This window comes from Motilimonas eburnea (assembly GCF_021295345.1).
Lineage (GTDB): Bacteria > Pseudomonadota > Gammaproteobacteria > Enterobacterales > CBDFNC01 > Motilimonas > Motilimonas eburnea.
The window spans coordinates 1-57,671 of the sequence record NZ_JAIMJB010000001.1 but is presented as its reverse complement, the minus strand read 5'-3'; the positions used below and the strand labels follow the sequence as shown (position 1 = coordinate 57,671).

The 57,671-nt window shown below is 46.9% G+C and carries 48 protein-coding genes (1 of these 48 running past the window's edge); 30 read left to right on the top strand and 18 right to left on the bottom strand.

Features of this window, described 5'->3' with window-relative positions; translation table 11 throughout:
- Both K6Y21_RS00245 and K6Y21_RS00240 read left to right on the top strand, forming a co-directional pair.
- Nucleotides 1-406: the 3' end of a chorismate mutase gene (locus K6Y21_RS00245; RefSeq protein WP_233069594.1), read on the top strand. 1,484 nt of this gene lie to the left of the window's left edge; the window shows 406 of its 1,890 coding nt (coding positions 1,485-1,890); the start codon falls outside the window, past its left edge; it ends in the stop codon at nt 404-406.
- A 24-nt stretch (nt 407-430) separates the two neighbouring features.
- Nucleotides 431-1,207 carry a DUF3108 domain-containing protein gene (locus K6Y21_RS00240; protein ID WP_233069593.1) on the top strand — a complete coding sequence of 259 codons (777 nt, stop codon included), beginning with the start codon at nt 431-433 and terminating at the stop codon, nt 1,205-1,207.
- A 58-nt stretch (nt 1,208-1,265) separates the two neighbouring features.
- Here K6Y21_RS00240 and tyrA read toward each other — a convergent pair whose 3' ends face one another.
- Together tyrA and K6Y21_RS00230 are read right to left on the bottom strand one after the other, a co-directional pair.
- Complete coding sequence (gene tyrA, locus K6Y21_RS00235) at nt 1,266-2,402, bottom strand: bifunctional chorismate mutase/prephenate dehydrogenase (protein WP_233069592.1); 1,137 nt, start codon at nt 2,400-2,402, stop codon at nt 1,266-1,268.
- Nucleotides 2,403-2,413: 11 nt separating this feature from the next.
- Entirely contained in the window at nt 2,414-3,487 is a 1,074-nt protein-coding gene (locus K6Y21_RS00230) for a 3-deoxy-7-phosphoheptulonate synthase (protein WP_233069591.1), read from the bottom strand.
- Nucleotides 3,488-3,849: 362 nt separating this feature from the next.
- Here K6Y21_RS00230 and K6Y21_RS00225 point away from each other — a divergent pair, with 362 nt between their 5' ends.
- The 9 genes from K6Y21_RS00225 (at nt 3,850) to K6Y21_RS00185 (ending at nt 14,327) form a co-directional block, all read left to right on the top strand.
- A complete protein-coding gene (locus K6Y21_RS00225; protein WP_233069590.1) occupies nt 3,850-5,568 on the top strand; it encodes a sensor histidine kinase in 1,719 nt (572 codons plus the stop codon).
- Nucleotides 5,565-6,278 (top strand): two-component system response regulator BtsR, encoded by a 714-nt coding sequence (gene btsR, locus K6Y21_RS00220; RefSeq protein ID WP_233069589.1) that lies wholly within the window; start codon nt 5,565-5,567, stop codon nt 6,276-6,278. The genes K6Y21_RS00225 and btsR overlap by 4 nt, the downstream gene beginning before the upstream one ends.
- 235 nt (nt 6,279-6,513) lie before the next feature.
- Nucleotides 6,514-8,130: a sensor histidine kinase gene (locus K6Y21_RS00215; RefSeq protein WP_233069588.1), complete on the top strand. Its 1,617-nt coding sequence runs from the start codon at nt 6,514-6,516 to the stop codon at nt 8,128-8,130.
- A gap of 2 nt (nt 8,131-8,132) precedes the next feature.
- Nucleotides 8,133-9,674, top strand: a complete 1,542-nt coding sequence (locus K6Y21_RS00210) for an HD domain-containing phosphohydrolase (RefSeq protein ID WP_233069587.1) — start codon at nt 8,133-8,135, stop codon at nt 9,672-9,674.
- Nucleotides 9,675-9,911: 237 nt separating this feature from the next.
- A complete protein-coding gene (locus K6Y21_RS00205; RefSeq protein WP_233069586.1) occupies nt 9,912-11,339 on the top strand; it encodes a carbon starvation CstA family protein in 1,428 nt (475 codons plus the stop codon).
- Between the two features lie 318 nt (nt 11,340-11,657).
- Nucleotides 11,658-12,569 carry a lipid kinase YegS gene (gene yegS / locus K6Y21_RS00200; RefSeq protein ID WP_233069585.1) on the top strand — a complete coding sequence of 304 codons (912 nt, stop codon included), beginning with the start codon at nt 11,658-11,660 and terminating at the stop codon, nt 12,567-12,569.
- Between the two features lie 315 nt (nt 12,570-12,884).
- Nucleotides 12,885-13,436, top strand: coding sequence for a hypothetical protein (locus K6Y21_RS00195; RefSeq protein ID WP_233069584.1), 552 nt, complete (start codon nt 12,885-12,887; stop codon nt 13,434-13,436).
- 102 nt (nt 13,437-13,538) lie between these two features.
- Entirely contained in the window at nt 13,539-13,700 is a 162-nt protein-coding gene (locus tag K6Y21_RS00190; RefSeq protein ID WP_233069583.1) for a hypothetical protein, read from the top strand.
- A gap of 273 nt (nt 13,701-13,973) precedes the next feature.
- The gene (locus K6Y21_RS00185) at nt 13,974-14,327 is read left to right on the top strand and encodes a DUF2750 domain-containing protein (protein WP_233069582.1); all 354 of its coding nucleotides are present in this window, start codon (nt 13,974-13,976) and stop codon (nt 14,325-14,327) included.
- A gap of 105 nt (nt 14,328-14,432) precedes the next feature.
- Here the strand turns inward: K6Y21_RS00185 and K6Y21_RS00180 are convergent, their stop codons facing one another.
- Complete coding sequence (locus tag K6Y21_RS00180) at nt 14,433-15,776, bottom strand: alanine/glycine:cation symporter family protein (protein WP_233069995.1); 1,344 nt, start codon at nt 15,774-15,776, stop codon at nt 14,433-14,435.
- A gap of 23 nt (nt 15,777-15,799) precedes the next feature.
- Complete coding sequence (rlmF, locus tag K6Y21_RS00175; RefSeq protein WP_233069581.1) at nt 15,800-16,918, bottom strand: 23S rRNA (adenine(1618)-N(6))-methyltransferase RlmF; 1,119 nt, start codon at nt 16,916-16,918, stop codon at nt 15,800-15,802.
- A 305-nt stretch (nt 16,919-17,223) separates the two neighbouring features.
- On the opposite strand from rlmF, the gene K6Y21_RS00170 reads away from it, so the two are divergent.
- A complete protein-coding gene (locus K6Y21_RS00170) occupies nt 17,224-18,144 on the top strand; it encodes a LysR family transcriptional regulator (RefSeq protein ID WP_233069994.1) in 921 nt (306 codons plus the stop codon).
- Between the two features lie 71 nt (nt 18,145-18,215).
- On the opposite strand, the gene focA is transcribed toward K6Y21_RS00170, so the two are convergent.
- A complete protein-coding gene (gene focA / locus K6Y21_RS00165) occupies nt 18,216-19,757 on the bottom strand; it encodes a formate transporter FocA (RefSeq protein ID WP_233069580.1) in 1,542 nt (513 codons plus the stop codon).
- 277 nt (nt 19,758-20,034) lie between these two features.
- Here focA and K6Y21_RS00160 point away from each other — a divergent pair, with 277 nt between their 5' ends.
- The 4 genes from K6Y21_RS00160 to K6Y21_RS00145 all read left to right on the top strand — a co-directional run bounded on the left by K6Y21_RS00160 (nt 20,035) and on the right by K6Y21_RS00145 (nt 26,432).
- Nucleotides 20,035-20,517: a LabA-like NYN domain-containing protein gene (locus tag K6Y21_RS00160; RefSeq protein ID WP_233069579.1), complete on the top strand. Its 483-nt coding sequence runs from the start codon at nt 20,035-20,037 to the stop codon at nt 20,515-20,517.
- A 110-nt stretch (nt 20,518-20,627) separates the two neighbouring features.
- The gene (locus tag K6Y21_RS00155; RefSeq protein WP_233069578.1) at nt 20,628-21,137 is read left to right on the top strand and encodes a hypothetical protein; all 510 of its coding nucleotides are present in this window, start codon (nt 20,628-20,630) and stop codon (nt 21,135-21,137) included.
- Between the two features lie 87 nt (nt 21,138-21,224).
- Nucleotides 21,225-23,288 carry an alkyl/aryl-sulfatase gene (locus tag K6Y21_RS00150; RefSeq protein WP_233069577.1) on the top strand — a complete coding sequence of 688 codons (2,064 nt, stop codon included), beginning with the start codon at nt 21,225-21,227 and terminating at the stop codon, nt 23,286-23,288.
- A gap of 195 nt (nt 23,289-23,483) precedes the next feature.
- The gene (locus tag K6Y21_RS00145; protein WP_233069576.1) at nt 23,484-26,432 is read left to right on the top strand and encodes a M6 family metalloprotease domain-containing protein; all 2,949 of its coding nucleotides are present in this window, start codon (nt 23,484-23,486) and stop codon (nt 26,430-26,432) included.
- Nucleotides 26,433-26,501: 69 nt separating this feature from the next.
- On the opposite strand, the gene K6Y21_RS00140 is transcribed toward K6Y21_RS00145, so the two are convergent.
- Nucleotides 26,502-27,134: a LysE family translocator gene (locus K6Y21_RS00140; protein ID WP_233069575.1), complete on the bottom strand. Its 633-nt coding sequence runs from the start codon at nt 27,132-27,134 to the stop codon at nt 26,502-26,504.
- Nucleotides 27,135-27,238: 104 nt separating this feature from the next.
- On the opposite strand from K6Y21_RS00140, the gene K6Y21_RS00135 reads away from it, so the two are divergent.
- The gene (locus tag K6Y21_RS00135; RefSeq protein WP_233069574.1) at nt 27,239-28,228 is read left to right on the top strand and encodes a Gfo/Idh/MocA family protein; all 990 of its coding nucleotides are present in this window, start codon (nt 27,239-27,241) and stop codon (nt 28,226-28,228) included.
- Between the two features lie 18 nt (nt 28,229-28,246).
- Here the strand turns inward: K6Y21_RS00135 and K6Y21_RS00130 are convergent, their stop codons facing one another.
- A complete protein-coding gene (locus K6Y21_RS00130; protein WP_233069573.1) occupies nt 28,247-30,025 on the bottom strand; it encodes a response regulator in 1,779 nt (592 codons plus the stop codon).
- A 130-nt stretch (nt 30,026-30,155) separates the two neighbouring features.
- On the opposite strand from K6Y21_RS00130, the gene K6Y21_RS00125 reads away from it, so the two are divergent.
- The 4 genes from K6Y21_RS00125 (at nt 30,156) to K6Y21_RS00110 (ending at nt 34,272) form a co-directional block, all read left to right on the top strand.
- Nucleotides 30,156-31,058: a LysR family transcriptional regulator gene (locus tag K6Y21_RS00125; protein WP_233069572.1), complete on the top strand. Its 903-nt coding sequence runs from the start codon at nt 30,156-30,158 to the stop codon at nt 31,056-31,058.
- Nucleotides 31,059-31,062: 4 nt separating this feature from the next.
- The gene (locus K6Y21_RS00120) at nt 31,063-32,079 is read left to right on the top strand and encodes a DUF3080 family protein (RefSeq protein ID WP_233069571.1); all 1,017 of its coding nucleotides are present in this window, start codon (nt 31,063-31,065) and stop codon (nt 32,077-32,079) included.
- A gap of 130 nt (nt 32,080-32,209) precedes the next feature.
- Nucleotides 32,210-33,316 (top strand): DUF3541 domain-containing protein, encoded by a 1,107-nt coding sequence (locus K6Y21_RS00115; RefSeq protein ID WP_233069570.1) that lies wholly within the window; start codon nt 32,210-32,212, stop codon nt 33,314-33,316.
- A 104-nt stretch (nt 33,317-33,420) separates the two neighbouring features.
- The gene (locus K6Y21_RS00110; RefSeq protein WP_233069569.1) at nt 33,421-34,272 is read left to right on the top strand and encodes a hypothetical protein; all 852 of its coding nucleotides are present in this window, start codon (nt 33,421-33,423) and stop codon (nt 34,270-34,272) included.
- Here the strand turns inward: K6Y21_RS00110 and speB are convergent.
- From speB to K6Y21_RS00095, 3 genes are all read right to left on the bottom strand, one after another.
- Nucleotides 34,269-35,195: an agmatinase gene (gene speB, locus K6Y21_RS00105; protein WP_233069568.1), complete on the bottom strand. Its 927-nt coding sequence runs from the start codon at nt 35,193-35,195 to the stop codon at nt 34,269-34,271. The genes K6Y21_RS00110 and speB overlap by 4 nt on opposite strands.
- A 72-nt stretch (nt 35,196-35,267) precedes the next feature.
- A complete protein-coding gene (speA, locus tag K6Y21_RS00100; RefSeq protein WP_233069567.1) occupies nt 35,268-37,181 on the bottom strand; it encodes a biosynthetic arginine decarboxylase in 1,914 nt (637 codons plus the stop codon).
- Nucleotides 37,182-37,417: 236 nt separating this feature from the next.
- A complete protein-coding gene (locus K6Y21_RS00095) occupies nt 37,418-38,026 on the bottom strand; it encodes an arylesterase (protein WP_233069566.1) in 609 nt (202 codons plus the stop codon).
- On the opposite strand from K6Y21_RS00095, the gene K6Y21_RS00090 reads away from it, so the two are divergent.
- Nucleotides 38,025-38,696: an ABC transporter ATP-binding protein gene (locus K6Y21_RS00090; RefSeq protein ID WP_233069565.1), complete on the top strand. Its 672-nt coding sequence runs from the start codon at nt 38,025-38,027 to the stop codon at nt 38,694-38,696. The genes K6Y21_RS00095 and K6Y21_RS00090 overlap by 2 nt on opposite strands.
- The gene (locus tag K6Y21_RS00085; protein WP_233069564.1) at nt 38,693-41,152 is read left to right on the top strand and encodes an ABC transporter permease; all 2,460 of its coding nucleotides are present in this window, start codon (nt 38,693-38,695) and stop codon (nt 41,150-41,152) included. The genes K6Y21_RS00090 and K6Y21_RS00085 overlap by 4 nt, the downstream gene beginning before the upstream one ends.
- An 89-nt stretch (nt 41,153-41,241) precedes the next feature.
- Here K6Y21_RS00085 and K6Y21_RS00080 read toward each other — a convergent pair whose 3' ends face one another.
- Complete coding sequence (locus K6Y21_RS00080; RefSeq protein ID WP_233069563.1) at nt 41,242-41,787, bottom strand: YbhB/YbcL family Raf kinase inhibitor-like protein; 546 nt, start codon at nt 41,785-41,787, stop codon at nt 41,242-41,244.
- A 417-nt stretch (nt 41,788-42,204) separates the two neighbouring features.
- A complete protein-coding gene (locus K6Y21_RS00070) occupies nt 42,205-43,059 on the bottom strand; it encodes an AraC family transcriptional regulator (RefSeq protein ID WP_233069562.1) in 855 nt (284 codons plus the stop codon).
- 348 nt (nt 43,060-43,407) lie between these two features.
- Between K6Y21_RS00070 and K6Y21_RS00065 the strand changes: the two genes are divergently transcribed.
- Entirely contained in the window at nt 43,408-45,396 is a 1,989-nt protein-coding gene (locus K6Y21_RS00065; protein WP_233069561.1) for a BCCT family transporter, read from the top strand.
- 99 nt (nt 45,397-45,495) lie between these two features.
- Here K6Y21_RS00065 and K6Y21_RS00060 read toward each other — a convergent pair whose 3' ends face one another.
- Nucleotides 45,496-45,795: a DUF6482 family protein gene (locus K6Y21_RS00060; protein WP_233069560.1), complete on the bottom strand. Its 300-nt coding sequence runs from the start codon at nt 45,793-45,795 to the stop codon at nt 45,496-45,498.
- A gap of 332 nt (nt 45,796-46,127) precedes the next feature.
- Here K6Y21_RS00060 and K6Y21_RS21160 point away from each other — a divergent pair, with 332 nt between their 5' ends.
- Together K6Y21_RS21160 and K6Y21_RS00050 are read left to right on the top strand one after the other, a co-directional pair.
- On the top strand, nt 46,128-47,042 hold the full coding sequence (locus K6Y21_RS21160; RefSeq protein ID WP_233069559.1) for an AEC family transporter: 915 nt from the start codon (nt 46,128-46,130) through the stop codon (nt 47,040-47,042).
- 193 nt (nt 47,043-47,235) lie between these two features.
- Nucleotides 47,236-48,282: a calcium/sodium antiporter gene (locus K6Y21_RS00050; protein ID WP_233069558.1), complete on the top strand. Its 1,047-nt coding sequence runs from the start codon at nt 47,236-47,238 to the stop codon at nt 48,280-48,282.
- A gap of 1 nt (nt 48,283) precedes the next feature.
- On the opposite strand, the gene K6Y21_RS00045 is transcribed toward K6Y21_RS00050, so the two are convergent.
- Nucleotides 48,284-49,549, bottom strand: a complete 1,266-nt coding sequence (locus tag K6Y21_RS00045) for a DEAD/DEAH box helicase (protein ID WP_233069557.1) — start codon at nt 49,547-49,549, stop codon at nt 48,284-48,286.
- 94 nt (nt 49,550-49,643) lie between these two features.
- Nucleotides 49,644-49,865: a DUF6500 family protein gene (locus K6Y21_RS00040; RefSeq protein ID WP_233069556.1), complete on the bottom strand. Its 222-nt coding sequence runs from the start codon at nt 49,863-49,865 to the stop codon at nt 49,644-49,646.
- Between the two features lie 159 nt (nt 49,866-50,024).
- Here K6Y21_RS00040 and opgC point away from each other — a divergent pair, with 159 nt between their 5' ends.
- The 4 genes from opgC (at nt 50,025) to K6Y21_RS00020 (ending at nt 54,291) form a co-directional block, all read left to right on the top strand.
- On the top strand, nt 50,025-51,155 hold the full coding sequence (gene opgC / locus K6Y21_RS00035; protein WP_233069555.1) for an OpgC domain-containing protein: 1,131 nt from the start codon (nt 50,025-50,027) through the stop codon (nt 51,153-51,155).
- A 63-nt stretch (nt 51,156-51,218) separates the two neighbouring features.
- Entirely contained in the window at nt 51,219-51,683 is a 465-nt protein-coding gene (locus K6Y21_RS00030; RefSeq protein WP_233069554.1) for a DUF2141 domain-containing protein, read from the top strand.
- 272 nt (nt 51,684-51,955) lie between these two features.
- Entirely contained in the window at nt 51,956-52,333 is a 378-nt protein-coding gene (locus K6Y21_RS00025) for a PH domain-containing protein (RefSeq protein ID WP_233069553.1), read from the top strand.
- 95 nt (nt 52,334-52,428) lie between these two features.
- Complete coding sequence (locus K6Y21_RS00020; protein ID WP_233069552.1) at nt 52,429-54,291, top strand: M48 family metallopeptidase; 1,863 nt, start codon at nt 52,429-52,431, stop codon at nt 54,289-54,291.
- Between the two features lie 7 nt (nt 54,292-54,298).
- Here the strand turns inward: K6Y21_RS00020 and K6Y21_RS00015 are convergent, their stop codons facing one another.
- The 3 genes from K6Y21_RS00015 to K6Y21_RS00005 all read right to left on the bottom strand — a co-directional run bounded on the left by K6Y21_RS00015 (nt 54,299) and on the right by K6Y21_RS00005 (nt 57,557).
- Nucleotides 54,299-55,696 (bottom strand): helix-turn-helix domain-containing protein, encoded by a 1,398-nt coding sequence (locus K6Y21_RS00015; protein ID WP_233069551.1) that lies wholly within the window; start codon nt 55,694-55,696, stop codon nt 54,299-54,301.
- Nucleotides 55,697-55,837: 141 nt separating this feature from the next.
- Nucleotides 55,838-57,040 (bottom strand): enoyl-ACP reductase FabV, encoded by a 1,203-nt coding sequence (gene fabV / locus K6Y21_RS00010; RefSeq protein ID WP_233069550.1) that lies wholly within the window; start codon nt 57,038-57,040, stop codon nt 55,838-55,840.
- Nucleotides 57,041-57,179: 139 nt separating this feature from the next.
- Nucleotides 57,180-57,557 carry a hypothetical protein gene (locus K6Y21_RS00005; protein WP_349629447.1) on the bottom strand — a complete coding sequence of 126 codons (378 nt, stop codon included), beginning with the start codon at nt 57,555-57,557 and terminating at the stop codon, nt 57,180-57,182.
- Nucleotides 57,558-57,671 lie beyond the last annotated feature (114 nt).

Sequence of the window (57,671 nt, the reverse complement as noted above, 5' to 3'; positions counted from 1 at the left end):
CCTCGCTGGCGAACAAATGCATCATGTTGAACTACTAGAGCAGGTCGGTCGTCAGCATCGCCCAGTTATCTTGTGCCGCGCCACCACAACCGACAACGACAATTGGCTAAGCAGTGCATCCACCATCATGGAGCAAGGTAACCAGCAGGTCATTTTGTGTGAACAGGGCTACTACCAAAGCGACGTCAGCCAACTAAACTTAACACAAACCTGCCGCTTAAAGGCCCAAACTCAGTTGCCTATTCTTGTTCACCCCCTAGGCACCATTGCTAAAGATGAATTACTATTGTTAAATAAAGACTTAATTGCGTTAGGCTTAAGTGGCACTATCATAGATAGCGATGCCAATGAAATACCGAAGCTAGAAAAGTTAGGGGCCCTAAGCAAGCTGATAGATCAGGCCTAAACACTCAATACAGGAGAGTCAATTGTGCAAGTCAACCAATTATGGCACCGCCTCAGAGCGCAAGCCCTTATTGCCTCTTCTGTCTTCCTTGGTCTGGCTTGGTCTGCTCCCTTGGCTGCCAGTGAGCCACAACAAGCAAACTGCATAGATAAGCTGTCCTATCAACTTAGCTATAAAGGCAGTAAGGTAGGCCATGTTAACCGTCAGCAAGTTTGGCAGGACGGCATGATCAAGGCTTCCACCTCCGGTAAGGTTTCTTTTTTAATGTTCAAGTTTCGCGGCGTGCATCAAGCAACCGTGCAGTGGAACCAAATACAAAACCGATATTTAACTCGAGCGTATGAGCAAGATGTAAAAGGGTTAAGTACCACGTCCATTCAAACGACCTTCAGTGCAAATGGGCTAACCAGCAAGTTAACCTTAAATGGTGAAACCACAGATTACGCCGATCTAGAGCACCCCATTGTTGATTTTGAAGCCATCTCGCTGCAAATGCGCCATTATGTGATGGCCCAAAACCGTGATGAGTTTGATTTTGTGCTGCAAAAAAGTGATGAAACCAGCCGCTACTTCTTTCAAGCTCAAGGCGAAGAAACCATTAAGGTTAACGGCAAAGAAATCAAGGCTATCAAGATCAGCCAAGTGCGCAAAAAAGATCGAAAACTGCACCTGTGGTTTGCCCCTGAGCTAAACTATCAGCTGGTCAAAGGCAGCTACAAACGTAAGATCATCGACATCGAAGCCGAACTCACTGAGCACAAATTGGAATGCCAGAGCGAGGAGCCCAAAGTGGAAAGCTAAAATAAGTGGAAAGCTAAAAAAAGGAGCCTAGGCTCCTTTTTTCATACTTTAATTTTGTTTATTTGTCGTCTTGATAGTGTCGACTGTCATGGGCTTGCTGCAACAGCGCCTTACTTTCTTTCATAAACAGCTGGGCATAATCGCCAAACCATTCACTAACGCGATTAAATGACGCCACAAAACCCGCCTTATCGCCGGCTTCAAGTAACTTAACCGACTCACCTAAAGAATCATGATACGAATGGATCATGTTCAGGTTATCTGGATTAGCCATAATTATATCAGCGTAAAGTTCAGGATCTTGGGCAAACAAGCGTCCCACCATGGCCAGCTCTAAACGATAGATAGGCGATGAAAGCTCAAGTAACTGCTTCACATCGGCATCCACCGCCGCTAAATGTACGCCATAGGCATAACTGGTAAAGTGGCGCAGAGCTTGAATCAAGGTCATGGCCTCATCATGCGCCTGTGCCGAGGTTGGATACAAACGCGCACCCCAGATCTGCATTTGGGTGATCAGCCATTGATATTGCTCACTGCCGCGGCCATCACAATACGCGATAACCTGCTTAGCAAAGCTAGAAATATCTGGGCCAAACATAGGGTGCAATCCCACCACAGGACCGGCATGAGCGGCAAGCATGGCTTGCAGCGGACCCGATTTAGTACTGGTGATATCGGCCAGAACACAATCTTGCGGCAACTGAGTTAACTTAGCGATTGTGGCTTCGGTTACCTCAATGGGCACTGCAACTATCACTAAGCCAGCTTGACTTAGCAAATCATCGGCTTTGTGCCAATCATCCTTATCAAGAATTTCAACGCGATAACCCGAGAGGCGCAGCATTTTAACAAACAGCTTACCAAGCTGACCGCCACCGCCGATGACCACGGCATAACGTAAATCCGGATTAACGGTTTTAAACCCCGTGTCGTTTTCACTGGCATAAGATTCACGCATGGTGCGGCGCAACACATCTTCAATCAGATCCGGCGGCACGCCTTTGTTTTCAGCTTCTTCACGACGCTTAGCGAGCATGGCCGCTTCACGATCCGGCGCGTAAATCGGCAGGCCATGCTCACTTTTGACCTCACCAACCTTATGCACCAAATCTAATCGACGCGCCAGTAGATCAACGAGTTGTTGATCCACTTCATCAATTTGATGGCGCAAATTATCTAATGGATGCGACATACAGCTACCTATTACTTAGCCAAACGCGCTTGCAGCGGCGCGGCCAAATTATCATGGGTTTTCTTCAGCAGCTCGGCCGTGGTATCCCAATCAATACACGCATCGGTCACCGACACGCCATATTGCATTTGATCACGCGGTAAATCCGCGCTTTGATTACCCGCATTGATGTGACTTTCGATCATCACACCGATGATAGAGCGGTTACCCGCTTGAATTTGGCCGATCACGTTGTCACACACCTTAGGTTGTAACTCGTGATTTTTGCTTGAGTTAGCATGGCTACAATCCACCATAATGGCAGGACGCAGACCCGCTTTCTCCATTTCTTGCTCGGCTAATGCCACATTAACCGAATCATAGTTTGGCTGCTTACCACCACGTAAAATCACGTGGCCATCTGGGTTACCTTGGGTTTGTAGCAAGGCTACTTGGCCTTCTTGGTTGATGCCCATAAAACGGTGAGACGCCGCTGCCGATTGCGCCGCATTAATCGCGGTGGCTAAGCTGCCGTCGGTCCCGTTTTTAAAGCCCACTGGCATAGATAAACCACTGGCCATTTCACGGTGTGTTTGTGATTCTGTGGTGCGCGCACCAATTGCCGACCAGCTGAATAGCTCGGCTAAGTATTGTGGGCTGATAGGATCGAGGGCTTCGGTCGCAACCGGCAGCTCTAATTCCGCAATCCAAGCCAATAATTCACGGCCTAGGTGCAAACCGGTTTCAACATCGAATGAGTTATCCATATGTGGGTCATTGATAAAGCCTTTCCAACCAACTGTGGTCCGCGGCTTCTCAAAATAGACACGCATTACAATATACAAGGTGTCTTTATATTCTTCATGCAATTTTTTCAAACGATAGGCATATTCTTTAGCTGCGTCTAGGTCATGGACGGAACAAGGACCACAGACGATAAGCAAACGATGATCTTTACCATGGATGATATTTGAGATGGTGGTGCGTGCATCTTGTACGAATTGCAGCGCCTTCTCAGATACTGGTAATTTGGCTTTTAGCTCGGCTGGTGTGATCAGCACTTGTTCTGAAGAAATATGAACGTTATTTAAACTGTCTTTTTGCATGATAAACCCACTATTTATGATATCGAATTGAAGTTTGAAGTCTCGGGCTTTGTTATTGTTAACCCTTACTTCGCCTATCGTTTGACCAATTCCGACATTGGTCAGCTTAGCTAAATCGGCACAGGCCGAGATGACAAAATACCAATCAATCCCTGATTTGCAAGCCAGTTTTCGTTTTTATCATGTTTATTCATCATATCGGGCTATATAAGCAGCAGATAAAGTGGGACAAGATAGTTTTTTATGCGGGTTAGCTAACATAGTTACACGCAAAGCTATTGTAATATCTAATAAACACAGATAAGTCCCCTTTTTACCTATTTAGCCCTTTCGCTGGGCTAAGTCTGACAGGACAGCACACCATGGCCCTTATCATTTCACTGATCCAACAGCTCAGCGTATTTTTGGTGATCGCGTACCTGTTTAGTAAAACACCGATTTTTAGGCCCTTAGTGTCTATTTCCGTCTCTTTGCCTCATAAAGTGGTTATTTACTTTGTATTTAGTGGCTTTTGTATCATGGGTACCTATTTTGGCTTAGAGGTACAAGATGCCATCGCTAACACCCGAGCGGTTGGCGCGGTATTAGGCGGGTTACTTGGCGGGCCTGTGGTAGGCTTTTTGGTCGGCCTGACCGGTGGTATACATCGCTATAGTCTGGGCGGCTTTACCGATTTGGCCTGCATGATCTCCACCACCTTAGAAGGCCTGATGGGCGGGTTATTGCACCTTTACTTAGTGAAAAAACGCAATATCGAAGGCTTATTTAGCCCTTGGCTGGCTTTTTTTATTACCTTGGCCGCTGAAGCCGTGCAAATGGGGGTCATTTTATTAATCGCCAAACCGTTTGACCAAGCCCTTGCTTTAGTCACCCTTATTGCCCCGCCCATGCTGATTGCCAATGCGCTAGGCGCAGCGCTATTTATGCATATGATCCGCGACCAAAAGGCCATGTTTGATAAGTTTTCCAGTGCCTTTTCGGCCAAAGCCATGCTGATTGCCGATCGCACCGTAGGCATTGCCGCCAAGGGATTAAATCAAGCCAGCGCAGAAAAAATAGCCAATATTCTCTTAGAAGAAACCAAGGTTGGAGCCGTCGCGGTCACCGATAAACAACGCGTATTAGCCTTTACCGGCATCGGCCACCAGCATCATGTGGTTGGCCGTGCCATCTGCTCCGGCCTCACCCTAGAGGCCATTAATAACAACAAGGTGGTGTTTGCCGATGGCATTAATATCCCCTATCGATGCAGCATAGACAAAAACTGCAAATTGGGCTCGGCCATTGTCATTCCTCTGCGCATTGGTGATGGTGAGGTAGTGGGCACCATCAAACTCTACGAACCCAAACACAAGTTATTCCTTAATATAAACAAAACCTTAGGTGAAGGCATCGCCAAGCTGCTGTCCAGCCAAATCTTATTTGGTCAGTTTTTAGAGCAAAAACGCCTGTTAACAGAATCTGAGCTCAAGTTGATCCACGCCCAAATCAACCCACACTTTTTGTTTAACGCCCTTAACACCATCAGCGCCGTCACCCGCAGCGACCCCGACAAGGCGCGCGACTTACTGCTGAACTTATCGCACTTTTTCCGTAAAAACCTCAAGCGCAGCGCCGATATCACCAGCTTAGATGAAGAACTAAAGCACGTGGAATCCTATCTAACCATAGAGCGCGCCCGCTTTGGCGATCGCTTAACGGTTGAAATAGACATCCCAGACACCTACCGCAGCCTGATACTGCCTTGTTTTACCTTGCAGCCCATTATCGAAAATGCCATCAAACATGGCACATCGCACTTGCTTGAGGCCGGTGTTATCAAGGTCTCAATACAACCCCATACCACACATTTATGCCTGTGTGTCACCGATAATGCCGGCTTGTATCAAGCAACAAAAGTAAGGGATGAAGAGTCGGGGTTGGGCTCAGATATCGTCGACAAACGCATCAAAAGCCAATTTGGCCCCGACTACGGCCTTACTATAGAGTGTGAGCCTAACGTCACCACTAGGGTCAATATTCGCTTGCCACTGCCAACCCAAACATCAACCCAAGCCTCAGCCAAGGAGCTAAATCCATGATCCGCTATCTGATTATCGATGATGAGCCACTGGCTCGTGATGAATTAAACTATTTAATGCAAGGCGAAGCCGACTTTGAATGTGTCGGCATGGCAGGTAACGCCATTGAAGCCTTAGCGTTAGTCAATAAACTCAAGCCAGATCTTATCTTCTTAGATATTCAGATGCCCAAAATCACCGGCTTAGAGCTGGCCGCCATGCTAGATGAGGTGCACCTGCCGCGCATCGTGTTTGTCACCGCTTTCGATGAATTTGCCGTTAAAGCCTTTGAGGAAAAAGCGTTTGACTACATTTTAAAGCCTATAGCCAGCACCAGATTGCACCAAACCTTACAGCGCCTTCGTCAAGATTGCTCTCCTAAAACCATCAGCTTCAATACAACCGAATCCCTCAATGTACTGCCTTGCTATTTTCAGCAAACCATACGTTTGATCGCCTTAAATGAAGTGGAATACGTCCTGAGCGATCATTGCGGCATTCATGTGATCACCGCCGCAGGGCAAAGCCATACTCAATTAACCCTAAAAACCTTAGAGCAAAAAACCCCGCTGCTGCGCTGTCATCGCCAATACCTGATTGCCGAGCACGCCATCAAAGAGATCCAACTACACGACAACGGCAACGCCGACATCATCACGCCCTCAGGCCATAAGGTCCCCGTCAGCCGGCGTTATTTAAAAAGCATCAAGCAACATTTTGGATTGCAATAAAGAGGTCGCACTGCAAGCCCTTCTAACAATGACAACAGACACTTGGTTTACATAAAGAAGTATTTTCTTTCCCGTGACACTTTCCCTCCTGCCATAGCTCAGCGCATTAGACCACCAGATTAACTCACTCGGCTTAACACATGCTTTGCATGTCGTCGTGAAAGCGCTCACGAAGCCGTTAGCAATAACTCAGCTCTTGAACTAAATTGAACAATAAACAGAGAAAGTATGGGATATGACAGCTTCCACTTGGGCCGAACAATATTGCACACAATCCTCTTCGCTGATGATGTTATATCAGCCTGAGTCTCACTACCTTTGTCAAAGCAAACCCCTTAAGGCCGAACTGACAAGAGGCGCAGTCGATATCCAGCGCTTCCTGGAGAAACTTGACGCCAGTGAATTATTGCAACCCGACTTTACCGCTCTTTCCCTACAACTGGACAAGGTAAGTCACATTGATGGCCTTTACTTGTATGAGTTAAGCCATGCTGACCATGAAACGACAGAAAGTTGGCAAATGTTTGCCAACACCATGTCTCGATTGCATGAAATCATGCTTAGACTCAGTCAAGTAGATTCATTAGAACAACTGTACAAACAAGCCATTATTGAGGCACAAAAGCACCTTTATCTCGATAGATTAGCCATCTTTCTATTAGACCCCGAAACCAATGAAATGGTCGGCACATGGGGCACAGATGAAGATGGTCAGGTAAAAGATGAAACCCAGTTTCGAGGACCGATACCCGAAGCCCCTTGGGTAGAAATGACCTTGGCTTCCAAGGAGCATGTGGAAGTGTGGGAAAATGTTGACTTACTTTACTACAACAAGGTGGTAGGCAAGGGCTGGAACGCCATGGCGGCCATGTGGGATGGAGATAAGCCCATCGGCTGGATAGCATGCGATAATTTAGTACATAAACGCCCCATGCAACCCTGGCTAAAGGAAATAATAGGCCAGTTTGGCCAATCCCTTGGCCACACCTTGGTCCGCTATAACTATTTAAATGAGTTAAAACACGTTAATGAAAACCTTGAAGCCTTGGTCATCGAGCGCTCATCTCAGTTAAAACACAAGATCGAATTGCTCGAGCAAACGCAATCTGAATTGGTCGAGTCAGAAAAATTAGCTTCACTAGGAGGGTTAGTGGCGGGGGTTTCTCATGAAGTTAACACCCCCTTGGGGATTGGCGTCACCGCGGCATCACACCTCGTCGTACAAGCAAAACAAATCCAAGGCTTGTACCAAAATAAAACCATGAAAAAGTCGGATTTGGAAACCTATTTTAGCTACACCTTAGAAACAGGTGAAATAATAGAAAACAACCTACAACGTGCCAGTGAGCTCATCAAAAGCTTTAAGCAGCTCGCTGTTGACCAGTCCATCGATGCCACCTTTGATATCAATATGAAAGAGTTAGTCGATAATATTCAAAACAGCTTTCATCACAAATTCAAAAATCGCCCCATCTCTTTTATCAACCATATTGATGAAGGGGTCATCTTCCACGCTTGCTCCAGTAAACTCAATCAGATACTCACTAATTTAGTCAACAATTCGTTAGTACATGGCTTTGACGACGGCCACCAAGGCACCATAGAAGTCAACGCAGCCATTGAGAGCGGCCAACTACACCTAAGTTATTTTGATACGGGCACAGGGGTGAGTGATGACATTCTAAGCAAACTTTTTGAACCCTTTTTTACAACCAAAAGGGGCAAAGGTGGGACAGGACTGGGGTTAAACATCGTATACAACATCATTCGCAAAATGGATGGAAAGATTGAATTGCACCATATGCAACCATCAGGTTTACGTGCAGATATCTATTTACCCGCAGAGGATTAGCCATGAACGATGAACTTTTCAGTGATGATTTTTTCGCCGATGAAGATGACAACCAAGTAAGCACATATCCCCCTTGGAATGTGTTGATTGTGGATGATGAAGAAGAAATACACAAGGTAACGAAACTGGCATTGACTGGCGTTGAGTTTGAGAACCGTCCTCTTCATTTTATCAGTGCTTATTCAGGCAAAGAGGGGCAACTTGCCTTTCAAGAACACAGTGATATCGCCATGGTGTTGCTCGATGTTGTGATGGAAAATGAACATGCTGGATTAGATTTAGCGAAATGGATCCGCGAAGACTTCCACGATCATAATGTGCGAATTGTCCTTAGAACCGGGCAACCGGGGCAAGCTCCAGAAACGTCCGTGATCCGCGATTACGACATTAATGACTACAAGGCAAAAACCGAGCTGACCGCGCAAAAGCTCTTTACCACCACCATGACAGCGCTGCGTGCTTATCAACACATTATGATTTTAGAGCACAGTAAAGTGGGCATGGAACAAGTCGTTAAGGCAACAAAAAATGTAATGGACAAACAAGGGTTTGTTGCATTTACCAAAGCGGCCTTAGAACAAATTGTCACCCTTATTAATGTAACAGACACCTTACTGCTTGATTTAACAAAGCAAGTTTTTGAGACAGACATAAACCGCCGCTCCATTCTCACCATTTGCGGCACAGGTAAGTTTGCCCAAGAAGAGCAACAACAACACAGCACCACAACCCTGCCATTTGCCGAGCTTATTGAGCGAGCAATCACAACTCGCCGCACTATTTTCGAAGAGCAAGAATTACTTATCTACTGCCAAAGCGCTCACTATGCCATGGCTTTTTATATTCAAGTGGACACCTCACTTGAAGCCCTTGATAAACATTTACTAGAAGTATTCACCGAAAATTTAGTGGTCGGCCTTAAAAACATCGACCTAAACGATCAGATGAAAAAGGCTCAGCGTGAAGTCATTTATCGCCTGACCGAAGTGGTAGAAAGTCGCTCAAATGAAACCGGATTTCATGTCAAACGTGTTGCACGTTACTGCGAGTTACTCGCCCAACTATATGGGTTATCGGAAGAAGATTGTGAGACCATTTTATTTGCTTCCCCTTTACATGATATAGGTAAAGTGGGGATCCCTGACAGGGTGTTAAATAAACCGGCCAAGTTCAATGATGAAGAATGGGCCTTAATGCAAACCCATGCCGAAAAAGGCCAGCAAATGCTTATGGGCTCTCATTTAACACTGCTTGATGCGGGCGCCATCATCGCGGGAACACACCATGAAAGATGGGATGGCCAAGGTTACCCACAGGGGCTTTCTGGCACCGATATTCCTATATTCGGCCGCATTTGTGCCTTGGCAGATATCTTTGATGCCCTTTGTTCAAAACGGATCTACAAAGAGCCATGGAGCATTGAATCGGTATTTGAGTATATTGAGCAAGAATCAGGAAAATTCTTCGAGCCCTTACTTGTTTCCTTACTACTAGACAATCGTGACAAGTTTTTAGCCATTAGAGAAGAGCTGACGGATGAATAAGTAGCTCTCTTCAACATTAAACCTGTAATCCATTGTTAAGTAACCGTTGCTTAACATGCTGGTCGATTGGCTAATTAACTGCTCCTGATTAGCCAAAGAGAAACCAAGAGTAAAACCACTTAACTGACCAGCCAACCGCTTAGCCATTCAATATGACCACTTAACTAATTTGGCCGCGAATAGGATCTGTTTATCGATTAGCCTGATGTGATTAACCCCTCTATTAAGGAAGAAATCATGTTGTGGTTTTTACTCTGCACCGGCCTATTAGTGGCTGGCTATTTTACTTACGGCAAAGTCATCGAAAAGATTTTTGGCCCTAAACCTGAGCGCCAAACCCCGGCCCATACCCTGACCGATGGGGTTGACTTTGTGCCCATGTCCAATAAAAAAGTCTACCTGATCCAACTGCTTAATATCGCCGGTGTTGGCCCCATTTTTGGCCCCATCTTAGGTGCTTTATATGGCCCCGTTGCCATGCTCTGGATCGTGATTGGTTGTATCTTTGCCGGCGCAGTGCACGATTATTTCTCTGGCATGATGTCGGTGCGCGCCAATGGCGCCAGCGTGCCCACCATAGTGGGTCAACAACTGGGCAACGTGGCTAAGCATTTTATGAATGCCTTTGCCGTGGTGCTCTTGCTCTTGGTCGGCGTGGTCTTCGTACTTAGCCCAGCAGGCCTTTTAAGTAGCCTGTCAGATACCGGTGTGGGCATGTGGATTGCACTTATTTTTGCTTATTACGTCATTGCCACTATCGTCCCCGTGGATAAGATCATTGGCCGCTTTTATCCCTTTTTTGGTGCTCTGCTCATTTTCATGAGCGTTGGCTTAGTCATCGGCCTTGCGGTCAGTGACCACGGTTTTTACTCACAAGGCATTGATTTCAGCAATTTGCATCCAACGGATTTACCTTTGTGGCCACTGCTATTTATCACCATCGCGTGTGGCGCGGTATCGGGCTTTCATGCTACCCAATCGCCACTGATGGCGCGTTGCATGCAAAATGAAAAATCAGGCCGCTTTGTGTTCTATGGCGCCATGATAGGTGAAGGTGTGATCGCACTGATTTGGTGTACTTTAGGTTTGTCTTTCTACGAAAGCACCGATGCATTAAATGCTACCCTAGCAGCTGGCGGCCCTTCTGCCGTGGTGCATGAGGTTTCTACCTCACTACTTGGCACCATAGGCGGCATCTTGGCAATCTTAGGCGTTATCGTGCTACCTATCACCTCGGGTGATACCGCGTTTCGCAGCGCACGCTTGATCATTGCCGACTTCTTAAAGCTGCCTCAACAAAATATGCCTAAGCGCCTATTAATCGCCATTCCTATGTTTATTATTGGTTACCTGATCACCCATGCCGAATTTGGCGTGATTTGGCGCTACTTTGGTTGGGCCAACCAAACCACCGCCATGATTATGCTATGGGCTGCGGCCGCTTACTTGGCGCGCGAAGGTAAATTCCACTGGATATGCAGTATTCCAGCCACCTTTATGACCGCGGTAACCTTCACCTACCTCGCCAATGCAGGCATAGGTTTTGGTTTACCCATGGCCACGTCGACCGTGTTTGGCCTAGCCATTGCGACCTTAGCTATGGTGACCCTAATCATAAAAACCCGCACCCTCCCCTTGGTCGCACAGGTTAAACAAGGGGAATAACCCTTTAACTTTGGCTGTAGCTGAAACTGGTATCCATTAAGGTTATTCAATGCTCATACCATCAAGCTTGATGGTATGAGCATTTTTTGTTTGAGCCTTAGTTACAGGTTTAGTTTACTGGTTTAGTTCCTGGGTTAAGAGCTATTAAAAAGTCTTGGATCGCTAGAATATTCATTTAGGTGGCATTGCTTTTGAAGCTGGTTTAGGTGTGAAATAGATCAAGTCAGTGGCTGCCTGACTTTTTGCTCCCCTTTAACGAATAATGTATAACAATGATACAAATGCCAGCCCCTATACTTAGGCTAATAAGGAATATTCATGTCTCATCTAATGGTGATCCTCAACGGTAAAAAAGCGAGCAACGAGGAGATCCGCGCTGCTATCTATCAACAGCGTGATAAGGGGCAACTGTTGGATGTGAGAGTAACTTGGGAAGGCGGCGATATATTGCGCTTTGTCGACGAAGCTATTGAGCGCTCAATACCACGGATCTTAGTTGGCGGTGGTGATGGCAGTCTTAACGAAGCAGTTAACGCATTAATGCAATATGAATATAACAAAAGACCGGAACTCGCTATATTGCCGCTGGGCACAGCCAATGACTTTGCTAGCAGTGCTAATATTCCACAGCAACCAGAGCAAGCATTAAGGCTGGCTCTTGAAGGGCGAAGTGAGGCATGTGATCTGCTAAATATGGCTGGTCGCTATTGTCTCAACGTGATCTCGACTGGTTTTGGTGCCGAAGTAACCCGAGAAACCCCGGTTGAGTTAAAAAACTTCCTTGGAGGAGGCGCTTACACCCTGATGGGCATCGCCAAGGCGGCAGGGTTTCAGCCCTACCCGGTGACGCTAAAAGGCGCAACATTTACCTTCAGTGGCACCATTCTCGCCGGCGTTCTCTGTAATGGATCTCAGGCTGGAGGGGGGCAACAGCTGGCTCCTAACGCTTGGATCAATGATGGGTTAATGGAACTGACACTGATCCGCCATTTCGAACCCAGCCAGCTGCCGCAAGTAATTAGTGAGCTATCCAACTTTCCCCGTAACGGTGAGTTTATCAAAACATTCCAGTGTGATTGGGTAGAAGCCAAAACCGCTGGCCGCAACATTCCAGCCAACTTTGATGGCGAATCTGTCAATTCTGAAACAGAAACCATTCGTATTGAAGTCGTCAAAGGAGCCGTTCGGTTAGTGCTGCCAGATCCCTGCCCCCTGATCAAACCCAATTAACCTAGCTTTAGCCGTGTAGTGCTCTACTTACTACGGGGTAGGATGTAAATTAGCGCAAATGGATTGGTGTGTAGTGGTACAACTACAGCCTTTAAGACGCCGGATATATGTCGAGAAACCGTTACCCCAACAGTGAAAGCTCCAGCTTAGTGCAAGGTGATATATTGAGCTAAAAATACACATAAATTAAACACACTCCCCTTGAATTATAGGGAGTGACCATATATGTCCAATATTAGATCATAGGCAATACTTTATAATGAAATGGTTTGTTGGTAAGGTGCTAAAAGATAAGGATAAAACATCAGGTGAGAAATGATTGGAAAACTACGAAACACCTTCAAAAGTGTATTTTGGTATGCATTTATAAAAGATTTCAAGTCTCATAAGGTAGCATTCAGTGTTGCTTGCATCGGAATTATTTACATAGTGGTTTTCGGTATTTTTGGTGAAAACGCAGAACCATGGTTTCCTTATGCAGATCAAATAGATAATGTTCTCAAGAATTTGTCGTATTCATATGTTGCTGCATATATATTTTTTGTAATGACGACATCCATTAAATATGCGAGTGATAAAAGAAAATGCTATGAGATGTCCAAGAGAACACTGGAAATTGTCGCAAATCGGGTAGGAATGTTCTTCTTCTATGCAGGACTTGATGTTGGTCCATCAAATATTAAGAACTGGCCTGATAGAAAAGGGAGCTTTAACGCTAGCGAAGCTTCCTTGTCTAACCTTGATAAGTTTTTTAAACAGAAAAAGTTGTCTGATTCTACGCCTAGAATATCACCTCCTATGGACTACCTTTCGGCCATAAAATATACATACCAACAAGTGCTGAATGATGAATCAAGGTTTTCCTAGTGGACTAAAGATGATGAGTTATCTTTCGAAATCATGGAGTTCTATGAGAAAGTGAAAATGAGGAAGTTTAATCCAGCAAGAGACTCCCAGGCTGGCGACCTTATGACTAAGTCACTTGCTTTTTACTATGTTTTTGGAAGTATTAGCCCTTTTTATCTGGTCAGCGCGTTTAAATCTTTGAATGACGCTTTTGAAGAAATATATGGCGTTAAAGCTGTTGATATTGAATTTGTTGAGGTCTATAGCGGGGAACAAGCGCAATAGCGGGGGCAATCTCAATGATACCTATGCCACCTGTGCAGTTGGGCAGGCTTGCAGACAGCTTGCCGTCCCCTCGAAGCGCGTTGCTTAACTAAAATATCAAGCAAGCCCAGAGCCCCCCTGCATCGCACACCCAATTATTGATATCACACATCAACACCACAACTTCATCCAAAGATATATAGACTTTATCGCATTAGCTTCTTATGCTTGCCACATTCAACGAGTTTAATCGAATTTGTTACCCTTTCTAACCTTAAGCACTGAGAGCGCACTATGTCTAAATTAACCCAAGATGTGAAAAAGAACACCGCCCTGTTTGTGGCTGACAGCCAGAAAACTGAAACCGTGTGGGGGCTTTGTAACGACCAAGGCCAGTGGCTATCATTAGATTCATCTGAGTTTGAAGACTCGGAAGTGATGCCATTTTGGAGCCAAGAGGAAGATGCGCAGTGTCATTGTGTGGATGAGTGGGCGAGCTTTGTGCCTACCAAGCTGTCACTTGAGGAATTCTTAGAAGATTGGCTCACCACACTGGCAACGGATGAGGTGCTAGTGGGGTTAAACTGGAACAATGAGCTTGATGGTGAAGAGTTAGAGCCAAGAGCCGTACTGGATCTTTACTTATAATCCTGCGATACAACTAAGTTGTAACTTAGTTAAGCCTTAGGCGTAACTAGCGAGTCAACGCAGCAGTCTTTTTGCATTAGCTCACTGCTGCGTTAACTTGAAACATTATTTCTGCTTGTTGAAATACTGCTTGGTCAAACCAAACACCACCGGGCTTAACAGCGCTAGGGCAATCAAGTTTGGAATCGCCATCATGGCATTTAAGGTATCTGCCAATAACCAAACAAAGTCCAGCGACAACATGGCACCAATCGGCACGACTAAGGTCCAAATTAAACGAAACGGCTTAATGGCACGCTCGCCTAATAAGTATTGCACGCATTTCTCACTGTACACGCTCCAACCTAAAATAGTGGTAAACGCAAAGATTGCCAGCGCGATAGCCACCACATAGTTGCCCATAGGGATAGCCTCGGCAAAGGCCAATGAAGTTAACGAAGCCCCCGTTTCGCCCGAGGTCCACGTCCCAGTGACAATAATCGCTAAGCCGGTGATAGAACAGACAATCAAGGTATCAATGAAGGTCCCCAACATGGCCACTAGACCTTGCTCCACTGGATTATTGGTTTGCGCCGCGGCATGGGCAATAGGGGCACTACCTAGGCCAGCTTCATTTGAAAACACACCGCGCGCGACACCAAAGCGAATGGCTGCCCACACCGCCGCGCCAGCAAAGCCACCTTGCGCGGCCACCGGATTAAACGCACTGTGCACAATCAAAGAGATGGCTGCAGGGATTTCGCTGATATTAATGATTAACACCGCTACCCCTGCGGTGAAGTAAAACACCGTCATTAAGGGCACAAGCTTACCCGCCACATCGGCGATACGCTTGATGCCCCCCATGAGCACCGCGCCTACCAGCACCGTTAGTACCACGGCGGTTAGCCACATGGGAATACCAAAATTGCTATTTAACGCATCGGCAATGGAGTTGGCCTGCACCGTGTTACCTATGCCAAAGCCAGCAAACGCACCAAAAAACGCAAATGCCGTGCCCAGCCAAGTCCATTTGCTGCCAAGGCCGTTTTTTATGTAATACATGGGGCCACCAATATGCTGGCCGTTGGCGTCAACTTCACGATATTTTACTGCCAATACCGCCTCGGAAAACTTAGTCGCCATGCCCACTAAGGCGGTGCACCACATCCAAAATAATGCTCCCGGCCCACCGACAAAAATAGCCGTGGCAACCCCCGCTATATTCCCCGTGCCTATGGTGGCAGAAAGGGACGTCATTAGCGCATTATAGGGGCTGATATCACCTTCTTTACTTTGATCGCCGCTGCGACCACGCCATAACAGCTTAAAGCCAGCGCCTAGTTTTAAAATAGGCAATAGTTTTAAGCCTAATGATAAAAATAGCCCCACCCCTAAGATCATCACCAACATAGGTGTGCCCCAGACAAAGCCATTAATCAGATTGACCCACTCCGTTATTGTTTGCATCATTTCCCTCTTTTATTTAATTATTACCAATGCGTTTTCCACGCACCTTGTTGCGCGGGTGTTTGAAAACTCCACGCGACGATGCGACTTATTTTTTGTCCCTGCTGCATCTGTAATATTTCGACCTGAGCCGCTCCCGCCTCAGCTAACTGTTTTTTTAATGGCCTAACGTGCTCGCCCTTGGCAATCAAGCTGGTAAACCAGCACACCTGATCGGCAAATTGACGGCTTTCGTTAATCATGCCTTTGACAAAGGCGAGCTCTCCCCCCGGGCACCACAACTCAGCTTGTTGGCCACCAAAGTTAAGTTGAGGTTTACCTTTTTGCGGCGCGTGCCCTTTACCCTTGTTGTGCTGGTTTCCCTTGTTGCGGCTTAAGTTTTGCCACTTCCGCTGGCTGCCCCGATAGCCCTGCTCTAACGAGCTGTGAAACGGGGGGTTACACAGGGTTAAACTGATCTTGTCATCGGCACTGATGATCCCTTTAAAATACTGATTTGGGTTGGATTGTAATTTCACCTCCACTTTTCCCGTCAGTACGGCGTTCGATTTAACAATGGCATTGGCAGTATTCACCGATACCGGGTCAATGTCACTGGCCAAGCAGTGCCAGCCATAGCTTTGACTGGCAATAATAGGGTAAATACAGTTAGCGCCCGTGCCGATATCCAGCAATTTAACCTTACTGCCTGTGGGGACCTTGCCATGATTCAGTTTGGCCAGTAGCTCACTGATATGGTGGATATGATCCGCCCGCCCTGGGATGGGCGGGCATAAATAGCCCTTAGGGATTTGCCAGAACTTCACCTTGTAATAATGGGCCAATATGGCTTGGTTTAAACACAACACCGCCTGCTCATTAGCAAAATCGATGGTCTGCTCGCCGCGAGGATTCAGGCGAAGATATTGCTTTAGTTCAGGTAAGGCTTGAGTTAATGCCGCCATGTTATATCGCCCTTGATGCGGGTTGCGCTGGTGCAGCCCTGCTTTTGCCGCCCCAGGGCGAGCTTTCACCTTGTCCACTTGAGGGGACGTGGCCTTACGGCCAGCAGGAGATAAATTAACCCGGTGACGCTTGCCCTTATTTTTTGGCGCGCGCGATGAAGTAGCAGAAGAGACCTTTTTGCAACGATTAACAGACATGAAACACCATTTTCAACCACATATAGACTCAGCCAACCGCAAAGCATGACGCTTTATGGCTAGCTGTAAATCCAACTATTCTACTTTTTTATCACATTAGTCGCGATAAATTGCATAAAGCTTCATTTTTAAAAGATAAATACCGACTTAGATCAAATCAGCGCAGAACAAAGGCATTGCTGAGGCTGTGGCTAACTTATAAAATAGGCATCAAATAAACCATCAATATTTCTGATACCTAGTCCCAGCTACAGAAATACACTCGATATGGTGCCATCCCTCATTTAGCCGAGCCCTTTGTCATGATGAAATATTCTCTAAAACAATTAGCCGTATTTGATGCCGTCGCCAGTTTGGAAAGTGTGAGCGCCGCCGCAAGAAAGTTATCCATGACCCAATCGGCCGTCAGCATGTCATTGTCACAACTTGAAAATTTACTCGATCGCCCGTTGTTTATCCGGCAAGGCAACCGGTTAAGTCTAAGCCACTGGGGCAAGTGGCTTAGGCCCAGAGCGAAGCGTTTATTGCAAGATGCGCAGCAAATTGAATTAGGGTTACACGAGCAGCATATCATCAGTGGCCAACTGCAATTGGGCTCAAGCCAAACCGCAGCGGAGCATTTGCTGCCCGATCTCATCAGTAAAATTGATGAAGACTTTCCAGAGCTTAGGGTAGAGCTGATAGTTGAAAATACCGAAAATGTCATTGAAGGTTTGCTCAATTATGAATATGAACTGGGCATTATCGAAGGACGCAATGATGACGCACGGATTCACTCTGAAACCTGGATGGACGATCATCTCGTGGTGATAGCTTCACCGCACCACCCCTTTGCCCGTCATACCACGGTCAACCTAGCTCAGCTTGAGCAAGCCAAATGGGTTTTGCGCGAACAGGGCGCGGGAACGCGACGAATTTTTGATGGTGCGGTGCACGGCCTGATTGAAAACATTAATGTCTGGAAGGAATACGAACATGTGCCCGTGTTAAAAGCCTTGGTCAAAAACGGCAATTATCTTGGCTGCGTGCCCTATTTAGATGTCGAGCAAGATGTGACGAATGGCCACTTGGTGGTGCTTAATACCCCGCAACTTAATATGAAACGCAGCTTGTCTTTCATTTGGCGTAATGATGCCGGTGAAAACCCGCTGCGTGATTGCTTTTTGGCCGAAGCGCGACGCCTAGTCAAACGCAGAGAGCGCCAAGCAAATAAGTCCACTCGCTAAATCGATAAAAAACCGTTGCAAGGTTTGATTGCAACGGCTTTGGCTTAGTTAATTTTTATTGCTTTTGCTTATTAAGCCGCACTAACGGCCTCATTTTGAGTTTCAATTTGCTTTGGCTTATGGCCACGCACCAAACATTTTAGAATATGCTCACGTTGGATCATGCCACATAATTGCCCTTGCTCGACCACGGGATAAGCACTTGGGCGACGGGCGCTGGCGCTACGTAAACGCGCCTCATAGCTTTGGAAGCCGCCCCCTAAATACATCCCCGTGCTAGAGACAGGAAACAGGGCTTCTTTATCCACCACCATGGACTCTAACAATTGCGCAACCGAGTCATTAGGTGCCACGGTTAAGATCTCAAACTGCATTAAATCCCCCACCACTAGCTGGATCTGCGTGCTGTATTCTTCAGACCACATGGCTCTTAATAAATCTTGTTCAGAGACAAAGCCTAACAACCTTTGTTGTGGATCGACCACGGCTGCACAGCGGGCTTGCTGCTCGGCTAACAGCTCAATGGCTTGATATACATTCATCTCGGCACTGAGGGTAACAGGGCTGGTGTCCATCAGATCTTTAACGGCTAATTGGTTAATTACATTTTTCATTTCTTGTTCATCCTGTATTGAAATTGGGTTGTGTTTCATTGCGATGGTGGTTGGTATTGGTTGCTTTCCCTGCTCAACGGCCCAATAACCCAACCCCACCAGCAGACCGCCGCCAACTATGTTGCCTAGAGTCACCGGGATCAGGTTATTAAGGATAAAATGAGCCAGGGTTAAATCATTAAATTGAGTCGTCAACTCAACGGGATTGACGGCTAAACTGCTGGCGAGCGCGTCACTGGCAAAGGTGTGAATAGCGATGCCCAGTGGCACCATGAACAAGTTAGCAATACTGTGTTCAAAGCCACTGCTAACAAACATAGCCACAGGTAGTACCAGTAGCAGGCTTTTAGTCAACATGTCCTTGCTGCTAAAAGTCATCCAAATACCTAGGCATACCAATAAGTTACAAAGCACCCCTAAGGTAAAGGCTTGGCCCCAGCTGTGGTGAATTTTATGCTGTGCAATATGCAGCGCATTTAATCCCCACTGGCCAAGATCCAATTGCCACAAACCGGCTTCCATTACCAAGGCCAACATCAGCAGCGCGCCCACTAGGTTACCGCTGTAAACGCGAGCCCAGCAGCGCAATAACTGACCTGTGGTAATGGTTTTCTTGGCCCAGGCGATGGTGGTTAATACCGTGCTGGTAAATAGCTCTGCGCCACACACCACGACTAAGATCAAACCTAAGCTAAACGCTAAACCGCCTGCCAAGCGAACAAATCCCCAAGGTAAATCTCCCGCGCCTGTCGTGACGGTGATGTAAAAAACAAACGCTAGGGCAATAAATGCGCCGGCAAAAATAGCCAAGCCAAACGCGTACCAAGGTGCTTTGACTGCCTTGTCGTGGCCGTAATGCGCCGCCAAATCGACTAGGCTTGGCTTAGCCAAGGGTTGCAGGTGTTGTTCATGCCCTAGGGCAGAATGCGCCAGTGTCGGATAAGTTGCCTCCTTGTCAGTGATTGACGATGCCGAGATCAACCTAGGTAGTTGACTCATGAGGCAAACTGCCAATAGCAGCCTCCCGATAACCTGTTATCTAGCCTCTCTCTTTGCATATCCTCTCCTTATCTTATTGATTCATATTTTTTAATATTCAAAGCGCCAAACATGAGCGCCTAATCAGACTAGGTGAGAACACCAAATAATAAAATTTGATAATTTTTAACAAGTGATTCAATATTATTGATGGCAAGGATTAACCATCAATTACTTAACAGCCAGTCACAACTGCTGTAGGGTGAAAACGGAATTTTCATCATGTTAGGAACCGACTGTGCAGCAAACACCACGCCGCGTTGCCATATTTGTTGACGTGCAAAATATTTACTACACCACCCGCGAAGCCTACGGGCGCCCGTTTAACTACCGCGCCTTTTGGCAAAACATCGCAGCGCAAGATGAGATCGTCGCCGCCACCGCTTATGCCATCGCACGCGATGATGATGGCCAACATAAATTTCAAAGCGCCCTGCGCCACATTGGCTTTGAGGTGAAACTAAAACCCTATATTCAACGCAGTGATGGCTCAGCCAAAGGCGATTGGGATGTGGGCATTACCATAGACATGATGGAAGCCGTGCGCGAAGTCGATAAGGTGATTTTGTTATCGGGCGACGGTGACTTTGATTTATTGCTCACCAAGTTGGCTGAATATGGGGTGCGCTGTGATGTCTATGGCGTGCCCAGCCTCACGGCCAATTCCTTGGTCAATGCCTGCAGTCAATTTCACCCGATCACAATAGAAGATTTGCAGTAAGCCTCATTGATGTGAATATAATTCACACCTTAACTTAAGGTAGCCTTATTGTTAGCTTAAGTGACACCTCCTAATATGGCCTTATGCGCTCAACAGCAATGAGGCCGAAAATGAAACCAGCACGACTACGACCTTTAGTCCTAGGCACCTTGCTAAGTGCCATGCCCCTTGCCACCAGCCAGGCTTGTATTGGTGATGGCGCGATTGACGGGGTGTTAATCAGCGTACCTGCTGGCACTTATGCCCTCGCCGATGCCATGTATCAGGCCATCAGCAAGGGGCAGATCACGCCCGTTGCCAATACCTCATTAAATACGGTGCAATTTATGATGCAACGTCAGCTGCAGCAGCATTACCAAGGCGAAATATTGGATATCACCTTATTTGACTCCAGCGGTATGCACTTTTTACGTTTACGCGGCGACGGTCAATCCCTGACATTAAATGCACATGAAGTGCCAAAAGACCAATTTCAAGACATCTTGGTCACCGACGTAGATGCACTCGCGGCCATGGCCAGAAAACAGGCTAGCTTTAGCGATATTGTTCGCTTGCAGCTAATGCATGACGCCACCAGCCAAACCGAATTTACCCAATTAATGCAGCGAACATACGGTTAATTGTTCGCGAACAACGAGTTGAAGGCCTGCCATCGATGAGCTAGCCACAAACTCATCACTTTTTGCCATCAATTAAAGAGGCTCACTATGAAACTTACCACCATCACGACCGCAATTGCCCTCGCAATGTCTGGCTCAGTTTGGGCTAGCGAAACCAATGGCGATGCTAACGAACAATGGAATGCAAAACAAAAGCCCGCTTCCGAGCACACCATTAAGTTCCAAAATGAGCTGCGCAAGAGCTTGCCTTTTGCCGATGACAAAGATTTTGAGCTAGCCGATAAAGGCTTTATCGCCCGTCAAGACAACTTAGAAATAAAAGATGCCAACGGCAATGTGGTATGGGAGTTAGGCAGCTATGACTACCTCTTAAAAGGCAAAGATTACGACAGCATTCACCCCAGCATGCAGCGTCAAGCCGAGCTGAACATGAAGCACGGTTTATATGAGTTGCTACCGGGTAAGGTGTATCAAGTGCGCGGTTATGATCTCGCTCAGATCAGCTTTGTTCGCAGTGATAATGGTTGGGTCGTCTTTGATCCCCTAACCATTCCAGAAACGGCGGCCGCCGCCTATGAATTATTTAAAAAACACGCTAAAGATGGCAATTTACCCATAAAAGGTGTGGTTTACTCTCACTCTCACGGTGACCATTTTGGTGGCGTAAAAGGCGTGGTGAGCCAGGAGCAAGTGGATAAAGGCGAAGTGGAAATCATCGCACCGCGCGCATTTTCTGACTTTGCTATTTCAGAAAACGTCTTGGCAGGCAATGTGATGGCGCGTCGTGTGGTGTATCAGTACGGCAACACCTTAGAAAAAAGCGAATTAGGTCAAGTGGATGCGGCGATCGGTAAAGGCGTAGCTAACGGCGGTTTATCACTGATTTTACCCACTCATCAAGTCGATGAAGACATTGAAACCGTGACGGTCGATGGCCTTGAGATGATCATGCAAAATGCCCCCGATACCGAAGCGCCATCGGAAATGAATACCTATATTCCGGCTTATAAAGCCTACTGGGGTGCAGAAACCACGGTAGCGGGTCTACACAATGTTTACACCCTGCGCGGCGCCTTTGTGCGCGACACCTTGCAATGGGCCGATGTGATCAACGAAGCCTTGTATAAATTTGGCGGTGAAGCCGAGCTGTTGTTTGCCTCCCACGGCTGGCCTCGTTGGGGCAATGCCGAAATCCAAGACTACATGCGCAAGCAACGTGACATGTATGGCTATTTACATGATGAAACCTTGCGTCTGATTAACCACGGCGTCAGCATCACCGACATTCAAGATGAGTTTTATGTGCCAAAAGCCTTAGCCGATGAATGGTACTTACGCGGTTATCATGGCTCATATCACCGCAACGCTAAAGCGGTTGCCAATAAATACATAGGTTACTTCGACATGAACCCAGCTAACTTGTTGCATTTAAATAGCGTCGATGAAGCCACCAAGTACACCGAAGCCTTTGGTGAAGAAAACATCCTTAAAGTGGGTCAACAAGCCCTCGAAGAAGGTGAATATCGCTGGTGTGCGACCGTGGTCAATAACGTGGTGTTTGCCAACCCAGAAAATATGCAAGCCCGTTATCTACAAGCCGATTGTTTAGAGCAGCTTGGCTACCAAAGCGAATCATCGGGCGAACGTAACGTATTCCTTGCTGGCGCCAGTGAACTGCGTAACGGCATCGTCAAGGTGAACTCAACTAAGGCAGTGACACCGGATATAATGCAAGCCATGCCCACACGTGATTTTCTTAACTTTATGGGCGTGCGCTTTAACGGCCCTAAAGCCGCCGAGGATGGTTTTACCCTTAAGGCAAACCTGATCATGCCAGATCGCGATGAACAGTATGCCATTGAAGCCAGTAATGGTCGCTTAAGCAACATTGAAGGTTATAACATTAAAGAAGCCGACTTTAGCCTGATTCTTAATCGCGCCGATATGACCTTGATGCTACTTAAACAAGTTAGCCTGCCTGAACTTGTAAAATCAGGTCGCGCTAAACTGGAAGGCAACGCAGCTAAGTTAGATGAGCTGACTCAATACATGGATGATTTTGAGTTCTGGTTTAAGATGGCTCTGCCACAAGATCACAGCGGTTACAGCTATGGTAAAGCAAAAACCGGTATTTCACCGATTAACCGCTAATCACACATCATGACGGACTTAAGCCCCTACCTCAGGGGCTTTTTTGTTTGCTTTGGAATACAAGCTCACAAGCCCCTGCTCACTACAACAGCAAACCAGTCTCATTATCTGAGCCTTTTTTAAATCCGGTTAGAGAAATCGTCCTAATCACCGACAATCATGGGTTCCCTTGTTTTGCAGTACAAAAAGGACGATATGAACAAGATCAAGCTGTTTCCTTGGCTCGCTGTGCTCACCGCTATGCCCATTGCTATGCCTAGTTTGGCGGCCACCCCTCCCGCCTCCGGCTCCCATACCATCACCTTAGCCGATGGCAGTGAGCAACAAGTGCAGATACGCGGTGGCTTTGGCCAACATTGGTACCAAACAGAGCAAGGGGCAGCGATAACGCGCGATCCCGCCAAAGCAGATCACTGGGTATATGCTCGAACAACCCAAATTAAAGACCAAAGTGCGGTTTCACGCACTCATATTGTCGCCTCGGATATCGCGGTTAGGGCAGCGCAGCCCGCACCTGATTTCGCTTTTTTTAATCCCTTTATTGGCAACACCTTCGCCATCCAAAACAAAGCATTTGCCAAGGCGGAGCAAACGAGACCTCAAGCGCGCCAACACATTCAAAGGAGAAGCGCGTCTGATAAAACGGTGACGCAGCCATTATTAGTGGTGCAAGTGTCATTTAGCGACCAGAATATGGTGCATGACTTTAGTCAACGCGTATTTGGCCATGAGGGTCAGAGCACCTCGGATTATTTTTTAGCTAACTCCAATAACCAGTATCACGTTGTCCCAGCCAAAGAAACCGCAGGCACTGTGGATGATGGCATTATTAATGTCAGTCTGGCCCAAACCCACCCAAATTGTAACGATCAACATTTTTGCCCTACGCTGTTGGACTATGCCTTTAGCGAAGCCTACCAACAGATCGATCCTTACATTGATTTAAGCCAGTACGATCACAACCAAGACGGTGAAATCAGCCCTGACGAACTATCGGTGATGTTTGTATTTGCCGGTAATGATATGTCAGGCAGCCTGCAGACCCCTGCCATCTGGCCTCATAAGTCGGCCCATACTGCTATCACCTTAGATCAGGTGAGTATTTCTGAGTACTGCGTGTTTGGTGACTTTCAAAATGACAATCAAGCTACCCTGGGCGTGATCGTTCATGAACTGGGTCATTTGATGTTAGGCCTACCCGACTTATATTCCTACTTTGAGCGTGGTTCGATTGGTGAATGGGGCCTAATGGGTGGGGGCTCATGGACGCAAAAACCCGGTGACCTCTATGCGGGTGACACCCCAGTAAATATGACGGCATGGAGTAAACAAGCAGCTGGATTCATGACGCCAAGGGTGTTAACCCAATCCGGCCAATATCGGCTAGATACGCAGCATGACAGTGCCATGGTGTACCTCGACCCTTATCTTAAGGAGGCAGGGCCTCGCTTGTATATAGAAAACCGCCGCCTGCAAGGCTACGATCAAGCCTTGGTGAGTGAAGGGGTGCTGATCACCAGCGTGGATATTCGCCAGCCTTTTAATGACAACAGCCCAATGCAAGTACAAGTCATGCAAGCAGATAACCGCAATCACCTTGGCTTTAACCAAGGTCAAAGTGACGCAGGCGACCTCTACCCGGGCAGTAGTCAAAACCCAGTACTCGGTGACCATTCAGCGCCGTCACTGTTGAATGTGTATGGCCAGCAAACGGGCGTCGAAATCAGCGACATTCAAAGTCAGGCTGAGCAGGCCAGCTTTACCTTAACCTTGCCCGATCACGCTAACAAAAGTGCTTGGTTTACTCCCCTTGAGCGAGGTTATCTTTACCGTGGACATCAGTTAAACAACATTGCTTTTGCCATCGATATCAGTGAAACCTTTGATCAGTTTGTCGGGTTTAACTATTTTGCCTATGCCACTGGCTTTGCCCCACTTGACCTAACCCTTAGCTACTATGCCAGCGAGGGTACCGGCTTAGCCCTCGATCTCAACGCAAGGACACCTCAGTTGCTGTGGCAGGGGCAAGTTGATGCAGAACAAGGGCGCATTATGCTGCCATCTCAGGTGAGCTTGCCCATAGGCAAGGGGATCTTATTATTTGAAGTGACCGGCGGCGAGCTCGAAATTAACCCGGTATATAGCCATGACTACAGCAGCCGCTTGTACGATCTTACGCCAAGCTGGATTGGCACCACGCAAGAGCGTCAAGACGGCGCGCTGTTTAATTATGGTTATCTTAATGCGCCCTTTGCTGCGTTATTAGAAACCGATGTAAACCAGTTTGTGCAAGCCAAAAGCGATAGCTATCAACTGGATGAGGACACTCAGTTGACACTCGATATTGTGGCGAATGACTTCATTAAGCTGGGCTATCCAATGCAGGCAATCGAACTCGTCGAAGCGCCTAAGTTGGGCCTGTTTGATACCGCCAGCGGCCTTTATCAAGCCACTGCCAATGCCAATGGCGAGGACAGCTTTCGTTATCGGGTGATCTTGGCGAACGGGGTGAAATCCAAGCCAGCACAAGTTAGCCTCACTATCGCGGCCATGAACGACGCGCCCAATGCTCAAGATGATGATTTTCACCAAGACGTAAATAGTCTCGCCATGCTAGATGTGCTGACCAACGATATTGATATCGATGGTGATGCGTTAACCCTTACACGCATTGTCAGCGCCCCAACTCACGGTCAGGCCCGTATCGTTAATCATCAAATCGAGTTTGATAGCCAGTTAAGCCGCTCTCTTGCCAGCAACACGCAATTAAGGGATCAATTCAGTTATGAAATCAGTGACGGCCAAGGCGGGATAAGCACAGCCCTAGTGCAAGTCATTATCAATGGGCCAGAGCCTACGCCCGTGCCTACGCCAGAGCCCACACTAGAGCCAACGCCTGAACCCACAACGGCCCCTACCGCAGAGCCAACGGCTACGCCAACTATTGCACCAACGGCTGCGCCTACGATTGCGCCTACCGCGGAGCCTAGCACAGCCCCTGTTGATCTTGATCCGTCTACCACATCAACCGAAACTAAGAGTCAAGTATCAACTGGCTCTGGCGGCGGGGGTAGCCTAACTTGGCTTAGCTTAGCTGCATTGATGGGCTTAGTCGCAGCAAGACGAAGACCGCGTTACACATAATAGGTAACACATAAGGCTTAAACCCTATCCAAGCCGCACCTAGTGTGCGGCTTTGTGGTTGCAGTAAAGCTAACTCTTACTCACTATAATTTTTAATCCTAATGCCACCATGGCACCGCCTAAGATGCGATCTAACCAATGACCCAAACGCATAAATTTACGATTGATCGCGGGGCGAGATAACAGGCCAACCACGGCCGAAAACCAAGCTAATTGGATCACCATCATCCATACGCCATAGATAAATAAATGGCCCATGGGAATATCTGGGGTGAGCACTAGGGTAAACAGGGACACAAAATAAATCGGCGCCTTAGGATTAAGGGCGTTGCATAAAAAGCCTAAACCTATGGTTTTCGCACCAGATAATGGCTTAACTGGCGCAACAGACTCAGCTGACGCACTAGGCGCAATCGGCTTGGCCAATAGCCCTTTTATGCCCAGATAACAAAGGTATCCCCCGCCTAAGACCTTTATCAGCCAAAGTAAGCTCGTCGAATTGGCAATCACCGCGGCTAAGCCAAAGGCCGAATAAAGAATATGAATGGAAAGCCCCAACGCGATACCCACACTGCAAAGCAAACCGGCTTTTTTGCCGCGGCTTAAGGTTTGCTGCGACACCAACACAAAATCTGGCCCGGGTGAGGCTGCAGCCAACAGATGAATTGAGGTAATTAATATCAAGCCTTGCCAAAGATCCATGAAGTGCTTCCTAAGCTGCTAAAGAAATTTTAAAGTACGACTGAAAAGAGTTTCACTATACAAGCGCCATCACAATCAAATCAATCTAAATATCAAGGATGCCAATGCCACGTTTTAACTGGGGAATTATCGCCACCGGCAATATCGCCACACAATTTGCCAATGGGATAGCACAAGTCCAAGATGCTAACCTAATGGCGGTCTATTCGCGAACCCTTAGCTCGGCCGAAGCATTTGCCAAGCAACACAATGCCAGCCATTACTATGACGATCTCGCGCAGATGTTAGCCGAGCCAAGCCTAGATATCGTCTATATTGCCAGCCCCCATCCTTTTCACTACAGCCAAGCCAAGGCAAGTATTTTGGCGGGCAAAGCCGTGTTGTGTGAAAAACCTATCTGTTTAAACCGCCAACAAGCCGACGAGCTTTTTGCCCTCGCCAAAAAGCATCAAGTGATGCTGATGGAAGCCATGATGATCCCGCAGTTTCCTGCTTTTAGCACACTGCAAAAACTCATTGCCGATGGTGAGTTAGGCCAACTAAAAGGCATTCAAGCAAGTATGGGGTTTGCGGCGGAGCAAGACTGGCAAAACCGCGTATTTAATCCAGATTTAGGCGGCGGCGCGCTGCTAGACATCGGCATCTACCCCTTGACGTTTGCTTACCTTATAGGCGGGGGCGACATCACTCAACGACATAGCCAAGTGGAAAAAGCGCCAACGGGCGTGGATTTACACGCTCAAGTGCAGCTAGTTTTTAAACATGGCTTAATGGCCAATTTGGATTTTAGTATCGGTCATTACATCCCCTGCCAAGCGAGGGTAATGGGCGATAAAGCCATGGCAGAAATTGATAACTTTAGCTTTGCCCCAAGTGCCATCAAGGTGATAGATAAAAGTGGGCACTTACTTAAAACGCTTCCCTGCCCCTATCAAGGCAGTGCCTATGAATTAGAAGTGCGGCACATGCAAGCTTGTTTGGCGCAAGGACTCACAATGAGTCCCTTGGTGCCCGCAAAGCTTAGCCTTAGCGTATTGGGATTAATGGATCAGCTACGCCAAGATTGGCAGCTCAACTACCCTAATGAGGCCTAGATTTAACGACTAACTAATTTAGCCACTCGCTAATTTAGCCCCTAACATATTCAACGCCGTGGTTAAGCTGGTCGAGTTGATGGGCTTATACAGATGTCCATTCGCCCCCAGTTGGTAGATCCGCGTTAACGTGCTGGCCGCCGTGTTGGCGGTCACCACCAAAATCGGTGTTTGGCAATGTAATTGATTGCGAATGGCTTCGATGGCGGCAAAACCATCCATCACTGGCATATTAATATCCATTAAAACGACATCGTATTCACGCTCAGCCAATTGTTGTGTCGCTAACAGGCCATTTTCCACCGCATCACAGTCAATACCAAGATGACTTAATAACTGCTGTAACACTAGGGTGTTCACCCTTTCATCTTCGACAATCAGCGCACACTTAGGCGTCCATTGGGCTAAATCATGGGTGACCGTGATTAGCGGTATAACCAGACTGACACCCGCCCCTTGAGGTTGGTTATCACTAAATTCAACCTGCGCATTTTGCTTGGACAAGATGTATTGCAAGCGAGCTAAGCTGGTTTGCAGCCCCTGAAAATAGTGGTCTTCTTCGCTTCCTTGATCATTTAAATAAGGGTACACCCCGTTGAAGCCGATCCCGCTATCTTTGACTTCCAAATAAAGCTGGTTTGCCTCAACTTTAGCCGCCACAGAAATGAAGCCTTGGTGAGTATATTTTAGGGCATTGGAGAGCAAAATATTGACCACTTGGGTTAACCGAGCATGGTCTAACTGGGCATCACAATTTAAGCTAGCATCAAAATCTACCTTCAGCTCCAGCCCCTTTTCTTGACAGGCATAATCAAAGGCAGGCAGCACCGCCATCAGGTTTTGTTGTAAATTGGCCACACTGGGAAATAATTGCCACTGGCCCGTCGCAAGCTGGTGATAATCACTTAGCTCATCTAATACCAGCAATAAGCGGCTTACACTGTGCTGGGCTTGCAACTTAATGCCATGCCGACCCGTGTTGACCGTGAGGTTTTCAATTGCACTGAGTAAGCCCTGTAAAGGGGTGCGCAGCTCGTGACTGACGCGAGCGATAAAACGGTCTTTACTTTGATTGACTTGCTCTGTTCGTTGCTGCTCTGTCGTCAGCCGGCTTAAGGTCGTTGCAATCATTTGCTCCATCGGGATAAAAACCCGCTTAAGCTGCAGGGCTAATAAGGCCAACATGGTCAGCCAAGTGAGCAATTCTAAAACCGATAGCAAGGTCACTTTTTGACTGGCTTTGTCTTCAAATAACGCAACCGCACCGTCTAACTTGGATAGTAAAAGGTGGGCTATTTGTTCATGGTGCTCGATATCGACCATCGAAGATTGGCCCAGCCCATCAAGTAAAGACAGGGCATGTTGATAATAATGCCGGGTTAATTTGTCGAGATCTGTTGGCGCCCCGAAGTAATATTGTTGCAATTCTTTATCTAGGTACAAATACTGACCGCCATTGTCGACACTAAGTAGGTGCCGATGGCCGGCAATAAATTGCTCAATGGCAGTTGCAAGCTTGATTCGATAGCGTGCAGCAGCATCAGGAGAAGAGGTTGATAAGGCAATATATAGGGTAATTTGTTGCGACAACATACGCTGCTTACCCGCAATATTGATGACTTCAGAATCGGCCCGCTGCAACGAGATAAAATATTGAATCATTAACATAGACATAGACAGTAACACCGCAATGGTTAGCAGTGCCCATCGATTTCGTGATTTAATTTTACCTTGAAGTTCAGACATTAAGAGAAGTTTTGATGACTTTTCATTGAGTCTAGCCCAAGTTTTCAACATTTCCGAACCTTGAGTCTGCCAAAGGCGTACCTAAGGCGTACCTAAGGCATACCTAAGGTGCACCTAGAGCAGACAAGACGCTCATCATCATGCTATAAACAGATTTCACTTCAGCATGTTAGGTAGGGTTATGGCACAAACCGATCACTTTGATTTAAACCTATTGCGCGTGTTTACTCACGTGTATCAAACCTGCTCCTATAGCCACAGCGCCGAGCAATTAGATTTAACGCCTTCAGCGGTCAGCCATGCCATCAAACGATTGAACACCCGTTTGGGCGTCGAGCTTTTTACCCGTAAGAGCAAAGGCGTTGAACCGACCATCAGCGCCCATGATTTGTTCCGCCAAGTGCAACCGCAATTGTTAGCGTTGGAACAAACCGTCAAAGGTTACGAAGCATTTGATCCAAAAACCAGCCATCGCGAATTAATTGTTTACGCCAATGAAGGCTACATGCTTAACATTAATGACAAGCTGACCCAGCTGCTCAGTCCTTACCAATGCCAAGTGATCGTCAAGGCTTTTTCAAAATACGAAGAAGAAACCTATGATGATCTGGCCATTGGCCAAGTTGACCTGATTTTGGATTTCATCAAACCTGGCAGTGCCAGCATCAATTCACAGAAACTGTTAGAAGATAAGATGTGCTGTATTTGCCGCCTTGACCACCCCAGAATTCAAGATCACCTCAGCTATGAGCAGTTTTTCAACGAGCGCCATGTCACCTTAAATTTAAGACGATTCAATAAGTCTGTGGTCGATGAATTGGCGTTTGAACCTCTGCCAAAAAGAGCACTCTACAGCGAACAAGCCTCCATTTTGGCCTTGGTTGCCATGGTTGCAAAAAGCGATGCCCTAGGTTGTTGTAGCGAGAGCATCGCAATGGAATTGCAACAGTATTTACCCATCAGAATCTTACCCGTTCCGTTTAAAGTGGCCCCCATGAGCATGTATATGAATTGGTCAAAAAAAATGGATAAGAATCCAGCTAACGTTTGGTTACGTACATTACTAACCACTTGTTTTAGTTGAAACCATGATAAGTACATCAAAATGGGCATGCCTACTCTTGATCATGATGGGCTCAACGGTCTTGTTATCAGGATGCCGCCAAGCAGAACAACAGGCCTTATACCAATACAGTGATTTTCTGGCTGATGCCTTTAATGTGCCTAAAGCCGATAGAGAAATCACTGATTTCCCCAGCAAGCGTCACTTAACGCTGGCGTCACCTGATCGCCAGTTAACCTTGTTAGAAAGCCTGATACTTAAACAATGCGATCTTTTGTATGCGGCCAGTGACAAAAATCAAATCCTCAACAAGCACCAAGGAGGTGGTGATCGTTTTTTGTTCCAAGTTAACTTAATTAAACAGCTTACCCATTGCCTAAATACTGTCGACACATTAAGCCCTAAAGAGCGTGCCTTCCTCAGTGAGCTAAAGATTGAAAAACAGCAAAAACGCCCCCTCTATTTCTGGCAACTGTTATTCAGTGATAACATGGGGTATGGTTTTTTCTTTGGCCATAGCCAGCTTTTTCCCTTACAAGGTCATCAATTTAGCCAAGCGAGTTTGGCGACCCTAAAATATTTAAACCAAGTTAAGCTTAGCCAGCCACCATCGAGCGAGGCACACTCAGCAGCCCAACTCAATCTTCACTTAGAGGTCATGAGCCGAAGCCGTTATCTACCGAGCCTATTAATGACCTCTGAGCACGCTATCAAAGCACTGGATTTTGCCACTGATTTGTTGGTTTCTCAGGGCAAGGAAATCCCCTGCCATAGCCGTCGCCATCCCATGTCATTTAACAAGTTAAAAGCCATTTTTAGTCACCGCTACGTGGCGTTGATGCAGCCCTATATCGCCACCTTAAATAGTGAGCTGCACCAAGTGATGCCGTTACTTGCCCCCTTATTTGAGCCCATCCCTGAGGCAATTGAAGCGCCCACGCGCCAAGCCATACCGCAAATACTCAACACGCAACATCGCCTCACCCAAGCCAGCCGGCGCCACCAGCAGCAATGGCAGCAACTCTTTACCCGCTGCCAATAAGGCATCACCGCTCCTTAAGGGGAGTGACATTGACAAGCCATGGTTTATCTAAGGGTAAAAAAATATCAGCGCGCACAGCGCGATAACTTGATAGCATCTAGCTAGACACTACTCACAAAAGTCATGGACGATGAAGCTCTTTCCCCAACGTATTTCCGGTATTTGCCTGCTCCTGTTTATTTGGTTTAGTCTGTTTTCGACTTGTCAGGCCCAAGTCGCACCAGAACAAGCACTAAAACAGCAATATATTGAGCAAGCACAGCGAATAAAAACCACTTATGAAGCCGCATTATTTACCCTAAAGCCCTACACTTTCGCCCATTATGGCCTGCGAATGCATCGCCAAACCCATGATCCTAAATACCTGTTATCTCTTTGGGTTGATCTCGCACGTGTTGCCAATCGCCTTAATCATTTTGCCAGCGATGTCCACACACCCACTCAAATCCAAGCTTATGCGCTATCGCGTTTGCAGAGCCTGAAAGGTAAGCAAACCGAGCGCGAAAAACGCCGTTACCAAGCAACGCTGAATCAAGCCGAATATATGTATCTGGGATTAGATTTACTAAGCGCCATGGCAAGAGCGGATGAGTTTGGCCTTAAGCACAAAGAGGATGCCAAATTGAGAGAGATCATTCGCCGTTATGATTTTGCCAAGTACGCCATGGATCCAGAGATGATCCGCGCTTGGGCTGCGCAAATGGCAAATCATGTTTATTGGTTGCGCCAATTAGGGGAGCAAGATTTAACGCAAGCCTTTAGCCAGGCTTTTCGTCTTGCCTATCCAGACGAACAAGATCACCTGTTAAGTGAGCAGCAATTTAACAATAAGATCTATGGCATGAGCCATATTATTTTTGCCGACTCCCAATATTACCTTAAGCCTGTCGTCGAAAGTCAGCATCAATGGATATTTGATTACTACCGTAACAACATAGACAGCATATTGGCTCGCTGTAAAGAAGACGTCATCGCCGAGGTAGGACTCAACTTTTTGTTGGCTCAGTTAGATCATGATCCCGTTGTGCAAAAAACCCAACAAGCCATCAGCCAAGCCATTCACCCACTGCATAATATGATCCCGTCAGTCAGTGGCGATATTAATTTAGAGCGTGGCGAGCACCGCAATGTTTTAGCCATCATGTTACTGGATTGGCAAGGGTTAGCGGCCACGAGCACCACTCAGGCAAGTCCCGCCATGGTCGTAAGCCCACCGTATGGCTTAATGGCAAAATAGTTCCGATGGCAACCATAAGACATCACTTTAGGGCTGCTCGAGCAAGCTGTCCGTGGCTAACTTGGTCTATAATTTGACAAAACATGAGCAGTATAGGGATCTAAATGGCCAAGGCGCTTAGTCGAAGACTCAATCGAGCCCTCAATCGAGGTATGCTATTTGCTATCACCAGTTTAGTATTAGCCGCTATTCTATTGGAGCTCGGCTATTATCAGCAAAATCAGGTTTATCAATGCCAATACACCATTCAACAAGCGCAAATTTCGTTATTAACCTTACGACGCCATGAGAAAGATTACATCGCGAGACGCCAAGCCGAGTATAAAAACCAATTGTTCGACAGAAGCGGGCAGCTCTATCAAGAAGTGAACCTTGCCAGACATTGCACAACCGATTCAGCGGCGCAAATTGAGCAAATAACCCAATTACTCAACCAATATCAAGAGCACTTTTCCGCCACCATTCGTGAACTAGATTATCGCCCTCAACAAGAGCTCAGCGAACTCAACTTACTGATGGTGAAGCAAAAAGAGCTAGAAAACCAAGCAAGGGAATTTAATATTGCTTTTTACGCCCAACTACTGGGTTTGCGCGAGCGCTTACTTAATTATGTAACAGAAGATAATCATCAACTATTAGCTGACATTCAAAACACCCTGTCTCGCCTGCAAAAGTGGCAAGGGGTTCCCCCTGAGTTGCGACAATCCGTAACCGATTTTTCACTTCAAATACAAAGTATTGACGACCTAATGAAGGAGGTAAGATTTGCTCACGAACAGGGTGAAATGAAGGCGATGCGAAACAGCGCACATCAGATTGAAGAACAACTGGCGTCATTGCAAGCGCAACTCGACCATAAGCTAAACCAATGGCAATCGAGTCGTTGGCTTAGCTATGGCTTAGTTTTCATTGGCCTCATCTTATTGAGCCGGCGTCATAAGGCCAACAGGCCTTAACATGACTGATGGGTTACAGCCCACAAGTGAAGCAGCTCTAGGGCAATGGTCGCCCCGGCTAACGCGGTGATCTCACTGTTATCATAAGCAGGTGCAACTTCAACTACATCCATCCCGACTAGGGGTAAACCTTGTAAACCGCGTATGATTTTCAGTATTTTATCTGTGGTTAGTCCACCGCAAACGGGCGTGCCGGTCCCCGGCGCAAAGGCGGGATCTAAACAGTCAATATCAAAGGTTAAATAGACCGGCAAATCGGCAACCGTGGCTTTGATTTGCGAAACAATGTCGGCAACGCTCATGTCATTGGCTTGCATCGCATTAATCACATTAAAACCATGGCCCTTTTCCGTGTAATCGGTACGAATACCGATTTGTACCGAATGGTGCTTATCAATAAGCCCTTCATTGGGAGCATGATAAAACATGGTGCCGTGATCATAACGACTGCCATTGCTGTAAGTATCCGTATGGGCATCAAAGTGGATCAAAGCCATTTTGCCATGTTTTTTAGCATGGGCACGCAACAAGGGTAAAGTGACAAAATGGTCGCCCCCTAAACCCAATAAGGCTTTGCCGCTGCTTAATATTTGCGATGCAGCCAATTCCAAACGCTGACAAAAATCGGCGCTGTCACCACAACTAAAGACTAAATCACCGGCATCGACCAGCTTCACATGCTCAAACAATCGAAAAGGCCAAGGGAAACGGCGATCTTCCCAAGCTAGGTTAACCGAAGCTCGACGAATGGCGTCGGGCCCCATGCGCGCCCCTGAACGGCCCGATGTAGCCATATCAAACGGCAAGCCAAGCACAACGACATCCGCATCGGTGGAGAGAGGGTTTCGCACCAAGGGCTGGCGTAAAAACGTCATCCCATTGGAGTAAAGTGAGTTATCTATTTGTGAAAACACATCATTCATGGCCATCGAGCCTTTATTTATAAATGAGATACCGCAAGGGCGTATTAGCCCTAGCGGCAAATTATGTTGAGTTTATACCTCTTCCAGATAGGTATAGCCTTTTAAACCTAAGTCCAGCTCTTGGTAGATTTGTTGCTGCTCGCTGGCTGGGATTTTCGCGCTAATTAAGTCACGGAACGCGGCTCTAAACTCCTGCGCATCGAGATGCACATATTGCAGCATGTCTTCTACCGTATCGCCTTCATCAATCGACACCACCTCTGCTTTGCCTTGCTCGTCCATCACCACAACCGCACTGTGGGTATCGCCAAATAAGTTATGCATGTCACCTAAGATTTCTTGATAAGCCCCCACCAAGAAAAAGCCCATTAAATATTCTTTGTCACTCGACCAAGGCGGGACAGGCAAGGTGGTTTCAATGCCTTGACCATCAACGTATTGGTCCACGGTGCCATCGGAATCACAGGTGATATCCAATAACACAGCACGGCTGCTGGGCACCTTATCTAAACCGGACAAAGGCAACACAGGAAACACCTGGTCTATCCCCCACGCATCGGGCAAAGATTGAAATAGCGAAAAGTTGACAAAGAACTTATCCGCTAACTTTTCCGTTAACTCATCCATAATGGGGCGGTGAAAACGGTTTTTGGTGTCCAGCATTTGATTGAGCTCATAGCACAGACGTAAGTTAAGCTGCTCCGCCCAGGCGCGTTGGGTCAGGTTTAACACGCCCATGGCAAATTGACTGTGCACTTCGGCCAAATCGCTTTGACAGTCGTGATAGATCTCAATTAAGGCGCGATCATCATTGCGGCCGCTTAACTGTAACCAAGAGCGCCACATATTTTGCAGCAGTAAAGGTTGCTCGGCGTCCGGTGGTGTTATGTCCTCGGGCGTGTAGCTTTCTGCGCCAATCACATTTGAAATAAGCACGGCATGATGGGCCGTCAGGGCGCGACCTGACTCGGAAATAATCATCGGCATTGGCTGGTTATAAAGCTTACAAATATCGCCAATACAATAAACGATATTATTGGCATATTCGGCCAAGCTGTAGTTCATGGAATTTGACGATTGACTGCGCGTGCCATCATAGTCCACCGCTAAGCCACCGCCGACGTCCATGCACAATAGGTTCGCACCCAGCTCTCGTAATTCACAATAAAAGCGTGCGGCCTCACTGACACCGGTGCGCACATCGCGAATATTGGCCATTTGCGAGCCAAGATGAAAATGCACCAATTGCAACGCATCCACTTGGTTGTTTTGTTTCAAGACATCAAGTACTTGCAATACTTGCGAAGCCGATAAACCAAACTTGGATTTTTCGCCGCCACTGGCTTGCCATTTGCCTTTACCTTGCGATGCTAAACGCACGCGCAAGCCTAGGCGCGGTGATACGTTAAGCTTTTTTGCTTCTCTGAGCACCATGGCCAATTCAGACATTTTTTCTAAGACAATATGCACCTTGTGGCCCAGCTTTTCACCGATCAAAGCAAGGCGGATATATTCTTCGTCTTTGTAACCATTACAGACAATGACCGAGCTGACTTTTTGTGCCAGCGCTAGCACGGCGAGCAATTCACCTTTACTGCCCGCTTCAAGGCCAAGCTGTTTTACCTCTTTGTCTTGCTGGCTAGCAAGCAATTGGTCTACCACTTCTTTCTGCTGATTCACCTTAATAGGATAAACCAGCAAATATTTCTCATCATATTGGTAGTCAGCGATGGCTTGGTTAAACGCGGCGCATAAATTATGGACCCGCTGATGTAGTATCTGCGGAAAGCGCACCAATACGGGTAAACTTAACCCTTTCGCTTGCACCTGCTGACTGATTTCAGTTAAGGCGATGGTGTGGTTAGGCTCGTCCGCTTTAGGCGCAACATATACTTCACCCTCATCATTAATACCGTAAAAACCCTGGCTCCAGTGGCGCACATTGTAGCTAGCGCGAACGGCTTCTAGATCTGTTGCTTGTGTCATGGATCAATCCAAAAAAATTAATTTAAAAACAGGCTGTTACCTCACAGCCCAATAGCCGCACGTTTGAGCTTGAGCGCAGTGCGCTAGCCCCGCAACAGTCCGGTTGCGCGAATAGAAAAACATTTAACCTGTACAGTCCAACAAAATAAATTAACGGTAAAGAAAAGAAATACTGCAATAAACTTAACCTGTTAATAATTAACAAGTTAAGTTTGAAAGATTAAATATTGATGGGGTTACAGATGTGAAATTAACTGCTCACTAACGAAATTAGCGATGTGGGGTTGCGCCGCTGCTGTCGGGTGCAAGCCATCGGGCATCATATAGTCCGGTTGTAGAATGATAGGCTCAAGAAAAAAAGGCAATAATGGCACACTTTGCGCCTCACTCACCTCGGTGAAGACTTGAGCAAAGGCTTGACTGTAACGCTTGCCGTAATTGGGCGGCGCTTGCACTTGCATGATCATGGCTTGGCCACCTGCTTGTTTCACTAAAGTGATCATCTTGGTAAGGTTGTTACGTAAGATATGTGGCGCAAAGCCGCGTAAGCCATCATTGGCACCCAGCGTAATAAACACGTAATCGGGTTGATGCAATTTAAGCAGCTCAGGTAACCGAGCTAAACCATTGCCTGAGGTATCGCCGGAAATACTGGCATTAACGACTTGATAGGGCTTACCTTGCTTAGCTAAGCGTTCAGGTAATAAGGCGGGCCAGCTTTGCTCAGCTGCCATTTGATAGCCCGCACTCAGGCTATCACCCACAATCAGTAAGGTTTGACTGTACACTAGGCTACTCATTAGGCTTAAGCCAGTCATTAAAAGAAACAAAAAAGGTTTATACATGTCTGATCCCATTATTAAAGCTGAACATGTGGTTAAACAAGTTACCACAAGCACGGATAGCTTGACCATATTGCAAGACGTTTCGCTACAAGTTAAAGCGGGTGAAAGCTTAGCCCTTGTTGGCCCATCGGGCGCGGGAAAATCCACCTTAATGACCTTACTTGCCGGATTAGACGTGGCCAGCTCTGGCGAGATTTATTTACTTGGTCAGGCCTTGTCTCAACTCGATGAAGAAGCGCGTGCCGCCCTGCGTTGCGAGCATATTAGTTTTGTGTTTCAAAGTTTTTTGCTGATCCCAACCCTAACCGCACGGGAAAATGTGATGCTACCGTTTTTAATCAAGGGCGCAAAGCAAGATGAAGTATTGGCCAATCAGCTACTGCAACAAGTGGGGTTGGCTGAGCGCGCCGATCATTTACCCTCACAGCTTTCCGGTGGTGAGCAGCAGCGCGTGGCCCTTGCGCGAGCCTTTATTAGCCAGCCCAAAATATTGTTTGCTGATGAGCCGACGGGCAATTTAGACCAGCAAACCGCCAGCCGCATTGTTGAGCTTTTATTCCAGCTTAACCGAGAGCACGGCACCACCTTAGTACTGGTAACCCATGATCCCTCCCTCGCCGAGCGCTGCGATAGAACCTTACACATAGCAGCAGGTAAGGTGGCCGAATGAAAGGGAATCTGTTAACAAAATGGCGTTGGCGTGAATGCTGGCAAGGCCAACTTTGGCCCATTACCTTAGCCTTAACCTTGATTGTGGCTTGTGTGTTTGCCTTGGCCGCGCTGGTCACCCGGGTTGACAAAGTCATGGTCGACCAAGGTCGCTCAGCCCTTGGCGGCGATTTGGTCTTGGTATCCAATCAGCAAGCCATCAGCCCCGAGCTATTAAGTCAGGCCAGTGAATTAGGCTTACAATACAGCTTGCAAACCCGTATTCGCACCATGGCATTTAGTGATAATGGCATGCAGTTGGTAAGCGTTAAAGCCATGCAAAGCGATTTCCCATTAAGGGGCGAGCTGGTATTAGACCCCACCCCCATCAACAGTCACGCCAGTCATAATACTGCGGCATTTTATGGCCATGTTGAGCCCAATCAACTTTGGCTTGCCGAGCGTTTGTTTAATTTGCTGGACGTCAAGGTCGGTGACACGGTGGCCATCGGCGATGCCGAGTTAACCGTTTCAGGCTTAATTGCTCAAGATCCCGAATTGTCATTTAACCCATTTAATCAAATGCCCACAGTCATCATCCACCTTGATGACTTAGCCAAAACCGGGGCGTCACTCGAAGGCGCCAGATTAAGTTATCGCGCCTATTTTAAAGGCGAGGACAGCGCCCTAAAACAGTTGCAGCAAGCCCCTATCACGCCAAGTCAACGCTGGATCAGTGAACAAAGCCAAGGGCGCACCGCAGAGTTTCTTAATAAAGCACAGCAATACTTGTCACTGACCCTGCTCTTAGTGCTGCTCATGGCCAGCGCCACCTTAGTGCTAACCAGCCAGCATTACAGCAATACCCAGCGCGACACCGTGGCCATGTTAAAAAGCTTGGGGGCGAGCCGCAGCTGGTTAAAGCGTTGGTTAGCAGGCCAACTGCTCATGTTGTTTGGCCTCGCCAGCACCTTAGGCTTAGTTGCCGGGCTCGCATTAGAACAATTACTGAGGCTGCCTCTTAAAGATCTACTGCCCGATCCGTTACCGAGTATCGGCTTGATCCCATGGCTAATTAGTATAGGCGTAGCACTCTTGGTCGGTTTGCCCAGCATGGGCATCAGCTTGCTGCGATTACTAGACACGCCCGCTACCGCCATTATTCAAGGTGAAACCAAGCAAACCAAAGCCTATTGGCCCTTTGCCCTACTCGTGTTACCCCTATTAAGCTTGGTGCTTTGGTTTGGCAGCAATACCTTGATGTGGTTAACCTTACTTGGCCTTGTGCTACTGCTGATTTTGTTGGGTGGAATAGGCTTATTCGTCACCAAACTGCTGCAACAGAAGCAATGGGGGCCGGGCATCACCTTAGCCTTAAGCCGCCTTAATCGCAGTAAAGCAGCCAGCATCGCTCAGCTTGGGGCGTTGACTTGTTCGTTAATGCTATTAAGCGTAATTTGGCTACTGCGCAGTGATTTGCTTGATAACTGGCAGCAAACCTTACCGCCTGATGCCGCCAATGTATTCGCCATAAATATCGCGCCTGAGCAAGTAGCCCCCTATACAGATCAACTTGAGCAGTGGCAACTGCCTCACTCACTGGCTTATCCCGTGATCCGAGGCCGTTTGATCCAGCGTAACGACGAGGTGTTACAGTCTTCACAAGCCACACAAGATGAAGCGCAGCAGAGTGAAAAAGACCCCGCCCTGCGCCGCGAGTTAAATTTCACCTGGCTTGCTAATCTACCTAGCCATAATGAATTGGTAGCTGGAGAGTGGACCTCTCAAGGCGGCGTGTCGGTGGAACAAGAAATCGCCAAAAGGCTCTCCATTGAACTGGGTGACACCTTACACTTTAGTGTGAATAGCCAAACTTTTAGCGCTAAGGTAAACAGCATTCGCGCAGTTGAATGGCGCAACATGAAACCCAATTTTTACTTTATCTTTAGCCCAGATGTGCTGGCCAATTTGCCCGCTACTTGGCTCATCAGTTACCGGGTTGAACAAGCACAATCGGATTTGTTAAACCAACTGGCACGAGACTACCCAACGGTCAGCGTGTTGGATCTGCGTACCATGGCCAACCAAATTCAGTCTTTACTAGGCCAAGTCGCTTGGTCATTAACCGTACTGGCCAGCTTAGCCGTGATCAGTGGTTTACTCCTAGTGTTAACTTTACTGCGTTTAAGTGTGTCGCAGCGCCAACGGGAAATTAAGCTCTATCGCACTCTAGGGGCCAGCAAAAAGCGCATTAGCGCCACTCTTTGGGCTGAATACGGCATCATGGCAGTTATCGCGGGTTTTTGTGCGGCCATAGGTGCACAAGCTGTCATTGCCAGTATGGTGAAATGGGGCTTTGAGATGCAACCGCAAATGCACTGGTGGCTTTTTGCCGCATTGCCTGTGATCGCGATTGGCCTAATTTACATCATTACCCAAAGCATGTTTAAACAGCTGTTGGCACCGCTCAGGGCCTAAAAAGCCGTTCACCGTCCCAATGGGAAAACACGCCCTTGATGCCAGACGCAATGTCTGGCATCAAATTGTATTAACACTAGAACAAGTGTCTAATCGCGATTGTAAGTTGCGGTAAGGGTAGCGGACGCCAAGCTATTAACATGGATCTGATAACCCACAGAAGCGGGATTAATATCAGCACCAAAAGGGAGCTTATCCACTTTCATGGCATGAATCGAGAATTGATAGCGATGCATACCATCTGTGGTAGGTGGACAAGGACCACCGTATCCTTGGGCATTAAAGTCCGTGTTAGATTGTACTACCCCTTGGGGCAACAGCTTGCTGCCCTGATTGCCAGCCCCTTGCGGTAACTCCGTCACATCAGCAGGAATATTAAACGCGACCCAATGCCAAAAGCCGCTAATGGTAGGCGCATCGGGATCATACACCGTCAGCACAAAACTCTTGGTCCCTTCGGGCACATCACTCCACTTTAAATGCGGAGAAATGTTCTTACCACCACAGCCCCATTGGTCAAAAGCATGCTTAATGTCCATTAAGCCACCTTCAACAATATCATCACTGGATAACTCAAGGGCTTGAGCGGAGCCCATGACACTGCTAAGAATTAGTGCTAAGCCTATCTTTTTCATCTGCTTTTCCTTGTTGTTTGAAAACAACTACAGGTTAAGATAAGCGTCCCTATGATGTTGCCGTCAACTGGCCAATATTTATTGTTAAATGGCCAATTAAGATTTAGGGCCTGTTGACCTTTCGTGGTTGATTTTTGTTCGAGTGGGAGACACCCTGTCTAAAAGCGTTTTGGGCGAGGCGAGCGGTGTGTAGCTTAGCAATCTAAGTAAATACTGCTCAACGACGCACAGAATGCTTACGCCCGAAGGGCTTTCGCCGAATCCAATGGACAGCGTTTGTTGGTCATTTCTACTGCGTTAGCGCCTTTTCGCGTAGGCGACTATGCCACAAAGTTGCTGCCCACAACGATTGTTTTGTATAAATACCCAACAAATCGCTGCAAAAACAAGCTCCAAAGATCAGCAGGCCCTAGTCACTTAGATCACTGATTTTTGTAATTGTGAAGGCAACATGCCGAAGCGCGACTTAAACTGAGCACTGAAACTCGATACGGATTGATAACCACAGCGCTCACTGACATCACTGATTGGGCGGCGCTCAAGCCCACTTTGTAATAAATACAAACCGTGGCCTAGTCGGGTGTCGGCTAATACTTGCCTAAATCCCACGCCTTCCTCTCGCAAGCGTCGCCTTAGGGTCGTTTCACTGACATGCAATCGCTCAGACATACTCTCTAATGACCAATTATTGGCCGGATCAAGGGAGATTAATTGGCTGACTTTATCACGCCATTTGGCTTGGGGTTGCACAAATAAACAGCCACCTTGGCCGCTCAACAACAACGCGAGCAGCACCTCATTGTATCTGTGCATTAGCAAGGTCGAGTCCAACTCACCGTGTAAAGCATCTAATAGGTGCAACAAACTGGAAAGCAAGGAGCCAGACACCTTAAACGGTTGAAAGGTCGTTTTAGATGCCAATGCTTGTTGGACTAACTGGCCGTGTGAGCCTTGTACGCCTTGTAATTGATCAGGACTAAATTGCAGCACTAAGGCATAAAATGCCCCCTCTTCTGGCGTATTGATGATACTAAAGTCAGCATGAGCAGGAAACGCCATAGCGTGCTTGCTGTTCACTTGCAGTTGATCGGTTTGATTCACAACCCGCTTATTGCCCTGAACAATGATCACCAAAAAGCTTTGTGCCGCTTGCAAGTCTCGCAACTGTTGCCGACTGTCGCAACGCACGTAACCTATGCCCGGAAACGGATGGTTGGCTTGCAACCCCCTAACCCAGTCTTTTAGCTGCAACCATTTTATTTCGTCACTCATGACCTCTTCCTTATGAGCACTCACCATTTAACGTTTATATACCCAATCAACCTAGATATGCTTGATTTCAGCAAGCGTTTACAGGCGTTTAGGCAATGGCAGTGCTCGCTTTTTGGCCAAAACCTGCTAAAATTAAGCATTTAGTCGGACTTTTGATTAAAAAATACTATTTTAAGCCATTAAAATAATATTTATCAGTGATTAATTACACTGCCTATATCAAAAGCAAATACAACAGAATATAAAGCGGGATAGTCATCCATGGCTTTCCTTTTGTAAACCACCTTAGCTAAGGCCTGAGCCCTGAGTCCGGAGCCTAGTGTTTCTTGGCTAACCTATTGAGTAATTATGCACATTTCAACAAAAATAAATAAACCCGTCTTCATTTCATCCTTAATCATTGCCGTTTCTATTGCCTTGTTCGCGGCACTTCAACCCAACCTTAGTAATCAATTATTTAATCAAGTTCAAAACTGGCTGGTGAGCCAAGTGAGCTGGTTATATATTTTGAGCGTGGCCATTTTTCTGATTTTTATCGTTTGTGTCATGGTCAGTCGTTTGGGTGATATCAAATTAGGGCCCGATCACAGCGAGCCAGATTATTCCAATATCTCCTGGTTCTCTATGTTGTTTTCAGCTGGTATGGGTATCGGCTTAATGTTCTTTGGTGTGGCTGAGCCCGTGATGCATTATCTCAGCCCGCCCGTGGGCGATCCGGCGACCATTGACGCAGCCAAAGATGCCATGCGAATTACCTTTTTCCACTGGGGTCTACATGCGTGGGGGATCTACGCCATCGTCGCCCTCGCCTTAGCGTATTTTTCTTATCGCCATAAGCTACCACTATTACCCCGTTCAGCTTTATATCCCATTATCGGAGAGCGTATTCATGGCCCCATCGGCCATGCTACGGACACCTTTGCGGTGGTGGGGACGTTATTTGGTGTCGCCACCTCTCTCGGGTTCGGTGTACAACAGCTCAATGCGGGGTTAAGTCACCTATTTGCAATCGAACAAACCGTGCTTGTGCAGCTGGCATTAATTGTAGTGATCACGATATTAGCCACGATCTCTGTGATACTTGGCCTAGACGGCGGTATTAAGCGCTTGTCTAATTTAAATATGTTCTTAGCACTTGCGCTGTTGGTGGGTGTTTTACTATTGGGACCAACAGCTCAATTGTTTCAGTCATTTGTCGAAAATACCGGCACTTACATGAGTGAGTTAGTCAATAGTACCTTTAATATGTATGCCTACGACCATAAAGAAGACTGGTTGGGTGGCTGGACCATGCTGTATTGGGGATGGTGGGTTTCTTGGTCGCCTTTTGTCGGCACTTTTATTGCCCGAGTCTCGCGCGGACGGACCATACGTGAATTTATCGTTGGTGTGCTTTTTATCCCTTCTGGTTTTACCTTTTTATGGATGACGGTGTTTGGTAATAGTGCCATTGATATTATTTCATCTGACACCTTGCACACCCTAGCTCAAGCCGTTAATGATAATGTCGCGATTGCCATTTTTGTGTTTTTTGAGCAGTTCCCATTAGCCTCTTTGCTGTCATTGATTGCTGTCTTATTGGTCACTACCTTTTTTATCACCTCAGCCGATTCAGGCGCCTTAGTCATCGATACGTTAACCGCAGGAGGTGAACAAAACACGCCGGTATGGCAACGGATATTTTGGACGGCCATGATCGGTATCATTGCCTCGGCGTTACTCTATGCAGGTGGATTACAAGCGTTACAAACACTGACCATTGCCAGCGCGTTTCCTTTTATGTTTGTCATGTTGCTATTTTGCTATGGCCTGTTTAAAGCACTGCGCCATGATTTAATGCTGCAAAACAGCGTACAAAACCATAATACCTCAGTGCAGTTCGCACAAAGCCAAGTGCCGTGGCAAGAGCGTCTAAACACCCTATTGGTGCATCCGCGTTTGAAACAGGCTGAAAGCTTCATTGAGAGTACCGTTCGTCCAGCTTTGACTGAACTATGCGAACAGTTTAAAAAAGCAGGTATCAACGCCAAGCTCATTGAAGACCAAGAGAAAATTCGCTTAACCATCTACAAAGAAGAGGCGGAAAACTTTTCTTACGGGATCCGCTTACGTCATTTTGTCGTGCCTACTTACGCCGATGAGAAACATGACGATTATTACCGCGCTGAAGTGTTTTTGCTCCAAGGTGGCCAACAATATGATGTGTTTGGTTATACCCAAGAGCAAATCATCGCCGATGCCATCACTCAATATGAGCGTCATTTACATTTCTTGTATTTAGCGAGCTCGGAAATATTAGAAGAAGAAGCGGCAGAGAGCCTGCCCCAAAAAAGCTAACTCATCACGGCGCAGTTTACTTTTGGCAAGCAGACTGCGCCCTGTTAACGATTTAGTGAGAGCTTTGTTGCCACTGGGTTATGGCCTAAAACTTAAGCCTTATAAGCAAATCTTCATGTCTTGGTAGCAATGCTCGCTTTTTACGGCTTCACCCAGCATTTCATCGTAAGGCAAGGTGAGCTTAAGGGTTGCTTGTTCAAAGCCCAGTTTTTTTAATGCTAATTTAGCATTAGCTAAACTATTAAAATGAATAATATCCCCATGATTGTCGGTGATGGGCTCAGGCTGGCGATGCACTATCACTTCGGGCCGGTAAAAGGCGGAATCTGCATAAGCCATTAAAATACAGGTAGGTTTACCACCATGGGATAACCATTGTTTGACTTGATTTTGCTGCATAAGTCCTCCTTAAGTTAACTTAAGCTTAGCAAGGACACACCAGATTTAAATAAACTAATCAAAAACTATTTATCACAAGCCGCTGCAACTTGATCATGGTTAGTTTGATGGCAACGCGCCCCCATTGCCCTTGCCAACTTGTGTCCCCAATCAATCTGGATAAGCTTGATTTCAGCAAGCGTTTACAGGCGTTTGGGCACGGTATTAATTACAGGTAATGGCTTCCCCTTATCAAAATCAATAACGCGGCATACACGCTTGACCAACTTGCCCTTTAGGAGTGCACCTTCAAGTTGATTGGGTATATTTATCAATTGGGATGGTGTAACGTCGTGTTTTATCTAACTGAATACGTCCTCTCAATGCTGGCTCAAGTCACCGCTATTTTATTTCCTATTTTTGCCTTGGTTATTGCTGGGTTTATCGTCAATAAAACCCTAAAAATTGACTTCTCTGGGTTAAATACCTTGAATATGGCGGTCTTTGTCCCCTCTCTCATTTTTTCGGCGCTTAGCCAAGCGCCTCTGGGAAAAGAGCAAGGCCCACTATTACTTGCCGCCATCTTGGCTTTATTGATCCCCATGGTGTTGATTGCTTTACTCAGAAGTCAATCCTTTAACTTTCGAACTTGGGCCCCTGCTATGTGCTTTCGTAATAGCGGTAATCTGGCCATTCCTCTGTTTGGTTATGCATTTGGAACCTTAGCCAGTGAGGCGGCTATCTTGCTGTTTGTTGTATCAACCTGTGTCCACGTGATCTTTGGCGGGCTGGTGCTAAGCTCAAGCCGAGGCCTTAGTAGCTTAGCCAGCTTATTTAAAATGCCATTATTTATTGCCGCGCTGGTGGCGATGGTGGTGAATTTAGCCAATTTGCCCTTATACCCACCGTTACACCAAGCCGCTGAATTATTGGGTCAAGCCGCTATCCCCATTATGCTCTTATCCCTAGGCAGCCAGATGACCAACCTCAAGCTCAACGGCCTCACTATTGGCCTGCAAAGTATTGGCTTAAGCCTAGTAACAGGGGCTGTGGCTTATTGCATGATTGCTTTACTCATTCCGCTGCCGGTATTACAACAACAAATGATGGTACTGTTTTGTATGTTACCGCCTGCGGTGATGAATTATCTGTATGCGGTGCAATTTGATACCGAGCCCGATAAAGTGGCCTCAATGATATTGTATGGTAATGCCGCGGCTATCATCACCTTGCCTTTGCTATTAAGTTACGCATTTTCATTAAGTTAGAAAACAATCTGGCAGTGAAAAATATCTTTATACAACCCTATTACAAGACTATCTAATCAATCAAAAACAGCCTAATATCCGCAATCTATAGACAGGTGTTTTATCCCCTTGTCTAAGCGCCGATAAGCCAAATTGAAAGGCGTATTGACTATTTCCAGCCGGCTTAGCTGGTCCAGTGTTAAGGGCAAATAAAGTGGTTTATCTGTTGTTAGTGGTGGGATTAGTACTGTTGATTTACGGCGCGGACTGTTTAGTTAAGGGCGCGGCTAGATTGGCTTTAACGGCTGGCATTCCAAGCCTAGTTGTGGGCCTTACCGTAGTGGCGTTTGGTACCAGTGCCCCTGAGCTTGCTGTAAGCATAGGCGCAGCATTTTCCGGTGAAACCGAAATGGCAATAGCCAATGTGGTCGGCAGCAATATCTTTAATGTGTTGTTCATTCTTGGGCTGGCAGCCATGCTAAGCCCGTTGATTATCTCAAAGCAGCTAATCAAGCAAGATGTGCCCATGATGATAGCTATTTCAGCACTAGTCTATTGGCTGGTGAGTGATGGCTTACTCAGTCGCCTAGACGCCTGCATTTTAGTGGTGCTACTTATCAGCTATACTGTATTTTTGTTTGTTCAAGGTAAAAACAACCCAGATCAAGAAGAGGCACAGGAAGATATCAGTGCGCCTTGGTGGCACAACATCCTTTGGTTGCTGGTAGGGGTTGTCTTGCTGGTCGTGGGGGCCAACTTACTGGTTAACAGCGCCGTTGCGATTGCCAAGGCCTTTGGGGTAAGTGAAGCCGTAATTGGCTTAACCATCATCGCTATCGGCACCTCATTACCCGAAGTGGTCACTTCTATTGTGGCCACCGTTAAAGGGCAAAGAGATATCGCGGTAGGCAACGTGATTGGCAGTAATGTGTTTAATCTTTTAGCTGTACTGGGTGTTGCTGGGGTTATCGCTCCAGAGGGACTAGCCGCGAATGCGCAGCTAGTGAGTTTAGACTTACCGATTATGTTAGGCGTTGCGCTGCTTTGTGCCCCATTGTTTTTTACCGGAGCAACCTTAAGCAGAGCGGAAGGCGCGACCTTCTTCTTACTCTACTTACTTTATACCAGCTATCTGATCGGCGTTGCCTTGAGTCTAAACTACACCGCATCCCTTGCTAATATGACGTTATACGGCGTTTTGCCTGTCACCTTAGCCTTGGTCCTTTTTTCTTTGCAGCGCGACTTGCGCCAGCAAAGCTAGCTCATTGATTTCGATAGCCGCGCTTTTTTGCGCGGCGTTTTTTTGCCCCTCGGCTATTTTTCTTATCCACCGGCACAGCTCGGGTTAGATCCGGTTCAAATTCTGGTAACCACTGCGGCGCTAATCGTTGATCGATCAGCGCTTCTATTTCCTCTAAACGCCATTCTTCTTCACTGGCCAATAAGGTAATGGCTTGACCAGCTTTGCCTGCGCGTCCAGTGCGCCCAACGCGATGCACATAATCTTGTGCGTTAAAAGGCAGCTCCATATTGATCACACAAGCAAGATCGGCAATATCTAATCCTCTGGCAGCGACATCCGTTGCCACCAGCACACTTAGCTCGCCTTGCTGATAACGCGTGAGCACTTGCTCGCGCACCGCTTGTGATAAATCAGCGTGAAAAGCATGGGCAGTAAGCCCTTGCTGGCAAAAATACTGTGCTAGCTCATCGGCAGCGACCTTAGTGCGACTAAACACTAAACACGCCTGTCCTTGTTGTTGTTTCAACAAACTCACGGCGGCAGCGCGTTTGCGCTCAGGGTCGATGGCATAAACGCGCTGCTCTAGGGGCTCGGCAACACTGTTTAGGTTATCCACCACGATGCGCTTTGGCTGATTAAGCAAACGCTTGGTGAGGTGATAGATCTTGTCATCGAAGGTAGCCGAAAACAGCAAGGTTTGGCGCTGCTTAGGTAAGCGCTGCAATATGGCATTGATTTCATCGGCAAAGCCCATATCAAGCATGCGATCGGCTTCATCAAACACTAAATACTTGAGTTTATTGAGATGAAGATTGCCTTGGCGTAGGTGATCCAGCAAGCGTCCCGGTGTGGCTATCACCACCTCCACGCCCTGTTTAAACGTTTTGGTTTGCGCGCTGACACTCACCCCGCCATAAACCAGCGCCGCTTTTAGCTGCGTATGCTTGGCATAGTCGCTGAAACTGGCCGCGACTTGGGTGGCTAACTCACGCGTTGGCACCAGTACTAACATTTGGATTTCGCCTCGGTCATCGACTTGGTCATCGCCTTGGTCATCGACTTGGTCATCGACTTGGTTATCAGCTTGAGTCGTCAGTAGCTGTTGCAACAAGGGCAGTAAAAACGCCGCCGTTTTACCTGTGCCGGTTTGGGCTCCCGCCATCACATCATGGCCCGCTAAAATGGGGGGAATGGCTTGGGCTTGCACTGCCGTTGGCTGTTGATAGCCCAACTCAGCCAAGGCAGAAAGTAATTGAGGATGAGAAATGAGAGCAGAAAACGACATGGCGACATCTTAACAAGAACGAAAAAGGCGGCCAGTGTAACAAACCTTAGCGGCAATCGCCTAACTCGTCCGCTATCGCTTTAGGGCGACTAACTTATTGCCCATTTGCCAACATATTTTTTATCTTAACGGCTTTTTCAAAGTGATCTAACTGATGGGTTTGGATCCACCAGGTCGCCACTGCCATTAAAGTGGCGGGATCATCGTTCTTATTGGCGAAAAACGCATAAAATGAAAGGCCAACTTGCTCTCCCTTCTTCGCTATTTTTTCGTCACAAATTCGTATCATCTTCTCAACTATGGCATCTCTAAGCATACAACCCCTTTATTTTCAGACAATTAAAAAGACGGACAGTTAAACAGAAAGGCTAACCCGACGTCAAATCCGTTAAAAATGTTAAATGCGCATTTTTAGTCAGTTTCTCTTCCCCGCCGTGGCTAAGCTAACAATGAAAACCTATCTAGGAGAAGGAATATGAACAGAATCGATGGATTAGATACCTTAAGAGGGCTGTTTCTGGTGCTGATGATGATCAATCATCTGGTATGGAACAGTGGGGGGCAAACTGTTTTGCAACTGGTTAGCTTGCAACCTTTGGGTCAAGTTGGCGCCGCTGAAGGCTTTATCTTTATTTCGGGATTACTGGCCGGCTTCATTTACACCAATCAAAAGTACACCCCATCCCAATTGACCCGCAAGGCGATTAGCCGCGCCTTCACCTTGTATTACTACCATCTGATTTGCCTCGTTTTAGTGCTTATGGTTGCTTGGATCAGTATTACCATCAACCCTGGGATGCGTGATTTTTACTTGTTTATCATGCCCAACTTTATCAATGCACCGGAGCACGCAGCCTGGCTATCCGCCTTGCTGCTTAATCGCCCCGCGTATTTTGACATCTTGCCTATGTACACCTTGTTTATGCTGCTACTCCCCTTGATGTTGCTGATGCTACGTAAAGGATTTGGGCCCGTTTTACTGCTGCTAAGCTTGCTACTTTGGCTAGCCAGTGGCTGGATTAATCAAGCTGACTTAGCGCCACTTTTTAATGCGATTTCACCGGATTTAGCCATTCGCGTAGGCTATTTTGACCCCTTCGCTTGGCAACTGATTTTTGTGGTTGGCGTCTGTATTGGTTTTTATCGACGTCAAGGCAGAATTAATTGGTACCGTTACCCTAGCCTTGTTTGGTTAGCTCTCGTGCTGTGTGCTAGCATGTTTTTAGTCCACCACGGTGCCCTGTTGGATCTTGGCATTCATCAAGGTGTGCTTTACGCCCTAGCCGATAAACCCGAATTAGGCTGGCTCAGGCTCGTAAACCTACTGCTACTGGCTTACTTATTTGGCTATATCATCAAACGCTGGCCACATGCCCTAAACATGGCTGGACTCAGCTTACTTGGTCGTCACTCATTGCAAGTATTTGCTTGGCATACGGTAGTGATATTTATTGCGACGCCATTTTTATTTGCTATCAAGCAAACCCCGTATTACTCGCTGGCTATTTTAGCTATCACTTGCAGCTTATTTATCCCCGCCCTGATACACCAAGGCTGGCAACAGCGGGCCCAGCGGCGAATTGTTCACCACCCTATTCGCGCTTAAACCCTATTCGCTCTAAAACAAATGCGTACTAAAACCAAAAAACCGATCCAAAAAGGAAACATGATGAAAACCAAAGCATTACTTATCGCCAGTGTCACCAGCTTACTGATGGCCTGTGAGCCAGCGCCATCCACTCAAACCGCAAGCCAAGCTGAGAGCTCGCCTCAATCTCAGCACACACTTACCATTAAACTAAGCAACATATCCAAACCAGAAGGCAATATTAAACTCTTTGTGTACCGCACCAGTGATGATTTACTTAGAGGGCAAGCGTCTTACCTCCAGCAAACCTATAGCCTAGAGCAAGCCGCTGCTCCCATCGTGCTTAACCAAGTGCCAACAGGCGACTACGCCATTTTTGTGCTGCAGGATTTAGACGACGACCACAAGTTAGCCATGAACCACCAAGGCATGCCACAAGAGCCCTATGGCTACTCAAATAACCCGGTATTAATGGGGCCACCAACCATGGCGCAAGTCCAATTTAGTCTCAACCAAGATAAAACCGCCGAGATAAAAATGAATTAACAAGCAAGATGGCTATCACACGGGCCAGCAGCCAACGCGCTGGCTCACTTTTTCGATAAGGGGCTTTTATGATTGAATCACTGATGACAGAAATAAAGAAAATAGCGATAGGGGTGTTGGGGTTTATACTTGGTTGCACCGCATTTGGGCTATTGCTCTATTTTCTAATTTATTTAGTGAATAACAAGGTTTAACACTATCTCAGTCTTGCCTGTGAACGCATATCACCTTAGGCTGGCTAACACACAATAGTTAATCCAAAAGGAACGACCATGGGACTGTTTGATGCCATCTTAGGCAATGCGAGTGAAGTTAACCTAGCCGAGTTAAACCAAGAATTATCGCCTATCATGGCGGACAACGAGCAGCTCGCGCTAGCCTATAAGCTGATCCGCGATATGTTTGTGTTTACCAACAAACGTATGATCTTAATTGATAAACAAGGGATCACCGGCAGCAAGGTGGAATACCACTCCATTCCCTATAAATCCATCACCCATTTTTGCGTGGAATCGGCTGGCACCTTTGATATGGACTCAGAATTAAAGATTTGGATTTCGGGCTCATCTGCGCCCATCGTCAAGGAGCTAAAAAAAGGCACCGACGTTGTAGGCATTCAAAAAACCATCGCTAATTTTATGTTTCAATAGGTGAGCTAAGGTCACAAATTGATCGCGGCGGGCTTGTCCAGCCATGGAAACTTGACAATAATTTCACACTTTTATTTTTTGTCAGGTATTTATCTGTGAGCCAAGGCAACGACAGTGTGTTTGAAGACGCGGTGATCGCCGCAGAGCGTCTAGTGATGAACAGTGAGCGTGGCTATAAGCTGCGCTTATTCGCGTTTGCCATGCTAGGTTACCTCGTTATATTTGGGGCCTTTGCATTATTTCTCGGCATCATTGGCGGTTTAATCGGCCTCGCATTTTTTAGTACCGGGCTGTTTATCTTACTCCTTAAATCCAAGGTCATTTTTGCCGCTATTCCGGCCGCTTGGATATTAGGCAAATCCCTCTGGATAAAATTTAAGCCGCCTCAAGGTTATGAGCTCACCCGAGGGCTATGCCCCGAGTTCTTTGCCCAGCTCGACGAACTGCGCCACCAGCTTAAAACGCCCAAGATCCACCAAGTCATCATAGAACAAAGGCATAATGCCGCGATTTTGCAAACGCCACGTTTAGGTATCTTTGGTTGGCAAAAGAACACCTTGTTTGTTGGTCTAGAATTATTAATGGCGATGAGCCCAGCCCAAGCCAAGGCAGTGCTGGCCCATGAACTTGGCCATTTATCGGGTAATCACAGTCAATTTGCTGGCTGGATCTACCGAGTGCGAGCCAGCTGGCTTAAAATCATGCGAGCCTTCGAAGAGCAAGACTCTTGGGGCGCAAAATTAATGGCGAGCTTCTTTAATTGGTATGCCCCGCGGTTTCACGCCTATTCTTTTGTGTTGGCCCGCACCAATGAATATCAAGCCGATCGCATTGCTGCCAAGCTCACCTCTAACCAAGATATGAGTGATGCCCTAATCACTAGCTATGTGATTGCTGATTACCTGGAATCAAACTATTGGGATGAATTTTTTAAGCAAGCCGACAGCCAACCCAAGCCCCAACACATGCCATGGCGCGGATTTGCCGACTATTTGATTGATAACGATCAAGCTAACATTGACCTAAACGAGCAATTAGCAACCGCGCTAGCCGTTAAAACAGATTATGCCGATAGCCACCCTTCGTTAGCGGATCGCATTAAAGCGTTAGACGGCGAGCCAAGGTTACCCGCCCCTCCTAAACAGTATGCAGCGCAGGTTTGGCTAGGTGATCACTTTGATACCTTGGTCAAGGACTTTGACCTATCTTGGTATCAAGCCATGCGCCAACGCTGGCATCAGCGTTATCAATACATTAAGGAGCAAAAAGCCAAACTAGCCGAGTTACTTAAGATTGAACCCAGTGAGCTAGATGATGAACAGCTATGGCAAAAGGCCAATTTACTCGAAGAGCTTCATTCCCTTAAACACGCCGGCAAAAGCTATTTCCTTTACTATCAGCGCCGGCCTAACCAAGCTAAGGCCGCTTATGCCCTCGCCCGCGTTTGTTATCAACAAAACAAAGACAAAATCATTGACCTACTGACTAAGTCAGCCAAAGATCCAGAATTTGCGCTGGCGTCGTGTGAAATGGCATGGCATTACCTAAAAAATCAAGGCAAAGAAAAAGAGGCGCAAACTTGGTATCGACGCTATCAATACGAATACCAACAGCTTGAGCAGCGCTGGCAAGAAATAAACCAACTCCACTATGATGATGCGCTGCAACCTCCCTCAGAGCAGGACGAACAGGCCGTTTATTTGGTTAAACGCCTGCGTCAACATCGCTTAGTTAAGCACGCATTTGTTGCCGAAAAAGTCGTGCCCGATGCCCAAGACAAAGCACCTTTTATCGTCGTTGTTGAACTCAAAGGCTGGTTTGGCGATGAAACCAAAGCACGCAAATTAGAAGCTTGGCTCAATCAACAAGTTGAGCGCACCGTCTATGTGTTTGTGCGCTCAGGGGAGGAAGAAGAAATGGCGGCAGAAGTGCTCAAACATGGCGTGCGGATCAAGTAAGGGCGCCTTAGCGTAACTTTTTCCCGCTGCGGTGTTTGACGGGTACCCGCCATTGACAGCAGTATTCGCCATTAGGTAGGCAAGTCATATCGGTCAACCACTCAATGCCTTGCACTTGATAAAAGGGAGAATCCCATAAGAAGTAATGGTAAACATATTCCATGGCTTCGCCTATGGCGGTTAAACTACCTCGTAACTGACAACTGAGGTAATCCGCTTCTGGGAGTTGTACGCTGTTCATATCTGCAGATGCAACAGGTGTGGCCAGCGCCCCATGAAATTCATGCTCGATGTTAAACTTTCTTGCTTGTAAGTCACCTATCATCAAGGCCGGTTGCACATCACTTTTGTCATCACAGACCAACTCTGGAAACTGCTCGACAAAGTAGCACAAACGCTGGCTTAAATTGTGACAACTCAGCGGGGCTTGCTGGCGTTTAAGGCAGACCAAAGGCGGTGTAAATGCTACCAATTGAGGCGTACCTTGCAATGCACTAGGCGCACTGGTGAGGGCTTTATCTGGCGAAAGGGGTAAAAAACATTTGACTCCTCCCGACTCTGTCCCTTGCCATAGCACCGGAAAATCCACTAAAGCAAGCTTTTGTTCAGGTAAGTAATGTTCACAAAGGTAACGTAAAAAAGGCGCCACCCAATCGTGGCTAGCGAGTTCAAAACAAAAGTAAGACTTAGCCGCCAAGTTAAAATAGATCAAATCACTCTCCGTGGAGGAATGGTCAACGGATAAGTGAGCTATAGGGCCGTTAATACAGGCCGCACACATCATTAAAAACTCACCCGTTGCATAACTACAATGATTTGAAAACTCCACACTAAAGCATTGTTCATGGGGCAAGGTCACATCAGGAAAGCGTTGGCTCATGATGTCGTTAAAGTCGTTCCAATGGGCCTGTAAGGCCTGGTTAAACTCGGCCTCATCATGCCTAATGGTGATATAAGCGCGCGGCAGGGCAACCAGTTGCATGTTATCGAACTTAACAAGCTTCGGCTCAATATTTTTAAGTTCTTGATAGCACTCTAAGTAACCTTGGGTCAGAGGCTGGAATTTGATGTTATCCGCCCAACTTTGCTGGCCCTTTAGGTTTTTGGGTGAGATTTTAAAATGACGCTTAAATGCCCGAGCAAAAGCTTCTTGGGATTCAAAGCCAAAATTAAGCGCGACATCCAAAATGCGGTAATTGTCTTTTGCTAAAGATTGGGCAGCCAAGCTTAGGCGTCGCCCGGTGCTGTATTGACCGATGGAGTGACCGGTGATTTCCTTAAACTCTCGCTGCAAGTGCCATTTACTTACCCCCAGCCAATCAGACAATTGGCCAACGGATAACACATTCGGTAAGTTGGCCTCAATATAATCTGTTAACTGTAATACTCGAGAAATATGATCCATAACCGCTGACTGCCTTGTCGCCTACCACTGTATTCCGCCCCTAGCCTACAATAAAGCCAAGGGATCAAGCTAGCTAAAAATAGCCATAAAAAAAGCCGCAATGTCAGTTGCGGCTTTTTGTCTGTGGTAGGAACACCTTAATTAAAGCTGGATACAGTCGAACTCAACTTCTGTTTCAACATCAGCATCGTAGTCAACGCCTTCAATGCCAAAACCAAATAACTTCATAAACTCATCTTTGTAAACTTGATAGTCCGTTACATCAAATAAGTTTTCTGTCGTCACTTGCGGCCACAATGCCTTACAGGCGTCTTGTACGCTATCACGTAGCTCCCAATCGTCTAAACGTAAACGATTCGCCTCGTCAGTTTCAGGCACGCTACCGTCTTCTTTGTATAAACGCGCTTCGAATAGACGTTGGATTTGCTCCATACAGCCTTCGTGAATACCTTGCTCGCGCATGATCTTAAACGCCATTGCAAGATAAAGAGGCATAACAGGAATAGCAGCACTGGCTTGGGTCACGACACTCTTAAGTACGGTAACGTAAGCCGAGCCATCAACAGTAGCGAGCTTGTTGTTAAGTTCGCCCGCTGCGCGGTCTAAATCTTCTTTTGCCTTACCTAGGGCGCCGTGCCAGTAGATAGGCCAAGTAATTTCTGTCCCTATGTAAGAGTAAGCCACGGTTTGTGCACCCTTAGCCAATACGCCCGCTTCAGCCAGTGCTTCAATCCAAAGCTCCCAATCTTGACCGCCCATCACGGTAACTGTGTTCGCCACTTCTTCTTCTGTTGCAGGCTCAACGCTGGCTTCAATAATGGTGTCTTTGTTGGTGTCGATGGCGGTCGATGTGTAGGTTTCGCCAATCGGCTTAAGGCTTGAGCGTACAACCTCACCCGTGTCAGGCATTTTACGTACCGGAGATGCCAATGAATAAACCACAAGATCTATCTCACCTAAGTCTTGCTTGATCAGCTCTATCACTTTGGCTTTGGCTTCATTTGAGAATGCATCGCCATTGACCGTCTTAGCGTAAAGACCATCGGCTTTTGCGTATTTGTCAAACGCGGCTGAATTGTACCAACCCGCTGAGCCGGGCTTTTTCGCCGTTCCCGGCTTTTCAAAACACACACCTAAGGTTGCAGCGCCACTACCGAATGCCGCCGAAATACGAGACGATAAACCATAACCCGCAGAACAGCCTAAGACGAGTACACGTTTAGGGCCATTTTTAATAGGGCCTCTCGATTTAGTGTAAGCAATTTGTTGTGCCACATTAGCATCACAGCCAACGGGATGGGTAGTCGTACAAATAAATCCACGAATTTTTGGTTTAATAATCATGTTTTAACTCTGTCTATGACTTATAAGGGGTTAATTTTCCCGCTAAAGATACCTTATTTCCGTCTTTGACGAAAACTAAGTTTATTTATATGTGCCTGAAATCAGGCATTGTTACATTTTTAACCTCTGAATTAACTACCTAAAAGTGCCACTGTAGATAAAGAGTGTTGTAGTTGCTGCCCCCCTTTATTCGCCCAAAAGCAGAAGAAGTTGAAAAAATCCCAGAACGGTGGTGTAAACTATAGCCTAACCACACTTTATCTAACGACTTGCTTTTAAATGTATCACCAAGATTCACATCAACTGAAAAGTCTAAAAAATTTAGTAACTTGCTTGGTTTGTAACCTTTCCTATCCATTTCACTTTGTTCGATATAGGATATTTTTTCACTATAGGACAATCCTTCCGCAGCCCCTAACCGCCAACGTACAGGCCATTGGAAGGTATAGTAAGCCTTAATGGCGACGACATATTCAGCAAAAGGGTTTTGTACATCCGAGCTATCGGCGTTTTTCAAGTTAGTTGTCACCATTAGCCGCTTTAGGCGGCCTGTTTTTCTGTCTGTTTAATTGACTCTTTTTCTGGATTCAACGTTGTCGGCCCAACCGGTGTACAGTTGCGCACATTGCGT

Bases quoted from the DNA above. Each gene is read 5' to 3' on its own strand.
- fabV (WP_233069550.1), bottom strand. From the start codon at position 57,040: ATGATTATTAAACCAAAAATTCGTGGATTTATTTGTACGACTACCCAT.
- K6Y21_RS00135 (WP_233069574.1), top strand. From the start codon at position 27,239: ATGCCACGTTTTAACTGGGGAATTATCGCCACCGGCAATATCGCCACA.
- K6Y21_RS00205 (WP_233069586.1), top strand. From the start codon at position 9,912: ATGTTGTGGTTTTTACTCTGCACCGGCCTATTAGTGGCTGGCTATTTT.
- K6Y21_RS00110 (WP_233069569.1), top strand. From the start codon at position 33,421: ATGGCCAAGGCGCTTAGTCGAAGACTCAATCGAGCCCTCAATCGAGGT.
- K6Y21_RS00015 (WP_233069551.1), bottom strand. From the start codon at position 55,696: ATGGATCATATTTCTCGAGTATTACAGTTAACAGATTATATTGAGGCC.
- K6Y21_RS00115 (WP_233069570.1), top strand. From the start codon at position 32,210: ATGAAGCTCTTTCCCCAACGTATTTCCGGTATTTGCCTGCTCCTGTTT.
- K6Y21_RS00120 (WP_233069571.1), top strand. From the start codon at position 31,063: ATGATAAGTACATCAAAATGGGCATGCCTACTCTTGATCATGATGGGC.
- K6Y21_RS00095 (WP_233069566.1), bottom strand. From the start codon at position 38,026: ATGTATAAACCTTTTTTGTTTCTTTTAATGACTGGCTTAAGCCTAATG.
- opgC (WP_233069555.1), top strand. From the start codon at position 50,025: ATGAACAGAATCGATGGATTAGATACCTTAAGAGGGCTGTTTCTGGTG.
- focA (WP_233069580.1), bottom strand. From the start codon at position 19,757: ATGAGTCAACTACCTAGGTTGATCTCGGCATCGTCAATCACTGACAAG.
- K6Y21_RS00230 (WP_233069591.1), bottom strand. From the start codon at position 3,487: ATGCAAAAAGACAGTTTAAATAACGTTCATATTTCTTCAGAACAAGTG.
- K6Y21_RS00045 (WP_233069557.1), bottom strand. From the start codon at position 49,549: ATGTCGTTTTCTGCTCTCATTTCTCATCCTCAATTACTTTCTGCCTTG.
- K6Y21_RS00190 (WP_233069583.1), top strand. From the start codon at position 13,539: ATGACTAAGTCACTTGCTTTTTACTATGTTTTTGGAAGTATTAGCCCT.
- speA (WP_233069567.1), bottom strand. From the start codon at position 37,181: ATGACACAAGCAACAGATCTAGAAGCCGTTCGCGCTAGCTACAATGTG.
- K6Y21_RS00040 (WP_233069556.1), bottom strand. From the start codon at position 49,865: ATGCTTAGAGATGCCATAGTTGAGAAGATGATACGAATTTGTGACGAA.
- K6Y21_RS00185 (WP_233069582.1), top strand. From the start codon at position 13,974: ATGTCTAAATTAACCCAAGATGTGAAAAAGAACACCGCCCTGTTTGTG.
- K6Y21_RS00210 (WP_233069587.1), top strand. From the start codon at position 8,133: ATGAACGATGAACTTTTCAGTGATGATTTTTTCGCCGATGAAGATGAC.
- K6Y21_RS00090 (WP_233069565.1), top strand. From the start codon at position 38,025: ATGTCTGATCCCATTATTAAAGCTGAACATGTGGTTAAACAAGTTACC.
- K6Y21_RS00070 (WP_233069562.1), bottom strand. From the start codon at position 43,059: ATGAGTGACGAAATAAAATGGTTGCAGCTAAAAGACTGGGTTAGGGGG.
- K6Y21_RS00085 (WP_233069564.1), top strand. From the start codon at position 38,693: ATGAAAGGGAATCTGTTAACAAAATGGCGTTGGCGTGAATGCTGGCAA.
- K6Y21_RS00080 (WP_233069563.1), bottom strand. From the start codon at position 41,787: ATGAAAAAGATAGGCTTAGCACTAATTCTTAGCAGTGTCATGGGCTCC.
- btsR (WP_233069589.1), top strand. From the start codon at position 5,565: ATGATCCGCTATCTGATTATCGATGATGAGCCACTGGCTCGTGATGAA.
- K6Y21_RS00130 (WP_233069573.1), bottom strand. From the start codon at position 30,025: ATGTTGAAAACTTGGGCTAGACTCAATGAAAAGTCATCAAAACTTCTC.
- K6Y21_RS00195 (WP_233069584.1), top strand. From the start codon at position 12,885: ATGATTGGAAAACTACGAAACACCTTCAAAAGTGTATTTTGGTATGCA.
- tyrA (WP_233069592.1), bottom strand. From the start codon at position 2,402: ATGTCGCATCCATTAGATAATTTGCGCCATCAAATTGATGAAGTGGAT.
- K6Y21_RS00140 (WP_233069575.1), bottom strand. From the start codon at position 27,134: ATGGATCTTTGGCAAGGCTTGATATTAATTACCTCAATTCATCTGTTG.
- K6Y21_RS00145 (WP_233069576.1), top strand. From the start codon at position 23,484: ATGAACAAGATCAAGCTGTTTCCTTGGCTCGCTGTGCTCACCGCTATG.
- K6Y21_RS00065 (WP_233069561.1), top strand. From the start codon at position 43,408: ATGCACATTTCAACAAAAATAAATAAACCCGTCTTCATTTCATCCTTA.
- K6Y21_RS00025 (WP_233069553.1), top strand. From the start codon at position 51,956: ATGGGACTGTTTGATGCCATCTTAGGCAATGCGAGTGAAGTTAACCTA.
- speB (WP_233069568.1), bottom strand. From the start codon at position 35,195: ATGAATGATGTGTTTTCACAAATAGATAACTCACTTTACTCCAATGGG.
- K6Y21_RS00215 (WP_233069588.1), top strand. From the start codon at position 6,514: ATGACAGCTTCCACTTGGGCCGAACAATATTGCACACAATCCTCTTCG.
- K6Y21_RS00060 (WP_233069560.1), bottom strand. From the start codon at position 45,795: ATGCAGCAAAATCAAGTCAAACAATGGTTATCCCATGGTGGTAAACCT.
- K6Y21_RS00125 (WP_233069572.1), top strand. From the start codon at position 30,156: ATGGCACAAACCGATCACTTTGATTTAAACCTATTGCGCGTGTTTACT.
- yegS (WP_233069585.1), top strand. From the start codon at position 11,658: ATGTCTCATCTAATGGTGATCCTCAACGGTAAAAAAGCGAGCAACGAG.
- K6Y21_RS00170 (WP_233069994.1), top strand. From the start codon at position 17,224: ATGAAATATTCTCTAAAACAATTAGCCGTATTTGATGCCGTCGCCAGT.
- K6Y21_RS00150 (WP_233069577.1), top strand. From the start codon at position 21,225: ATGAAACTTACCACCATCACGACCGCAATTGCCCTCGCAATGTCTGGC.
- K6Y21_RS00225 (WP_233069590.1), top strand. From the start codon at position 3,850: ATGGCCCTTATCATTTCACTGATCCAACAGCTCAGCGTATTTTTGGTG.
- K6Y21_RS00030 (WP_233069554.1), top strand. From the start codon at position 51,219: ATGAAAACCAAAGCATTACTTATCGCCAGTGTCACCAGCTTACTGATG.
- rlmF (WP_233069581.1), bottom strand. From the start codon at position 16,918: ATGTCTGTTAATCGTTGCAAAAAGGTCTCTTCTGCTACTTCATCGCGC.
- K6Y21_RS00155 (WP_233069578.1), top strand. From the start codon at position 20,628: ATGAAACCAGCACGACTACGACCTTTAGTCCTAGGCACCTTGCTAAGT.
- K6Y21_RS00180 (WP_233069995.1), bottom strand. From the start codon at position 15,776: ATGCAAACAATAACGGAGTGGGTCAATCTGATTAATGGCTTTGTCTGG.